Annotated in this window: 49 protein-coding genes and 1 pseudogene (1 of these 50 running past the window's edge); 23 read left to right on the top strand and 27 right to left on the bottom strand. The window is 60.2% G+C overall.

The genetic code is table 11. The annotated features are described in order from the left end of the window. From HX899_RS13735 to HX899_RS13720, 4 genes are all read right to left on the bottom strand, one after another. On the bottom strand, positions 1–1149 hold the 5' portion of the coding sequence (locus HX899_RS13735) for an ABC transporter permease (protein WP_181292667.1). 162 nt of this gene lie to the left of the window's left edge; only the first 1149 of its 1311 coding nucleotides appear in the window; it begins with the start codon at positions 1147–1149; its stop codon lies off the left edge, out of view. Then, positions 1146–1838, bottom strand: a complete 693-nt coding sequence (locus tag HX899_RS13730; protein ID WP_138331955.1) for an ABC transporter ATP-binding protein — start codon at positions 1836–1838, stop codon at positions 1146–1148. The genes HX899_RS13735 and HX899_RS13730 overlap by 4 nt, the downstream gene beginning before the upstream one ends. A 6-nt stretch (positions 1839–1844) precedes the next feature. After that, the gene (locus HX899_RS13725) at positions 1845–2312 is read right to left on the bottom strand and encodes a hypothetical protein (protein ID WP_138331956.1); all 468 of its coding nucleotides are present in this window, start codon (positions 2310–2312) and stop codon (positions 1845–1847) included. A 96-nt stretch (positions 2313–2408) separates the two neighbouring features. Then, positions 2409–4163 carry an alkaline phosphatase gene (locus tag HX899_RS13720; RefSeq protein ID WP_138331957.1) on the bottom strand — a complete coding sequence of 585 codons (1755 nt, stop codon included), beginning with the start codon at positions 4161–4163 and terminating at the stop codon, positions 2409–2411. An 87-nt stretch (positions 4164–4250) separates the two neighbouring features. Here HX899_RS13720 and HX899_RS35570 point away from each other — a divergent pair, with 87 nt between their 5' ends. The 3 genes from HX899_RS35570 to HX899_RS13705 all read left to right on the top strand — a co-directional run bounded on the left by HX899_RS35570 (position 4251) and on the right by HX899_RS13705 (position 6708). Beyond that, complete coding sequence (locus HX899_RS35570; RefSeq protein ID WP_011654045.1) at positions 4251–4463, top strand: hypothetical protein; 213 nt, start codon at positions 4251–4253, stop codon at positions 4461–4463. 111 nt (positions 4464–4574) lie between these two features. After that, positions 4575–5609 carry an aspartate-semialdehyde dehydrogenase gene (locus tag HX899_RS13710; RefSeq protein WP_003543997.1) on the top strand — a complete coding sequence of 345 codons (1035 nt, stop codon included), beginning with the start codon at positions 4575–4577 and terminating at the stop codon, positions 5607–5609. Positions 5610–5886: 277 nt separating this feature from the next. Beyond that, the gene (locus HX899_RS13705; protein ID WP_138331958.1) at positions 5887–6708 is read left to right on the top strand and encodes a lytic transglycosylase domain-containing protein; all 822 of its coding nucleotides are present in this window, start codon (positions 5887–5889) and stop codon (positions 6706–6708) included. Positions 6709–6753: 45 nt separating this feature from the next. Here HX899_RS13705 and HX899_RS13700 read toward each other — a convergent pair whose 3' ends face one another. The 3 genes from HX899_RS13700 to pdxY all read right to left on the bottom strand — a co-directional run bounded on the left by HX899_RS13700 (position 6754) and on the right by pdxY (position 10058). Then, positions 6754–8373: a GGDEF domain-containing protein gene (locus HX899_RS13700; RefSeq protein ID WP_138331959.1), complete on the bottom strand. Its 1620-nt coding sequence runs from the start codon at positions 8371–8373 to the stop codon at positions 6754–6756. Between the two features lie 96 nt (positions 8374–8469). After that, positions 8470–9111, bottom strand: coding sequence for a carbonic anhydrase (locus HX899_RS13695; protein WP_003544008.1), 642 nt, complete (start codon positions 9109–9111; stop codon positions 8470–8472). A 71-nt stretch (positions 9112–9182) separates the two neighbouring features. After that, positions 9183–10058 (bottom strand): pyridoxal kinase PdxY, encoded by an 876-nt coding sequence (gene pdxY / locus HX899_RS13690; protein ID WP_029874631.1) that lies wholly within the window; start codon positions 10056–10058, stop codon positions 9183–9185. Between the two features lie 276 nt (positions 10059–10334). On the opposite strand from pdxY, the gene HX899_RS13685 reads away from it, so the two are divergent. Together HX899_RS13685 and HX899_RS13680 are read left to right on the top strand one after the other, a co-directional pair. Then, on the top strand, positions 10335–15110 hold the full coding sequence (locus HX899_RS13685; RefSeq protein WP_181292666.1) for an NAD-glutamate dehydrogenase: 4776 nt from the start codon (positions 10335–10337) through the stop codon (positions 15108–15110). Positions 15111–15136: 26 nt separating this feature from the next. After that, positions 15137–16525, top strand: coding sequence for an MFS transporter (locus tag HX899_RS13680; protein WP_181292665.1), 1389 nt, complete (start codon positions 15137–15139; stop codon positions 16523–16525). A 46-nt stretch (positions 16526–16571) separates the two neighbouring features. Here HX899_RS13680 and purH read toward each other — a convergent pair whose 3' ends face one another. The 4 genes from purH to htpX form a co-directional block, all read right to left on the bottom strand. After that, entirely contained in the window at positions 16572–18188 is a 1617-nt protein-coding gene (gene purH, locus HX899_RS13675; protein WP_138389351.1) for a bifunctional phosphoribosylaminoimidazolecarboxamide formyltransferase/IMP cyclohydrolase, read from the bottom strand. 206 nt (positions 18189–18394) lie between these two features. Beyond that, on the bottom strand, positions 18395–20068 hold the full coding sequence (locus tag HX899_RS13670; protein WP_138331963.1) for a heparinase II/III family protein: 1674 nt from the start codon (positions 20066–20068) through the stop codon (positions 18395–18397). A 220-nt stretch (positions 20069–20288) separates the two neighbouring features. Next, complete coding sequence (locus tag HX899_RS13665; protein WP_181292664.1) at positions 20289–21677, bottom strand: RsmB/NOP family class I SAM-dependent RNA methyltransferase; 1389 nt, start codon at positions 21675–21677, stop codon at positions 20289–20291. Next, complete coding sequence (htpX, locus tag HX899_RS13660) at positions 21668–22630, bottom strand: zinc metalloprotease HtpX (protein ID WP_181292663.1); 963 nt, start codon at positions 22628–22630, stop codon at positions 21668–21670. Before htpX ends, HX899_RS13665 begins: the two co-directional genes overlap by 10 nt. Positions 22631–22740: 110 nt before the next feature. Between htpX and HX899_RS13655 the strand changes: the two genes are divergently transcribed. Beyond that, positions 22741–22965, top strand: coding sequence for a DUF1674 domain-containing protein (locus tag HX899_RS13655; protein ID WP_181292662.1), 225 nt, complete (start codon positions 22741–22743; stop codon positions 22963–22965). Positions 22966–23197: 232 nt separating this feature from the next. Here HX899_RS13655 and acs read toward each other — a convergent pair whose 3' ends face one another. Then, entirely contained in the window at positions 23198–25153 is a 1956-nt protein-coding gene (acs, locus tag HX899_RS13650) for an acetate--CoA ligase (RefSeq protein ID WP_181292661.1), read from the bottom strand. Between the two features lie 231 nt (positions 25154–25384). Between acs and HX899_RS13645 the strand changes: the two genes are divergently transcribed. After that, positions 25385–26089, top strand: coding sequence for a DUF1013 domain-containing protein (locus HX899_RS13645; RefSeq protein WP_007632151.1), 705 nt, complete (start codon positions 25385–25387; stop codon positions 26087–26089). 76 nt (positions 26090–26165) lie between these two features. Here the strand turns inward: HX899_RS13645 and HX899_RS13640 are convergent, their stop codons facing one another. The 3 genes from HX899_RS13640 to HX899_RS13630 all read right to left on the bottom strand — a co-directional run bounded on the left by HX899_RS13640 (position 26166) and on the right by HX899_RS13630 (position 29902). Then, positions 26166–27101 carry a flagellin gene (locus tag HX899_RS13640; RefSeq protein ID WP_138331968.1) on the bottom strand — a complete coding sequence of 312 codons (936 nt, stop codon included), beginning with the start codon at positions 27099–27101 and terminating at the stop codon, positions 26166–26168. 155 nt (positions 27102–27256) lie between these two features. Beyond that, a complete protein-coding gene (locus HX899_RS13635; protein WP_181292660.1) occupies positions 27257–29167 on the bottom strand; it encodes a propionyl-CoA synthetase in 1911 nt (636 codons plus the stop codon). A gap of 75 nt (positions 29168–29242) precedes the next feature. After that, on the bottom strand, positions 29243–29902 hold the full coding sequence (locus tag HX899_RS13630; protein WP_138389346.1) for a YggS family pyridoxal phosphate-dependent enzyme: 660 nt from the start codon (positions 29900–29902) through the stop codon (positions 29243–29245). Positions 29903–30102: 200 nt separating this feature from the next. Between HX899_RS13630 and leuS the strand changes: the two genes are divergently transcribed. The 3 genes from leuS to holA are packed head-to-tail and all read left to right on the top strand — an operon-like array spanning position 30103 to position 34295. Continuing rightward, positions 30103–32733, top strand: coding sequence for a leucine--tRNA ligase (leuS, locus tag HX899_RS13625; RefSeq protein ID WP_171600287.1), 2631 nt, complete (start codon positions 30103–30105; stop codon positions 32731–32733). Next, positions 32723–33244, top strand: coding sequence for an LPS assembly lipoprotein LptE (gene lptE, locus HX899_RS13620; RefSeq protein ID WP_138331972.1), 522 nt, complete (start codon positions 32723–32725; stop codon positions 33242–33244). The genes leuS and lptE overlap by 11 nt, the downstream gene beginning before the upstream one ends. A gap of 10 nt (positions 33245–33254) precedes the next feature. Next, on the top strand, positions 33255–34295 hold the full coding sequence (gene holA, locus HX899_RS13615) for a DNA polymerase III subunit delta (protein WP_138389344.1): 1041 nt from the start codon (positions 33255–33257) through the stop codon (positions 34293–34295). 73 nt (positions 34296–34368) lie between these two features. On the opposite strand, the gene HX899_RS13610 is transcribed toward holA, so the two are convergent. From HX899_RS13610 to hemE, 8 genes are all read right to left on the bottom strand, one after another. Beyond that, complete coding sequence (locus HX899_RS13610; protein WP_017962618.1) at positions 34369–35250, bottom strand: ParB/RepB/Spo0J family partition protein; 882 nt, start codon at positions 35248–35250, stop codon at positions 34369–34371. Between the two features lie 32 nt (positions 35251–35282). Next, the gene (locus HX899_RS13605) at positions 35283–36077 is read right to left on the bottom strand and encodes a ParA family protein (protein WP_011654065.1); all 795 of its coding nucleotides are present in this window, start codon (positions 36075–36077) and stop codon (positions 35283–35285) included. Positions 36078–36096: 19 nt separating this feature from the next. After that, a complete protein-coding gene (rsmG, locus tag HX899_RS13600; protein WP_181292659.1) occupies positions 36097–36714 on the bottom strand; it encodes a 16S rRNA (guanine(527)-N(7))-methyltransferase RsmG in 618 nt (205 codons plus the stop codon). A gap of 25 nt (positions 36715–36739) precedes the next feature. Beyond that, positions 36740–38617, bottom strand: a complete 1878-nt coding sequence (mnmG, locus tag HX899_RS13595) for a tRNA uridine-5-carboxymethylaminomethyl(34) synthesis enzyme MnmG (RefSeq protein ID WP_181292658.1) — start codon at positions 38615–38617, stop codon at positions 36740–36742. Between the two features lie 72 nt (positions 38618–38689). Further along, positions 38690–40009, bottom strand: a complete 1320-nt coding sequence (mnmE, locus tag HX899_RS13590) for a tRNA uridine-5-carboxymethylaminomethyl(34) synthesis GTPase MnmE (protein ID WP_181292657.1) — start codon at positions 40007–40009, stop codon at positions 38690–38692. 104 nt (positions 40010–40113) lie between these two features. Continuing rightward, entirely contained in the window at positions 40114–41379 is a 1266-nt protein-coding gene (gene rho / locus HX899_RS13585; protein WP_012759538.1) for a transcription termination factor Rho, read from the bottom strand. A 197-nt stretch (positions 41380–41576) separates the two neighbouring features. Continuing rightward, positions 41577–42113, bottom strand: a complete 537-nt coding sequence (gene hemJ / locus HX899_RS13580; protein WP_138389340.1) for a protoporphyrinogen oxidase HemJ — start codon at positions 42111–42113, stop codon at positions 41577–41579. Positions 42114–42115: 2 nt separating this feature from the next. Further along, positions 42116–43147, bottom strand: coding sequence for a uroporphyrinogen decarboxylase (hemE, locus tag HX899_RS13575; RefSeq protein ID WP_138331979.1), 1032 nt, complete (start codon positions 43145–43147; stop codon positions 42116–42118). Positions 43148–43548: 401 nt separating this feature from the next. Between hemE and HX899_RS13570 the strand changes: the two genes are divergently transcribed. The 5 genes from HX899_RS13570 to dnaQ are packed head-to-tail and all read left to right on the top strand — an operon-like array spanning position 43549 to position 47179. After that, a complete protein-coding gene (locus HX899_RS13570; protein ID WP_138389338.1) occupies positions 43549–44370 on the top strand; it encodes a pyruvate, water dikinase regulatory protein in 822 nt (273 codons plus the stop codon). A 33-nt stretch (positions 44371–44403) separates the two neighbouring features. Next, positions 44404–45003, top strand: coding sequence for a Maf-like protein (locus HX899_RS13565; protein WP_138331981.1), 600 nt, complete (start codon positions 44404–44406; stop codon positions 45001–45003). After that, a complete protein-coding gene (locus HX899_RS13560; RefSeq protein ID WP_138389337.1) occupies positions 44996–45853 on the top strand; it encodes a shikimate dehydrogenase in 858 nt (285 codons plus the stop codon). Before HX899_RS13565 ends, HX899_RS13560 begins: the two co-directional genes overlap by 8 nt. Then, entirely contained in the window at positions 45853–46464 is a 612-nt protein-coding gene (gene coaE, locus HX899_RS13555; protein ID WP_138389336.1) for a dephospho-CoA kinase, read from the top strand. The genes HX899_RS13560 and coaE overlap by 1 nt, the downstream gene beginning before the upstream one ends. Further along, positions 46457–47179 carry a DNA polymerase III subunit epsilon gene (dnaQ, locus tag HX899_RS13550; RefSeq protein WP_181292656.1) on the top strand — a complete coding sequence of 241 codons (723 nt, stop codon included), beginning with the start codon at positions 46457–46459 and terminating at the stop codon, positions 47177–47179. The genes coaE and dnaQ overlap by 8 nt, the downstream gene beginning before the upstream one ends. 68 nt (positions 47180–47247) lie before the next feature. On the opposite strand, the gene secB is transcribed toward dnaQ, so the two are convergent. Both secB and HX899_RS13540 read right to left on the bottom strand, forming a co-directional pair. Beyond that, positions 47248–47730 carry a protein-export chaperone SecB gene (gene secB, locus HX899_RS13545; protein ID WP_003544086.1) on the bottom strand — a complete coding sequence of 161 codons (483 nt, stop codon included), beginning with the start codon at positions 47728–47730 and terminating at the stop codon, positions 47248–47250. 101 nt (positions 47731–47831) lie between these two features. Next, positions 47832–48338 (bottom strand): FxsA family protein, encoded by a 507-nt coding sequence (locus tag HX899_RS13540; protein WP_138332031.1) that lies wholly within the window; start codon positions 48336–48338, stop codon positions 47832–47834. Positions 48339–48469: 131 nt separating this feature from the next. On the opposite strand from HX899_RS13540, the gene HX899_RS13535 reads away from it, so the two are divergent. The 5 genes from HX899_RS13535 to gyrB all read left to right on the top strand — a co-directional run bounded on the left by HX899_RS13535 (position 48470) and on the right by gyrB (position 53796). Continuing rightward, positions 48470–49174: a Tim44/TimA family putative adaptor protein gene (locus HX899_RS13535; protein WP_181292655.1), complete on the top strand. Its 705-nt coding sequence runs from the start codon at positions 48470–48472 to the stop codon at positions 49172–49174. Beyond that, positions 49167–50285 (top strand): murein transglycosylase A, encoded by a 1119-nt coding sequence (locus HX899_RS13530; protein ID WP_181292654.1) that lies wholly within the window; start codon positions 49167–49169, stop codon positions 50283–50285. Before HX899_RS13535 ends, HX899_RS13530 begins: the two co-directional genes overlap by 8 nt. Then, complete coding sequence (locus HX899_RS13525) at positions 50285–50851, top strand: Smr/MutS family protein (protein ID WP_138331986.1); 567 nt, start codon at positions 50285–50287, stop codon at positions 50849–50851. The genes HX899_RS13530 and HX899_RS13525 overlap by 1 nt, the downstream gene beginning before the upstream one ends. Beyond that, entirely contained in the window at positions 50848–51225 is a 378-nt protein-coding gene (locus HX899_RS13520; protein WP_018244167.1) for a helix-turn-helix domain-containing protein, read from the top strand. The genes HX899_RS13525 and HX899_RS13520 overlap by 4 nt, the downstream gene beginning before the upstream one ends. 135 nt (positions 51226–51360) lie before the next feature. After that, positions 51361–53796, top strand: a complete 2436-nt coding sequence (gene gyrB, locus HX899_RS13515) for a DNA topoisomerase (ATP-hydrolyzing) subunit B (protein WP_027682324.1) — start codon at positions 51361–51363, stop codon at positions 53794–53796. 86 nt (positions 53797–53882) lie between these two features. Here the strand turns inward: gyrB and HX899_RS13510 are convergent, their stop codons facing one another. Beyond that, positions 53883–54482: a nitroreductase family protein gene (locus tag HX899_RS13510; protein WP_181292653.1), complete on the bottom strand. Its 600-nt coding sequence runs from the start codon at positions 54480–54482 to the stop codon at positions 53883–53885. 46 nt (positions 54483–54528) lie between these two features. Continuing rightward, positions 54529–54813, bottom strand: a complete 285-nt coding sequence (locus HX899_RS13505; protein ID WP_181292652.1) for a DUF2218 domain-containing protein — start codon at positions 54811–54813, stop codon at positions 54529–54531. Positions 54814–54983: 170 nt separating this feature from the next. Between HX899_RS13505 and HX899_RS13500 the strand changes: the two genes are divergently transcribed. The 3 genes and pseudogenes from HX899_RS13500 to HX899_RS35065 form a co-directional block, all read left to right on the top strand. Then, complete coding sequence (locus tag HX899_RS13500) at positions 54984–55943, top strand: glutathione S-transferase family protein (protein ID WP_181292651.1); 960 nt, start codon at positions 54984–54986, stop codon at positions 55941–55943. A 144-nt stretch (positions 55944–56087) separates the two neighbouring features. Further along, complete coding sequence (locus HX899_RS13495; protein ID WP_138389331.1) at positions 56088–56930, top strand: fumarylacetoacetate hydrolase family protein; 843 nt, start codon at positions 56088–56090, stop codon at positions 56928–56930. 205 nt (positions 56931–57135) lie between these two features. Next, positions 57136–57671: pseudogene (locus HX899_RS35065) on the top strand (polyhydroxyalkanoate depolymerase); the annotation flags it as partial.

Below are 57671 nucleotides of genomic sequence, written 5' to 3'. Positions count from 1 at the left end.
CAAGATGAGGGCCGCGGCATAACCGAGCGCGAATCCGAGTGCGATGCCGACCGCCACCAGGAAAAAGAATTCTAGCCAGACGATACCGAAAATCGCGCCGCGCGGGGCGCCGAAAGCCCTGAGTGCGCCGATCTGACGGCGGCGCTGGCCGATATGGATGACCGTGATCAGCACCAGCGAGGCTGCGACGAGAGCTTGCGCGCCCGAGGCGACCGTGACGAGGATCTGTTTGGCGTCGCCGAGCGTGGCGTAGAGATTGGTCAGCACCTCGCCGGGAAAGACGGCGACGGTATTGCCGCTGCGATAGTCCTGCCGCAGCTTGTAGGCATCGGCAATCGTCTTCGGCTTGACCAGAATGGCGGGAAGGCCGGGAGCGCCCGCAGTCCAGCTCTCATCAAGCACAGCATCCGGATCGGCCTCGCCGTGATGCTGATGCCCATCGTGATCAGCGCCGGCTTTCTCATGCGCATGACCATGTTCGGTGTTATCCGTTCCGGACACAGCTTCATGCTCGTGCTGCTCACCGTCCTCCGCATGTTCCTCCGCCTCCATGCCATGGATGTGCCAGACGGCCTGGATGGGAACGAGGATCGCCCGGTCCCAGGCGGTGCCGGTCGGCCGCAAGCGGCCGGCGATATGATAGACGAGTTCGGTATGGGTCTCGCCGCCCTCTTCCAGCGAACCGTGCATAGGCTTGATCTCACCGCCGAGCGACAACTTGACAGCCGCGCCGATCACGGCTTCGCCCTCGCGCGCAAAAATCTTGCCTTCGGCTAAACCACCGGACAGGTTCTGCGCCAGCATGGTCGTCGTGCCGACGATCGGATAGCCGGAGAAGGAATCGCCGAAGCCGATCGGGGCTGCCCAATCGACGCGTGGATCGGCAGCAAGTTTGCCCAGCACTTCGCCCGGCATCAGCGGCAAAGGAGAGGGCTGTAGGAAGACGGAGGACAGCACGAGCTGCGTCTCGCTGCCGCTGGCGCCGATGACAAGATCGAACTTGTCGGCAGCGCGTGCGCTGCCGAGACGAAGCGCCCGCTCCTGCAGGACGACAGAAACACCAAGCGCGGTCGCGAGCGCTACCAGCAGCACGACCACCAGCGATCCCGCCCAGAGGCGACGAAGATCGGAAAGGATGAAGCGGATCATGCAGCTTCTCCCGCCGTTGCCGCGGAATCTTCGCTGATCCGGCCGGAACCGAAGGTGATGCGCCGGTCGAGGCGGCTGGCCAAGCGCTGGTCGTGCGAAACGACGATCAGCGTGCTGCCTTCGGCAACGGCCAGATCGAGGATGAGATCGCCGACCGCCTCGCCGCTTTCGGCATCGAGGCTTGCGGTCGGCTCGTCGGCGATGATGACGCCGGGCTTACGCAGCAGCGCCCGGCCGATCGCCACACGCTGCATCTCGCCGCGCGACATTGTTTCGATCTTCTGGTCGGGGCGGGAAAGACCGACCGTGCTCAAAAGCGCATGAGCCCGCTCGATGACATCAGCCGTGGCAGCGCCGGCAAGCCGCGCCGGCAGCAGCACGTTTTCCAACGCCGACAGGCCGGGAAAGAGATGGAACTCCTGCATGACCAGGCCGATATTGGCGGCACGGAACCGGTCTCGCCGGCTTTCTGAAAAACCCGCGATATCCTCGCCGTTCCAGCGGATGCGGCCTTGCCGTGTCCGCTCCAGCCCGGCAACGATATTGACGAAGGTGCTCTTGCCGGAGCCGGACGCGCCTGTAATGGCGACCCTGCTGCCGGCATCGATCGACAGGCGGTCGATCGCCAGTGCCGGCGAGGACAGGCCTGGGAAGGCAACGGTCAGGTTTTCGATATCGAGAGCGAGCATATCGGTTCAGACGGCGGAATATTCGGCCTGGCGGATCCGCAGCAGGCTGACGAAGCCTGTCTCCGGATCCGTCCACGAACCGTATTCAAGCGTACCACGCACTTCGATCGTCTGGCGCGGCTGCACGAAGGTCTGCTTCTCGCCGAGATAGACGACGACGATATTGTCCGGCCAGTCCGCATCCGAGGAGCAGAAGGGGCAGAGCGACATCGGCACCTCGGTGAGCACGAAGAACTGGGCCTCCGCCTTCAATGGCGGCGCCATGAAACCTTTCATGCTGATCCCTTTGCCGGCAAGGCGCTTCACCTTGTCGGAGAATTCGAGGCCGAGCACGCCGAACTTGCCGTAAAGCTCATCGAAGCTGATCAAGGAATCCGCAGCAGAACTCGGGCGAGCAACAGCGGCCAAGGCCAGCGTGCCGATGGCGCCGATCAGGCCGCGGCGGCTGAGATGCAGCGAAGGGAGCTTTTCCATGGCGATCTCCAAGAATGAAGTCCCGGCCGCTGAACGGCCGGGACCATGATCGGTGAAAGGGGCAAGGCCGGCAAGCGGCCTGGCCGGATCGGCAGATCAGTTCGTCTGCTTGGCGCCGAGAGCGAAGGTGTCGGCGAGCACGCGATAGACGTCGCTCTGTTCCATGTAACCATGGAAACCTTCAGCGCCCGGACCAGCCGATTGAAGGACGACGTCGTCGGCTGCGTGGACACCACTATCGCCGCTCTTCGGAATATTGCCCTGAACGAAGACCGCGCCGGGAACATCCTTGTACTGCTCGTTGGCGACATATTCCTTCTTTTCGTTCTGGACAGCCGGAACGAACGGACCATCGAGCTTCGGACGGAAGGTCTCGTAGTGATCCGGGCCATTGTTGGCACTCAGGAACAGGCGGCGGCTGACATCGACCTTATCGGGATAGCCGTCGCCGTTTTCGTCCTTGTAGTTCGGGAAGCCAGCTTCGGCATAGGTCCCGACCTTTTCGCGCATTTCCGTGCCGGACTTTTCATCATCGACGGTACCGATGATGGATACGCCATGTGTGTGGTCGCCTGTGACGACGATCAGCGTATCCGGATGCGCCTTCTGGAATTCGCGGGCAACGCCGATGGCCTGGTCGAATTCGATGGTTTCGTAGACGGCACGATCCCAATCGAGCGGATGGGACATTTTGTCGATCGAGGAGCCTTCGACCATCAGGAAGAAGCCATCAGGATTCTTCGAGAGGCGGTCGAGCGCAACCTTGGTCATGGCGACGAGGCCTGGCTGGTTCGGGAACTTGTCGACGGTACCCTTCTTCAGGAACTCTCGATCAAGCGTGACGTCCATATTGCCGGTGTGGAAGAGACCGAGGAGATTGCCTTCAGCCGATGCATTGGCTGCGAGCTCGTTCTTGTCGGTGGCAAGCTTGTAGCCGGCATCCTGGAACTGCTTGATGTAGTCCTGATTGTCCTTGCGCTTGGAACCGGCGACTTCCTTGCCGAGGAAATAGGCCGAGCCGCCGCCGAGGAGGACTTCCGGCTTGACGTCGAGCAGCATGCCGACGACGTCGGCCTTGTCGTTGCGGTTGCGGGTGTGAGCAACGACCGCAGCCGGCGTGGCGTCTTCGACCTCGGCCGTTGCAACGATGCCGATCGACTTCTTGGTCAGGCGGCGAACGGCTTCTGCGAAGGTTTCAACACGCGGATCATCGAGGGATGCCGGCGTACGGTCCGCGTAAACGCCGATCGCGTTGACGGCCGTCTTGTGACCCGTCATGTAGGCCGACATGGTGTTGGCCGAGTCCGTATCGACGGCATTCGTCGCCGACGTGCCGATAAAAGCCATACGCTCGAGATCATCCATATTCAGGCGGCCATTCGCCTTACCTTCGGTCATGCCCTTGGACATGATGCGGGCAGCGGTGCGATGCGCAACGGATAGCCCGTCACCCAGCAGGAAGATGATGTTCTTGGCCTTCGGCTGGGCCGCTGTTTCGTAAACGTTCCAGGTGACGGACTTCGTTTCGTCGCCGGCAGCGACTTCGATCTTGTAGTCGCCAGGAGCGGAAATCTTCAGGCCGCGCAGCAGGATAGCGGAACCGAGAGCCTTGTCGTCCTTGCCCTTTTCCAGCTCGACGAACTGCGCCTCGCCCCCAAGCACGGTCTTATAGTCCTGGCCGTTGACCGTGATCTTCACGTCTTCGAGCTTGACCTGCTTGTTGAGCTCGACCTTGAAATCGAACGGCGAACCGGCAAGGATCGTCGCGCGATCAAGCGGATAGACCGTCGTCGCCTGAGCGGCGCCCGCAAGGATGGTGGTGGCCGCAAAGGCGGCAAGAAGCGTACGCATGGAAAACCCCCGTTTTCGTTGCAGACATTAACAACCGCGCCGGGATACCTCCCGAGGATGACAGCGGCATGACAAAACGTCGCAGCATTGCGGTCGCCGCTTTCGCCTGCCGGCTCTGAGCGCAAAAACCTTGACTCCTGTGGAAAACCTTCTAAGAGCAACAGCGGAAAAGGAATCTCCATGGTTCGCGACGAACACGCCATTGCCGAATGCAATGACCGGGCACGAGTTGCCGGGGTGGACATTGCCGTTCCGGTTTCTTCCAAAACCAAGGCCAAAACGACGACGAAAACCGTCTGACGTCTCTGGCCTGCCGCTCTCTCCCCGGCTCGGCTGGGGACAGGAAGACGCGATTAGTCGCGCCTTTCCCCTCACCGGACAAGAGGAGAGAAGAGAAAGAGAGCTTGAGAAATGGGTTTCAAAGTAGCAGTTGCGGGAGCAACCGGAAATGTCGGCCGGGAGATGCTCAACATCCTCTCGGAGCGAGGCTTCCCCGCCGATGAGGTCGTGGCACTCGCCTCCTCGCGTTCGCAGGGCACCGAGGTTTCCTACGGTGACCGGACGCTGAAGGTCTCCAATCTGGAGAATTACGATTTCTCCGATACCGACATCTGCCTGATGTCGGCCGGCGGCGAGGTCTCCAAGAAGTACTCGCCGAAGATCGGCCAGCAGGGCTGCATCGTCATCGACAATTCCTCGGCCTGGCGCTACGACGCCGACGTGCCGCTGATCGTGCCGGAAGTCAACCCGGATGCCATCAGCCAGTTCACCAAGCGCAACATCATCGCCAATCCGAATTGCTCGACCGCCCAGCTGGTGGTGGCGTTGAAGCCACTGCACGACTTCGCCAAGATCAAGCGTGTCGTCATCTCGACCTACCAGTCGGTCTCCGGCGCCGGCAAGGACGGCATGGACGAGCTCTTCAATCAGACACGCGCCGTCTTCGTCGCCGATCCGATCGAGAACAAGAAGTTCACCAAGCGTATTGCCTTCAATGTCATCCCGCATATCGACGTCTTCATGGAGGACGGCTACACCAAGGAAGAATGGAAGGTGCTGGCCGAGACGAAGAAGATGCTCGACCCGAAGATCAAGGTGACCTGCACCGCGGTGCGCGTGCCGGTTTTCATCGGTCATTCGGAATCGGTCAACATCGAATTCGAAAACGAGATCACCGCCGACCAGGCCCGCGACATCCTGCGCGATGCACCGGGTTGCCTCGTCATCGACAAGCGCGAGGATGGCGGCTACATCACGCCTTATGAATCCGCCGGCGAGGATGCGACCTACATTTCGCGCATCCGCGAGGATGCGACGGTCGAAAACGGCCTGAACATCTGGGTGGTCTCCGACAATCTGCGCAAGGGCGCTGCGTTGAACGCCATCCAGATCGCCGAGCTGCTCGTCAATCGTGGTCTCGTCAAGCCGCGCAAGCAGGCTGCCTGATACCATTTGTAAACCATAATATGCTAAAGCCCTGCTGATGATGAGGCAGGGCTTTTTGCCGAATTGTGGACGCTTCTGTCCATAAGCGCTTGCTGAAAAAGGTGGTCGTGACAAGATCGCCTTCGGCTGGCATTCTGCCCGGCGTCAAGCCAAAGCATGCCGTCCAAAACCGTGCAGCGGTTCGGGACAGCGACATGAACAGAACGAAGACTTTGAGCGCGTCGAATGGCCCCGATCGGCCGCGGCGCGCTTCAGTAGATCGGAAGCGGGGTTTCTCATGCGCATGACAACATTCTTTCTGGCGGCGTTGACGGTGGCGGGCGTCCTCCACGCGCTGCCGGCAGCGGCCCAGGGCGCTCAATGCGGTAATAATAGCAGCGGTTTCGGTGCATGGGTCGCCGACTTCAAGCAGGAAGCGGCGGCAAACGGCGTCAGCCGCTCGGTCCTCGACCGCGCCTTCGCCAACGTCAATTACAACAGGCCGACGATTGCCGCCGACCGCGGCCAGAAGAGCTTTAAGCTCTCCTTCGACGCTTTCATGCAGAAGCGCGGCGGTGCCGCGATCATCTCCCGCGGTCGCAGCATGAAGGCCGCCAATCAGGCGCTTTTTGCCTCGATCGAGCGCCGTTTCGGCGTTCCGGCCGGCCCGCTGATTGCGATCTGGGGCATGGAGACCGGTTTCGGCAGCTACATGGGCAACCAGCATACGCTGTCGGCTGTTTCGACCCTTGCCTATGACTGCCGTCGTTCGCAATATTTCACCGACCAGCTCTATGCAGCACTCCAGCTCGTCTCCGAGGGTTATCTGAGCCCACAGGCCAAGGGCGCTGCCCATGGTGAAATCGGCCAGACGCAGTTTCTGCCGCGCAATGTCGTGCGCTTCGGCGCCGACGGCGACGGCAACGGCCGCGTCGACATGGTCGGTTCCCGCGCCGATGCACTGGCCTCGACGGCGAATTTCCTCAAGGGCCACGGCTGGCGCGCCGGCGCCGGCTATCAGCCGGGAGAGCCGAATTTCGTCGCCATCCAGGGCTGGAACGCCGCCAGCGTCTACCAGCAGGCGATCGCCTATATCGGTCAGCAGATCGACGGCAAATAGGCCCGATAGAATACGCGAAAACGCCGCTGCGATATGCGGCGTTTTTCATTTGCGGGAATCAAAGCCGCCGCCGGAAGCCGCCTTGCGTCGCTCCTCCTGCACCGGGGCCTGGATGATTGGTCCCGAGACGACGCAATTGCGGCCGGAGGCCTTGGCGGCGTAAAGCGCCAGGTCGGCGCGTTTGACCAGATCCTCGAAGTTCCGGTTGGTGGCTTCATTTGCCCGTCCGGCGCATCCGAAACTCGCCGTCACCTTGAGAACATCGCCGCTCGGCAGGGGGATTTCCGCCGCCTCGATCGCCAGCCGCACACGCTCGGCAACGATTGCAGCATCGTCAGGCGTCGAATCCGGCAGAAGCGCCAGGAACTCCTCGCCGCCATGGCGCACCAAGAGATCGAAGGAACGAAAATTCTCACGCGCGACGCCCGCGACATGCCGGAGCACGGCATCGCCGGCGTCATGCCCGTGAAGGTCGTTGATCTTCTTGAAATGATCGAGGTCGAACAGCACGACGGAAATCCAGCGTGATCCGTGCTCGGCCTGTGTGAGAAGTGCGGATGCGGCGACCTCGAAGCCGCGCCTGTTGTAAAGGCCGGTCAGAAGATCGGTCTGGGCGGCGCTGCGCAACTCGCCCACCAGCGTCTCCCGATCCTGGGTCAGCCGGTCGATCAGGCGCAGGCCCTTTGCCGCCAGCAGCAGCACCAATGTGGCGAGTATCAGCAGGCCGGCACACAGCGCCAGGATCCGTGTCAGGTGTATGTGCGAGCGCGTCGAAAGGCTTTCGCCGGTCTCATGAATATCCTTTGCGGCCTCGATCATCTTCTGCTGCAGGAAGGTCATGCGCTCGCTCTGCGCGGCGGCCCAGACGTCATGCACGGCGCGTGTCGGCCGCGATCCGGCGAGAATGGCATCGGTGATCGCATTCGCCTTTACCTGGCTGCTGCGGCCGAGATAAGCAACGATGTGGCGCACGACCGGCGCGGAGGAATGGAAAACCATGTGATCCATGCCCTCGCCGAGCATGACCTTGCCCTGTACGAAAAGCTCCACCGGCAATCTGGCGGAAGCCCCTTGGTTGAGATAACGGGTGCCGATCCCGGTGATCAGCCTTTCGCCGTAATAGGTCAGCAGGATACCCATCAGCTGGTTGGATTTCTCAAGCAGCACCGGATCGCTGATCAGCGGCGAAAGCGCATCGACGACGGCAAGCTGCTTGAGAGCCGCATACCAGTAGATGGAACCGGGATCACTGCCGGTATAACGCCCCTGGTCTACGGCGCTGCGCGCCGCGACGATGCGGCTGTAGGCAAGGCTGAGAATCGATAATTCGCCGACGAGCCCCTCGTCGAGCGCATCGCGGGAGGGCAGGCTGGCATAAAAAGCGTGGCGTTCGCGATCGAGCGTCACCCGGCTTTGCTGCATGTCGATGGCAGTCCTGCTGCTGGGGTCTGCGAGGTAGCGGCGGGTGGCGCCGATCTCAGTCAGGATCTCCGTTGCGGCGATCGACCCGCCACGGGCAAGCACATCGGCGAACTGCCGGTCCTTTTCGAGGTTCCAGTATTGATTGACCGAAGAACGTATGACGACGACGCCTTCAATGAGCATGAAGACGAAGGGCAGCATGATGGCGGCCAGGATAACCCTTTTGATGGTTTCGAACTTCATCGCCAATCGCCACGGTGATCAAAACGTCGGTCGTGCGCGACCAATTGACGGCGAGCTTAACAACAATCCTTAAAAAACTGATAAACTGGCATGTCCCTAGATTTCGGGACGAATGAAGTCGCGTGTCTCGGCGTCCATGACCCAGAGTTCACCGGTCGAAATGTCGAACCAGGCACCGTGGAGATGAATCTTTCCCGCTTCCTCGAGCGCCTTGATGTCGGGAAAGCTTCTGAGATTGTTGATCGAATTGCGGATGGAGACACGCTCCAGCGCCGTCTGCCGCTCGGCCGCTGTCATCACGTCGTTGCTCTGGATCTGTTCGGCGGCGGGTTTGACCAGCGACATCCAGCGGCCGATGAAATCGCCGGGCGACAATGGCTCGGCATTCGGATCGAGTGCTGAGCGGATGCCGCCGCAGCGGCCGTGGCCCATCACGACGATATCCGAGACCTTCAGCACCTGCACGGCAAATTCGAGTGCGGCCGAGGTCGAATGAAAATGACCGTCCGGCTCGTAAGGCGGCACCATGTTGGCGACGTTGCGGATGACGAAGAGCTCGCCCGGGCCGGCATCGAAGATCAGCTCGGGTGCCGCGCGAGAGTCCGAACAGGCAATGACAAGCGTATGGGGACTCTGACCGTTTTCGGCAAGCTGCCGATACCTGTCCCGGGCGTCGGCATAACGCCCGTTCATAAAGTTGCGATAGCCGTCCAGAAGGGGATTTGGAAAACGCTGCATGCTTCTGGATTAGCGCGCGCCGAAGACAAGATCAACTGCTGCACTGCAAAATGAGCATATCGGCAGATGCGTCATTTTTTCCGCCGCTGCGCCGGGTGCACGAGGCGGCGCATCTGCACCATGGCCATCGGCGTCGAAAGACTGGAAGCATCGCTTGCCAGCATCAACTCGTTGCTGCCGCGCTTGACGGCACGCGCAAGCACCTCGAAGACGCTGGCGGTGGCAAGCTGCAGCGCCTTTTCGTCCTCGATCCCGGAGAGCAGGCGCGACAGGAAGACGGCGGCGATGAGGTCGCCGAGACCATTCGGCGGGTTCTCGACAACACGATGCTCGGCAAGAAGGGCGTGACGGCCGGAAAGATAGAGATTGCCGGTACCACCCGCCATCATCGGCACCGCCGAAGTGACGAGCATGCGCGATGGTCCGAGCGCGAGCGCCGCCTCCATGATCGCGCTGTTGTCTTCGAGGGCTGCCCCCGAAAGCCATGCGAGCTCGTAGCGGTTCGGCGTTGCGAGCGAGGCGAGCGGAATGAGATGGTCGCGAATGGCCTCAGCGGTCGCTTCCGGCACGTAAAGGCCGCCGAGATCGCCCATGACGGGATCGCAGACATAGAGCAGCTCGGGATTGTTTTGCCTCAGCGCACCGATCAGCCGGGCGACGGAGCGCGCCTGGGCGGCATTGCCAAAATAGCCCGAGAGCACCGCCTTGACTTCGCCGATCCAGGGCGCGCGGATCAGATCGTCGATCGCCGCGTCGAAATCCGTTTCCGCAAAAGTCAGCCGCGTCGAGCGGCCGTGGCCGGGATGCCAGGGCAGCACGATGGTCGGCAAGGCCCAGACCGGATGACCGAGCGTCTCCAGCGCAAAGACGGCTGCCCGGTTTCCGACCGAGCCCCGCACCACATGGCTGGAAATGACGATGACTGCGCCCGCTGCATTTTCCGACATGATATCCAAGATCCGAATGATGACCGCGTTTGATGATCTTTTTGACGCCACGCTGTCAACCATTCTTCATGCGGGCGTGGAAATGTTCGGCGGAACGAAAAACCGGAAGACGGGACTTTCGCTTTCGCTTGGCGAAGAAAGCGGAAAATCTCTTACAATTTCTCGTTTCCCGCGCCAAAAAAGCGTCAAAACAATCCTTCGGACCGCTCTTTTAGAGATTTTTTCGAAGAATCTTCTGCTAGCTTGCAAAAAATCAGACATTGAGGGAGGCGATCCATGGCTGCCAGAAACAATCCGAAACGGGAAAAGCAGATCGAAAGCGCGCGCAAGATCGCCAAGGCGACAGGCGAGGCGCATCTCGATCCGGAAATTCTCTTCGGCCGGGCAAGCAATGACGATCTCGAACTCTATACACCGGAAATGCTGGCGCTCTCCGCGGTGCATTCGGCAAAGGAACTTGCTGCCTGGAACGGCAAGGCGCCCCGCGTCGGCATCGACACGATTGCCGATGTGACGCCTGATGGCATCGCCGTCTCGGTGCTTTCAGTCACCGACCAGAACATGCCTTTTCTGTTTGAATCGGTCATGGGCGAAGTGACGAGCACCTACCGCGACCTGTTCATGGCCGTGCATCCCATCCTTGTCATGGAAAAGGGCAAGGCGCTGACGACGTATTCCGCCGATCACCCGAGCGATCCGGCCAACCGCGTCAGCCATATCCAGCTTCATATAGCGCCCCTCAATTCCGCCCAGGCCGCCGATCTCGTCAAACGCATCGAAAAAGTCCTCGAACAGGTCCGCCTGTCGGTTTTCGACTGGAAGCCGATGCTTTCCAAGATCGACGGAGTGATCGCCGAGCTTGCGGCCAACGGCGCCAGCCGGAAGAAGGCCGATCGCGACGAAGCCGTCGCTTTCCTGACCTGGCTGCGCGATGAGAATTTCACTTTCCTCGGCATGCGGGAATATGTCTATTCCGGCAAGGGGACCGATGCCAGGGTCGAGCGCGACAAGGGTGCTGGCCTCGGCATCCTTTCCAACCCCGATGTTCTCGTGCTGCGCACCGGCAAGGACGCCGTGACGACGACGCCTGAGATCCTTGCCTTCCTCGACGGCCCCGACTTCCTGATCGTCACCAAGGCGAATGTGAAATCGATCGTCCATCGCCGCGCCTATATGGATTATGTCGGCGTCAAGCGCTTCGACGCGGAGGGCAACGTCACCGGTGAGCTGCGCATCGTCGGCCTTTTCACCTCGACCGCCTATACCTCGCTCGCCTCGGAAATCCCGCTGCTGCGTTCCAAGATCGACAAGGTGAAGGAACATTTCGGCTTCGACCCGATGAGCCATTCCGGCCGCATGCTCGACAACACCCTGGAATCCTATCCGCGCGACGATCTTTTCCAGATCGACACGACGCTGCTTGCAAGTTTTGCCGAACAGATCAACGACTTGGCCGATCGGCCGCGCGTCCGCGTCCTGCCGCGAATCGACCATTTCGACCGCTTCGTCTCGGTGATCATCTATGTGCCGCGTGAGGAATATGATTCGATCGTCCGCGAACGGATCGGCACCTATCTGAAGACTGTCTATGACGGCCGTGTCTCCGCCTATTACCCGGCTTTCCCGGAAGGCGGCGTGGCGCGCGTGCATTTCATCATCGGCCGCTCGGGCGGCAAGACGCCACGCATTCCGCAGGCAAAACTCGAGCAGGTGATCCGCGAGATCACGGCCCGCTGGGACGACCGTTTCGAGGCGCTGTCAGGCGCCAAGGCCCCGAAGATATCCGTCGACCAGGCCTTCCAGGATTCCTTCACGCCGGAGGAAACCGTGGCCGACCTCGCCGATATCGGTGCCTGCGCCGCTGGCGAACCGCTGCGCATCCAGTTCTACCATCGTCAGGAAGAACAGGGCCCCATCCTTTCCTTGAAGATTTTCCACGCCGGCGGCCAGCTGGCGCTGTCGCGCCGCGTGCCGCTTCTCGAGAATCTCGGCTTCAATGTCGTCAGTGAACGCACTTTCGACATCGGGGTGCCGGTCGCCGATGGAGAAAAGAAACTCGTCGTGCTGCACGACATGGAGCTCGAGGCCCGCAATGGTGGCGAAATCGATCTGGCGCGTTACGGCGCCGCCCTCGAGGAAGCCTTCGTCGCCGCCTTCGCCGGCACGATCGACAATGACAGCTTCAACCGGCTGATTCTTTCGGCCGGGCTTTCGGCACGCGAGACCAACGTGCTGCGCGCCTATGCCCGTTATCTCCGCCAAGCCGGCATCGCCTATTCGCAAGACTATATCGCAACGACGCTCGATAAATATCCCGTCGTCGCCGCCGCCATCTTCCGGCTGTTCCACGACACACTCGACACCCGGCTTTCGGAGAAGGCCCGCGTCAAGAAGCTTGCCGAACTGCACCAGGCGATCGAGGCCGAGCTTGCCGACGTGCCGAGCCTCGACGACGACCGTATCCTGCGCCGCTACGTCAACATCGTCGATGCGACGCTGCGCACCAATTATTTCCAGAAGAACCCGGACGGCTCGCCGAAACCGATGTTGGCCTTCAAGCTCGATCCGCACCTGGTCGATGGGCTGCCGGAACCGAAACCCTTCCGCGAGATGTTCGTCTACGGCGTCGAAGTCGAAGGTGTGCACCTGCGCTTCGGCAAGGTGGCGCGCGGCGGCCTGCGCTGGTCGGACCGCGCCGAGGATTACCGCACCGAGGTGCTCGGCCTCGTCAAGGCGCAGCAAGTGAAGAATGCGGTCATCGTGCCGGTCGGCGCCAAGGGCGGCTTCTATCCGAAGAAGCTCCCGGTCGGCGGCAGCCGCGACGAGATCTTCAATACTGGCCGCGAGGCTTACAAGACCTATATACGCACGCTGCTTTCGATCACCGACAATATATCTGGCGCCGACATCGCCCCGCCGAAGGATACCGTCAGGCTCGACGGTGACGATCCCTATTTCGTCGTCGCCGCCGACAAGGGCACCGCGACCTTCTCCGACACCGCCAATGCACTGGCGCAGGAAGCCGGCTTCTGGCTGGACGACGCCTTTGCCTCCGGCGGCTCGGCCGGTTACGACCACAAGAAGATGGGCATCACCGCCCGCGGCGCCTGGGAAACCGCGAAACGCCATTTCCGGGAAATGGACATCGACATCCAGACGACGCCCTTCACCGTCGCCGGCGTCGGCGACATGTCGGGCGACGTCTTCGGCAACGGCATGCTGCTCTCTCCGAAGATCCGGCTCATTGCCGCCTTCGATCACCGCGACATCATCATCGATCCCGATCCCGATATGGAAAAGACGCTGACTGAGCGCCAGCGGCTCTTCGACCTGCCGCGTTCGAGCTGGCAGGATTTTGATAAGAGCGTGCTGTCGAAGGGTGCGATGATCATTTCTCGCGCAGCGAAATCGGTCAAACTGACGCCGGAAGCAGTTGCCGCAATCGGTATCGACAAGGCTGTCGCCACGCCCTTCGAGATCATGACGGCGATCCTGAAGAGTGAGGTCGACCTGCTCTGGTTCGGCGGCATCGGCACCTATGTGAAAGCGCCGTCCGAAACCGACGCCGAAGTTGGCGATCGCGCCAACGACCCGATCCGCATCACCGCTGTTGAGGTGCGCGCCAAGGTGATCGGCGAGGGCGCAAACCTCGGCGTTACCCAGAAAGGCCGCATCGCCTACGGTCTGAAAGGTGGGCGCTGCAACTCCGACGCCATCGACAACTCGGCCGGCGTCAACACCTCGGACGTCGAGGTCAATATCAAGATCGCGCTGGCGGCCGCCATGCATGACGGGCGCCTGACGCGGGCAAAACGCGACCAGCTTCTTTCCTCGATGACCGGCGAAGTGGCGACCCTGGTGCTGCGCAACAACTACCTGCAGTCGCTGGCGATCTCGCTGACAGAACGCAAGGGTACGGCAAATGGCCTGGAACTTGCGCGCTTCATGACGGTTCTCGAAGGCGCCAAGCAGCTCAATCGCAAAGTCGAGACGCTGCCGGACGACCAGACCCTCGCCGAACGCTATGCTGCCGGCAAGCCGCTGACGCGGCCGGAAATCGGCGTGCTGGTATCCTATGCCAAGATCGTGCTCTTCGATGCGCTGGCCGCAAGCGATCTGCCAGACGATCCCTATTTCACCACGACGCTGTCGAATTATTTCCCCGTGAAGATGCAGAAGTCGAACGCCGGCGATATCGCCGGCCATCGCCTGAAGCGCGAAATCGTCGCCACCGTGCTTGCCAACGAAGCGATCAACCGCGGTGGGCCGAGCTTCACCATTGCCATGATGGACGCAACGGCGGCTTCAGCACCGGAAGTGGTGCGCGCCGCAATCGTCGCTAGAGACGGTTTCGACCTGACCAGCCTCTGGGCCGGGACGGACGCCCTGGACGGCAAGATATCAGGCGAGATGCAAAACCGCATCTACGAGGAGATCAGCCACAGCTTTATCGTGCTGACGCGCCTGCTGCTGAAAACGGGCATGACCAAGGCCGATATGGCGGAAGTGATTAGCCGGCTGCAGACAGCCCTGAAGAAGCTGAAAACCGCCTTCGCCGGACAGGTGGCCGGCGAGGTCGCCGTGCGCCAGGCGGAGTACAGCCAGGCGGGCCTGCCCGAAAAACTCGCCGCCGACATCGCCAGCCTCCCGATCTTCGCACTGGTGCCGGAGATCATGCAGATCGCCGAGCGCACCGGCGAACCCCTGGTACGCGCCGCCGAGAACTACATCGCCGTGTCGCAGACCTTCCGTATCGGCAGGCTGCTGGCGGCGGGCGGGCGGATCCTCACCTCAGACCATTACGAGAATCTGGCGCTTGCCCGCAGCATCGATCAAATCGCCAGCGCAAGGCGCGACATCGTCATCTCGGCCCTTTCCGATCACGGCAAGGAAAAGCTTCCCGTTCAAGCCTGGCATGCGCAGGATCGTATCCGCATCAACCGTATCCTCGAGGAGCTTTCAACCCTCAGCGACGGCGGCGATCCCAATCTCGCGCGTATTACCGTTGCTGCAGGTATCCTGACCGATCTTGCGCGCGACCGGGTGAGGTGAGACAGTCCGCGTCAAAGAAGGAGCGGATGTTGAATCGCATTGACTGGACAGGAACGCAACCGCCGAAGGCCACGGAGAAGGGCATCTGGGGGTGGATGTTCTTCGATTGGGCAGCACAGCCCTTCTTCACCGTGGTCACAACCTTTATCTTCGGACCCTATTTCGTTTCCCGCCTGACCGATGACCCGGTTTCCGCGCAGACGACGTGGAGCAACATGGCGACGATCTCCTCGGTGATCATCGCCCTTCTCTCACCCGTCCTCGGCTCGATCGCCGACCAATCCGGCGCACGCAAACCCTGGATCGGCTTCTTCGCGGTCATCAAGATCGCAAGCCTCTTCTGCCTGTGGTTCGCCGCACCCGGCTCGCCTGTTCTCTATCCCGTCATTTTCATGATCCTCGCCTCGATCTCGGCCGAGTTTTCGATCGTCTTCAACGATTCGATGATGCCGCGCCTAGTCGGCAAGCACGAGGTCGGCAAGCTCTCCAACACCGCCTGGGGGCTCGGTTATCTCGGCGGCATCATCGTGCTCATTGCCGTCGTGACGCTTTTGGCGGCGAGCCCTGAGACCGGCAAGACCATCCTCGGCCTTGATCCCCTGTTCGGCCTCGATCCTGAGACAGGCCAGGATGCACGCATCACCGGGCCGATCTCGGCCGTCTGGTATCTGATCTTCATCCTGCCGATGTTCTTCTTCACGCCCGATGTCGGCAAGGGTCTTCCCTTCGGCACCGCGGTGCGCTCCGGCTTGCGGGAACTCAAAAACACGCTTGGCGAGCTCAGAGAGCGCCGCGGCATCCTGACATTCCTCATCGCCCGCATGATCTATCAGGACGGCGTCAACGGCCTGCTGATCCTTGGCGGTATCTTCGCGGCTGGCATGTTCGGCTGGGCAACGATCGAGATCGGTATCTACGGCATCATCCTGAATGTCGTCGCGATCTTCGGCTGCCTGATCGCCGGCCGCGTCGACAAGAGCGTCGGTTCGAAGGTGACCGTCGTCATCAGCCTCACCATGCTGCTTCTCGCCACCATCGGCATCATTTCGACAGGACCGGGTTACACCCTGTTCGGACTGATGCCGCTGCCGGTGGCGGATTCCGGCGGCCTCTTCGGTACGGCGGCGGAAAAGGCCTATATTCTCTATGGCCTGCTGATCGGGCTCGCCTTCGGGCCGGTGCAGGCCTCGTCACGCTCCTATCTCGCCCGCAGCGTCAACATCGAGGAAGCCGGCCGCTACTTCGGCATCTACGCGCTTTCGGGGCGCGCCACGAGTTTCATGGCGACGCTGCTCTTTTCGCTGGTGACCTATATGAGCGGATCACCGCGGCTTGGAATGGCAACGCTGATCCTGTTCCTCGCTGGTGGCCTGGTGCTCCTGATCCGCACGCCCTACCCGGCCGATCGCGCATAGGGACGAACCTACTCGAGGAAGAGCGCCGGCCACGGCCCGCGCCCGATCAGTGCCGGAAATGGCGCATGCCGGTAAAGACCATTGCGACGCCGTGTTCGTTGGCGGCATCGATGACTTCCTGGTCGCGCATTGAGCCGCCCGGCTGGATAACCGCCGTCGCCCCTGCGGCGATCATCGACAGAAGACCGTCGGCAAAAGGCAGGAAGGCCTCGGAGGCGACCGCCGAGCCATGCGTCATCGGCACTGCGAGGCCGAGCGCCTTGGCGGCCTCTTCGGCCTTCAGCGCAGCGATGCGGGCGGAATCGACGCGGCTCATCTGGCCGGCGCCGATGCCAGCCGTCTGGCCGTCCTTGGCATAGACCACGGCGTTCGACTTCACATGTTTGCCGACCTTGAAGGCGAACTTCATGTCATCAAGTTCCTGCGCCGTCGGCGCCCGCCTGGTGACGACCTTGAGTTCCAGATCCTCGACCATGCCGTTGTCGCGGCTCTGGACGAGCAGGCCGCCGGAAACGGTCTTCGCCGTCAGGCCCGCGGCACGCGGATCGGGCAGGCCGCCGGCAGACAGCAGTCGCAGGTTCGGTTTGCGGGCGACGATCGCCTTCGCCTCCTCCGTGACATCCGGCGCGATGATCACTTCGGTAAAGAGCTTGACGATCTCTTCGGCGGTTTCGGCATCCAGCGTCTGGTTGAGCGCGATGATGCCACCGAAGGCGGAAACGGAATCGCAGGCGAGTGCCCGCCGATAGGCCTCGACCAGGCTCGATCCGGTGGCGACGCCGCAGGGATTGGCGTGCTTGATGATCGCGCAGGCCGGCGCCTTCTCTGGCAGGAACTCGGCGACGAGCTCGTAGGCGGCATCCGTATCGTTGATATTGTTGTACGAGAGCTGCTTGCCCTGGAGAAGAGCGGCCGTCGAAACACCCGGACGCTTCTCGCCGGTCACATAGAAGGCGGCCTTCTGGTGCGGGTTTTCGCCGTAACGCATCTCTTCCTTCAGCGCACCGCCGATGACCCGGTGGCGCGGCGTGTCGATTGACAGCGCCTCGGCGAACCAGTTCGAGATCGTTGCATCATAGGCGGCGGTGCGGGCATAGGCCTTGGCAGCCATGCGCTGGCGGAAGGCGTAGGCGGTCTTGCCGTCATCTGCGGAAAGCTGCTCCAGCAGTTCGGCATAATCGGCCGGATCGGTCAGGGTCGTCACATAGGCATGGTTCTTGGCCGATGCGCGGATCATCGCCGGACCACCGATGTCGATATTCTCGACGGTCGTCGGATAGTCGCCGCCGGCTGCGCGCACCTCCTCGAAGGGGTAAAGGTTGATGACGGCGAGGTCGATGCCCTCGATGCCGTGCTTTTTCATCGCGTCCTGGTGTTCGCTGTCGTCACGGATCGCCAGCAGGCCGCCATGCACCGTTGGATGCAGCGTCTTCACACGCCCATCCATGATCTCCGGAAAACCGGTGATTGCGGAAACATCGGTGACGGCAAGACCGGCAGCGGTGATCGCTTTAAACGTGCCGCCGGTCGAAAGCAGGCGCACACCTCGGGCAGACAAGGCGTGGGCGAGGTCGACGATCCCCGTCTTGTCGAAGACGGAGATGAGCGCGGTCTTGATTTCGACCTTGTCGGGGGCGGGGATCTTCTTGGAAATGACGGCCATGAAACCTTCTCCGTTCGGGCTTCGGGAGGACATCCGCAAGGGATGTTCGCATGCTGGCGCCGCGTTAGCACAGGTTTGCCGCCACGCAAACAGGCCTCAGAGCAGATGTCGAAAAGCACGAGCCATTTTTGGACGGCATCGTACTTTACTTCCTTGATTTGGATGCAATCCCGTTCTTTGGCCACTCGGCCTAAAATCATCCGCCTCTAGCTTTTGCGGGACAAAAACCAGCGGATTTCCGTCTTCTCGGCAAGATCGAAGTCGATTTCGATCTGGTCCGAACCGCAGATGCCGGAGCTGTCGGCAAAGAAGATGTCCTCGGCGATCAGCACTTCATTGCCAGGTGCGGAAAACAGCCAGCTTTCGCCGTCCGGTGCCGTCAGCAGCACGGACTCCCCGTCACTCTGATGCAGGACGATCGAAGGATGGATATGAAAACGGGCGACGGCCTTCAAGGGCTCGTCATGCTCATATCCTTCGCGGACGACGAGCCGGTCGCGGCCGGTCACGATCGAGCCTGCGGCATTGAGTGTCAGCTCACGCTCGTGCAGCACGCCGAACACCCTGAGATAACCGTCATGGCTGAGCTTGATGCCGTCGCGTCCATCCTCGGTTTCGGCACGCTCGACGGTGATGGTTCTCACCGGTTCGGTGATCGCGTGATTGAGGAAGGGCGAGGGCGAAAAACGGCTGGACGACGTGTCGTTGAGGATGACGGTCGAATGCGCCGCCGTCGTGCGCGCCATCTGGACATAACGGTGCCCGGCAAATTTCGGCGAACCGGAATTGACGATGAAGCGATGGCGGCCGGACGACATCTCAAAGGAGAGGCTGCCGGCATGCACGGTGCGAAGCGCGCCTCCTGAAGGCGGTGTGCCGGTATCGGCAATGATCACCGTTTTTCCCCCGGAAAGCCGCTGATAGCGCGAATGCGGCAAGGCCTTGAACGGCTGACCGGCGGTTTCGTCATATCGCAGCACGGACATCAGCTCATTTGCAAGCGTCGAGGTCGCCCCGTTGAAGAGCGCCAGGTCCCCGTCCTGATGGCGAAAGAACCGCAATGCCGGATACATCCGGTCTATGCCGGAGATCAGCTTCTGCGGCAGGTCATGGCCGAGATTGACATAGGTCTGTCGGAGCGGCAGCAGATCGAGCAGCAATTCCAGCCCGACGCGCGGATTGCGCGACACATGGCCGCCATCCGGCAGAATCTGGCTATCAAATTCGCGGTCGAGCGCCTGCGCCGCCCTTCTGAGCGTAGAGGCGCGCGCCGGCATGGCGACGGAGGCCATGGCCAGCGCAATACGCAGCCGAAACAACTCCAGGCCGCCGAGGGTGAACGGCGCCATCCGGTGCAGGAATCTCACCTGGAACGCCAGCGACTTCATGAAGCGGCGATAAAAGCCACGGTCGGCATTCTGCAGTACCACCGGCGAATGCGACAGCCAGGCAATAACGCGCTGGGCGGTGACGTCGGTTTCCCAGGCAATCCCCTCCATGCGACCGGCATGGATGGAAAGCCAGCTGTCGACGATCGCGCGGGCGACAGCCGAACTACGCTCCGTCTTGTTCGCCCGCATATGCCGCAGCCAGCCGAAGCTGTGAAGACGGATCGCGAAGGGGCGCGAGGGCAGGGTGAAGGTGAAGGGCGACTTCTCGTTGGTTTCCAGCATGCGCCCGGCCAGGAGAAATCGTCCGTTGAGGATCTCGTCGGCCACATGCGGATCGATGCTGCGGAGATCGGTCGGCGCGACGATCAGACGCTCGGGCACCTTGATCGAATGACGAAAGAGCTTCAGGCGCAACAACGCGACGCGGCGCAAGGCGCGCCGCCAAGCCTCCCGAACATACATGCTCGCAAAACGCCGACCGGACTGCATATTCTATTGTCTATTGACCCTCGTGGTTAAGAATAGGTGAAAAGTGGCCGATTTCATCGTCCGCAATGAATTAATTCGTGACAAGGTTCGAATATACGCACATTGACGCGTTTCACCTGAAATCATGCCGGCGGTTTTGGAGAGAACGGCATGCATGACATGAGGCTATGAAGCACCTCGTATAGTGCGAGAGATCGCCGCGAGCGCTCACGCCTTGCAATCAGGCCAGGCGCCGCAGCACCGCCGCATAGAAGCCGTCGAGGCCGGAGCCGATGCCGTCAGGCATTTTCAGCATGGTGGGAAGCGTGCGGAATTCGCCGAGCGGCGTGATCGCCGTCTCAAGGCCCGGCCAGTCACCGGCGCCGATCGGAACGCGCTCGACCGCATCCGTATCGGAAAGAACACGGGCGACGACGTCCTCACCCTCGACGGGATCGAGCGAACAATTCGAAAAAACCAGCGTGCCGCCCGGCTTCAGCAATGTCAGCGCATGACGCAGCAGCCGTTCCTGCAGCGCCGCCAGTCTGGCGATATCCTCAGGTCCCTTGGTCCACAACACGTCAGGGTGCCGACGTGTCGTGCCGGTGGAAGAGCAAGGGGCATCGAGCAGGATCGCATCGAAACGCTCCGTCGGCTCGAATGTCGTCAGATCTGCTGCAATTGTCTCCGCCTTGAGGCCGAGCCGGTCGAGATTCGAACGCAGCCGTCTCAGCCGGTTTTCGGACTGGTCGAGTGCGGTGACCGCGCCGCCGGCAAGGATGAGCTGCGCCGTCTTGCCGCCGGGCGCAGCACAGAGATCGGCGGCACGTCTGCCCGAGAGATCGCCGAAAAGCTTCGCCGGTATGCTTGCCGCCGCATCCTGCACCCACCACGCGCCCTCGTCGAAGCCTTCGAGCGAGGGAATGCCGCCGTCGAAGGCGGCGAGACGAATGCCGCCTGTGGGCAAAACAACGCCGTTCAGCCGCTTCGCCCAGCCTTCGGGATCGGACTTGACGGTCAGATCGATTGCCGCCGGTTCGAGCTGGGATTCCGAAATTGCCAGCGCCGTGTCCCGGCCATAGGCCTTTTCCAGCCTGGCGATGAACCAGGCCGGCATCGGCGCGACCTTGCCGATGGCGTCGAGCACCTGCTCCTTCTCGCGACCGAGCCGGCGGAGGATGGCGTTGACCAGCTTGGCGAAACGGCGATTGCGCGGATCCTGATTGGCCTGCTCGACGGCGAGATCGACGGCCGAATGATCCGGCACATCGAGATAGAGGATCTGCGCCGCCCCGATTGCGAGCACGTGATGCAGCGCTCTTGCGCCCTCCGGCAGCGGCGAATCCAGCAGGCCGGCAATCGCGGCATCGATGCGCGGCAGGTGGCGCAGCGTCGTGTTCAGGATGGCGCGGACGAGCGCCCGGTCGCTTTCGCCGAGCGCCCTATAGGCCGGATTGCCGTGTTCATGATCGAGAGCGCCGTCGAGCGGCAGCTTGCGGTCGACGACGGCAGCAAGAATTTTTGCCGCCGCAGCCCGGGCCTGCAGGCCGGGCTTTGCCGGAGCAGATCGCTCGGTGGAGGGCTTATGCTTGCGGAATGGCTTCTTCGTGCCGTCTGAATTCAAGACCACGGACCTTTTGGCGGTTGCGAACCACCGCGACCAAGACCCGTATCCGGAACAGAGCGCGATTTGCGCGACGGATTAGCAGCACGAGCCGGCGACGTCGAGACATTCATGCCGCTTTGCGCCATGTCCTGCAGCGCGGCAATGCGGTTTTCCGTGTTCGGATGCGTGGAAAACAGATTGTCCATGCGCTCGCCGGAGAGCGGATTGATGATGAACATATGCGCTGTCGCCGGGTTGTGCTCGGCATCCTCGTTCGGCACGTGGGCAGCACCGCGCGCAATCTTGCCGAGTGCCGAAGCGAGCCAGAGCGGATTGCCGCAAATCTCGGCGCCGCGGCGGTCGGCCGAATATTCGCGCGTGCGGCTGATCGCCATCTGCACCAGCATGGCGGCGAGCGGCGCCACGATCATCGCGACGATGACGCCGACGAAGCCGAGCGGATTGCTGTTGTTCTCACGGTTGCCGCCGAAGAAGAAGGCGAAGTTGCCGAGCATGGAGATCGCGCCGGCAAGCGTTGCCGTGATCGTCATCGTCAGCGTGTCGCGGTTCTGAATGTGGGCCAGTTCATGCGCCATCACAGCTGCGACCTCCTCGGCAGACAAGGCGCTGAGCAGGCCGGTCGAGGCGGCGACGGCGGCATTTTCGGGATTGCGGCCGGTGGCGAAGGCATTCGGCTGCGGGCTGTCGTAGAGATAGACCTTCGGCATCGGCAAGCCGGCATTGCGGGCGAGATCGCGCACGATCCGGAAGAATTCCGGCGCATTGCGCTCGTCGACCTCCTGCGCGCGATAGGCCGAAAGCACCATGCGGTCGGAATTCCAATAGGAGAAGAAATTCATGCCGGCGGCAATGACGAATGCGATCATCATGCCGGCCCGACCGCCGATCAGGAAGCCGACAAACATGAAAAGCGCCGTCATGAAGGCAAGCAACATGGCAGTGCGAACGAGGTTCATGGCGGATCTCCATCTCCGATTTCGGCACCACAAGCTTTCAATCCCGGCACCGGCGCATTATGATTTGGTTATTCATCAGCCATTTTCAATATTTCCGGCAGGAGACGGCCATGCAGGACGCCGATAATGACAACAGCGAAACGCCGATGGCCGAGGGATCCGAGCCGCTGCGCAAGATGCTGTCCCCGGCTGCCAGACGCGCCCTTGCCGAAGCCGAGGAGCGGCGAAAGAGCCAGAAGCCGCTGGAGCTGCCGCCGGAGATCGGCGGCCGCGGCGGAGCCGAGCCGGCGCGCTTCGGCGACTACGAAATCAATGGCAGGGCGATCGATTTCTAAGCCAATATTACTGTTGGCTTCTAGGGCCGCAGCAGAATCGAACTCAGAATCCGGCTAATGACATTTGGGGCGGCGGGTATCTCAGCCTCAACTGGCGAGCGTGACCTCGTCGGCAATCGTCTCTCAGGCTTCGCCCGTGAACATGCCTGGATGCCGCAACCACGCATCGAATACGTGGAAACAAAAAGCGCCGCCCCGGAAGCCCTAAATGGGACCGGAGCGGCTCAATTTATCAGGAGGTCGCCTTATTCTGCCGGTTGACGATCAGATCGTCGACAACTGCCGGATCGGCAAGCGTCGAGGTGTCGCCGAGGGCGCCGAAATCGTCTTCGGCGATCTTGCGCAGGATGCGGCGCATGATCTTGCCGGAGCGGGTCTTTGGCAGGCCGGGCGCAAATTGGATCTTGTCGGGCGCGGCGATCGGGCCGATTTCGGCCCGCACATGTTTCACCAGTTCCTGGCGAAGTGCATCCGATCCCTCGTGACCGGCCATTAGCGTCACGTAGCAATAAATGCCCTGGCCCTTGATCGGATGCGGGTAACCGACGACTGCGGCTTCCGAAACCAGACTATGTGAGACAAGGGCGGATTCCACTTCCGCCGTGCCGAGCCGGTGGCCGGAGACGTTCAGCACGTCGTCGACGCGGCCGGTGATCCAGTAATAACCGTCCGCATCGCGACGGCAGCCATCGCCGGTGAAATACTTGCCCTTATAGGTGGAAAAATAGGTCTGGATGAAACGCTCGTGATCGCCATAGACCGTGCGCATCTGGCCCGGCCAGCTGTCGGTGATGCAGAGATTGCCGTCGGCCGCGCCTTCCAGCACCTTGCCTTCATTGTCGACCAGCTGCGGCTTGACGCCGAAGAACGGGATCGTCGCCGAGCCGGGCTTCAGATCGGTGGCGCCGGGCAGCGGCGTGATCATGTGACCGCCGGTTTCCGTCTGCCACCACGTATCGATGACGGGGCAGCGCTTGTCGCCGACGACATTGTAATACCACTCCCAGGCCTCGGGATTGATCGGCTCGCCGACCGTGCCGAGCAGGCGCAGCGAAGAGCGCGAAGAGCGCGTGACGAAGTCGTCGCCGGCACCCATCAGCGAGCGGATCGCCGTCGGCGCCGTATAGAAGATGTTGACCTTGTGCTTGTCGATGACTTCCCAGAAACGCCCCTGGTCCGGGAAATTCGGCACGCCCTCGAACATCAGCGTCGTCGCGCAGTTCGCAAGCGGCCCATAGACGATATAGGAGTGGCCGGTCACCCAACCGACATCGGCCGTACACCAGTAGACGTCGCCGTGGTGATAATCGAAGACATATTCATGCGTCATCGCCGCATAGACGAGATAACCGCCGGTCGTGTGCAGCACGCCCTTCGGCTTGCCGGTCGAGCCGGACGTATAGAGAATGAAGAGCGGATCTTCCGCCTTCATCTTCACCGGTGGGCATTCCGCCTTCACGGTGGCAATTTCCTGGTGATACCAGAGGTCGCGGCCCGGCGCCCAGCCGGTCTTGCCGCCGGTGCGGCGAACGACCAGAACCTTCTCCACAATCACGTGCTGGCGTGCAGCAATGTCAATTGCGGTATCGGTATTGTCCTTCAATGGCACCGGCTTGCCGCCGCGCAGGCCTTCGTCGCAGGTGATGACGAAGGTGGATTCGCAGTCGACGATGCGCCCGGCCAGCGCCTCGGGCGAGAAACCGCCGAAGACGACCGAATGCACCGCGCCGATGCGGGCGCAGGCGAGCATCGCATAGGCCGATTCCGGGATCATCGGCATATAAATGGTGACGCGATCGCCCTTCTTGACGCCGTGCTTCTTCAACACGTTCGCCATCCGGCACACATGCTCGTAGAGCTCGTTATAGGTGACCTTCTTGTCGATATAGGGGTTGTCGCCCTCCCAGATGATCGCCACCTGGTCGCCATTCGTTTTCAGATGACGGTCGATGCAGTTGTAGGAGACGTTTGTCTGACCGTCCTCGAACCACTTGATCGAAACCTTGCCGGTAAAGGAAGTGTTCTTGACCTTGGTATAGGGCTTGAACCAGTCGATCCGCTTGCCGTGCTTGCCCCAGAACTTGTCCGGGTTCTCGACGCTTTCCTCATACCATTTCAGGTACTTTTCCTTATCGATCAGGGCGCGCGCCTTCACCGGCTTCGTGACCGGATAGATCTTCTCCGACATGCAACTCCTCCTCATGGGACATGCGACGGGCCGCGTGAGCTTGCAGGGCCCGGACTTGAAATCACGGCAATTCATAGCAGTTCGCATCGCCACGGCAATTAGACAAAGGTCATTTCACTTCGGAAGAATTGCAATTCTGCGACAGTGCGGTTATATAGCGCCATATTTCCCGGACATTGTGGTGACAATCCACGGACCGCGACCGGCGCGGACGATAGAAGGACTATATCCATGGCTCAAACACTGCTCATGCCGAAGGCGACAGCCATCTGGCTCGTCGACAATACGGCACTGTCTTTCGATCAGATCGCGCAGTTCTGCAAACTGCATCCGCTCGAAGTCAAGGCGATCGCCGATGGCGAAGCGGCGCAGGGCATCAAGGGCCTCGACCCGATCTCGACAGGACAGCTTTCCCGCGACGAGATTGCCCGCGCCGAGGCCAATCCGAACCACAAGCTGAAGCTTTCCGAACCGAAGGTGCGGGTGCCGGAATCCAAGCGCCGCGGTCCGCGTTATACGCCGGTTTCCAAGCGTCAGGACCGCCCGAACGCCATTCTCTGGCTCGTTCGCAACCATCCGGAGCTGAAGGACGCGCAGATTTCCCGCCTCGTCGGCACGACGAAATCGACGATCGAGCAGATCCGCGAGCGCACCCACTGGAACTCCGCCAACCTGGCGCCGATGGATCCGGTCACGCTTGGCCTCTGCAGCCAGATCGATCTCGACATGGAAGTGGAAAAGGCCTCCAAGGGCCGTCCGCTGCCGACCGCTGCCGAGCTTGGCGCGACGCTGCAATCGGCCCAGGAAACCGAGCGCCTGACCCCGAGCTACGAGCGCGAGGAGGAAAAGGAAAAGGAAATCGACGCCGATGCCGTCTTCCGCAAGCTGAGCTCGCTGCGCTCGGCGCCGAAGGACGAGGATGACGATCAGTACTGAGACATCATAGATCGCATGAAAAACCCGCCGGTATGAGCTGACCGGCGGGTTTTTTGTTGCGGATGGCCTGTTTCGATTAGCTGCGGAACAGGGTGAGGATGTTCTGCGCCGAGCTATTGGCGATCGAAAGCGACTGGATGGCAAGCTGCTGCTGCGTCTGCAACGCCGTGAGCTTGCTCGATTCCTCCTCCATATCGGCATCAACCAGGCGTCCGACGCCGGAGTCGATCGAATCGTGAAGGCCGCTGACAAACGTTTCCTGCAGCTGGATACGGGTCGAGATCGAGCCGAGCGCCGAGCCGGCGGCGGTCATGGCGCCGAGAACCAGTTCGATACCGGCCAGGGCTGCGTCGAGCTGACCCTGGGTGAAACCAGTGATGTCGAGAGCATATATCGACGGCATGACGATGACCGTACCGCCATAGGTTCCGTTGAAGGCCGTACCGATGATACCGCTGCTCGTCTCGATCGCACCGGTGCTGGTCATGCCGAAAAGCACGTTTCCAAGCGTGCCTGAATCGAGCACGTAGTCCGTCGTCTTGACTGAAACGGCATTGCTGCCATCCCGCACGAAGGACGAAACGACGCTCTTCGTGCCGGAGGCGCCGGCAACCCAGTTTTCGCCGGAGAAAGACGCCGACTGGGCAATGCTGAGCAGCTGCTCCTGAAACTGGTCGAGTTCCTGCTGGATCTTCGTCTTGTCGACGCCCTTTTCCGTGGCGGCGACGATCTTGGCCTTGATTTCGCTAACGACATCGAGAGCGCTATCCATGGCCGAATAGGCGGTATCGACCTTGGCTGCACCAAGCCCGAGCGCGTCGGAGACGGCCGAAAGCGCCTTGTTGTCAGAACGCATGGTCGTAGCAATCGACCAATACGCGGCATTGTCAGCCGCCTTTTCGACACGATAACCCGATGAAACGCGACCTTGGGTGTCCTTGAGGCTATCGTTTACGCCGCGCAAAGTCTGCAGCGCTGCCATGGCAGCGTTGTTGGTGAGGATGCTTGTCATGATCCGTTCCACAATCGTTGAGAAAGGGGCAATCCGGACTAAGCCGGTAACGGCGACCGCGTCATGCAAAGCCTGCTATGCAAGCCATTGCCGTTAACAAATGCTTGCATCAACATGGTTAACAATTCCTCAATTAGGCTTACCGAAAGTTTAATTCACATCGGCAGGGAGCCTAAACCGCGGCCGCGCAGCGCCTCGGCAATTTCCTCTAAAATCGTTGGATCATCGATGGTTGCAGGCATTTTCCAGGGTATGCCGTCGGCGATTTTCTGCATCGTGCCGCGCAGGATTTTGCCGGAGCGTGTCTTCGGCAACCGGTTAACGGTTATGGCCGTCTTGAAGGCGGCGACAGGTCCGATCGAATCACGAATCATCGCCACGACCTCTGATTCGATCGCCGTCGCGTCGCGGGAGACATGTCGTTTCAGCACCAGGAAACCGCAGGGCGCCTGACCCTTCAGCGCATCGATCACGCCGATAACCGCGCATTCGGCGACATCTGGATGACGCGCACAGACCTCCTCCATCGCCCCTGTCGAGAGCCGATGCCCGGCGCAATTGATGATGTCGTCGGTGCGCGACATGATGAAGAGATAGCCGTCCTCATCGACATAGCCGGCATCGGCCGTCTTGTAATAACCGGGAAACTCATCGAGATAGGCGGAGCGAAAACGGTCGTCGGCGTTCCAGAGGGTCGGCAGGCAGCCGGGCGGCAGGGGCAGCTTCACGACGATATTGCCGAGTGTTCCCGCCTCGATCGGATGACCGGCATCGTCGAGCACCGCAATATCATAGCCGGGCATCGGCAGCGCCGGCGAACCGTGCTTGACGGGAAGAGCGCCGAGGCCCAGCGGATTTGCGGCGATCGGCCAGCCGGTCTCCGTCTGCCACCAATGATCGATGACGGGTATGCCGAGCATGCGCTCGGCCCATTTCAACGTCTCCGGATCCGCCCGCTCGCCGGCAAGAAACAGAGCGCGCAAATCCGGCATGGGATATTGGTGCATCAGTTCACCGTCACCGTCCTCCCGCCGAATGGCGCGGAATGCCGTCGGCGCCGTGAAGAGCACCCGCACCTGATATTCCGAAACGATGCGCCAAAATGTGCCGGCATCCGGAGTGCCGATCGGTTTTCCCTCGAAGATCAGAGTGGTTACGCCTGATAGCAGCGGCGCATAGACGATATAGGAATGCCCGACGACCCAGCCGATATCCGAAGCTGTCCAGAAGACCTCGCCCGGCTTCAAGCCGTAGATATTTTGCATCGACCAGTTGAGCGCGACCATATGGCCGCCATTGTCGCGCACGACGCCCTTCGGCTGGCCCGTCGTGCCCGAGGTATAGAGGATGTAGAGCGGATCGGTGGCCTTGACGGAGACACAGGCGATCTCGGCGCCACGATGCTGCGCCACTGCCGCCTCGAAATCCTGATCTCGACCGCTGACGAGATCTGCTCGAAGCTCCGGCCGCTGCAGCACCAGACAGCGATCCGGCTTCGAACGCGCGATCTCGATTGCCTGATCGACCAGTGGCTTGTAGGCGACGATGCGACCAGGCTCGAGCCCGCAGCTCGCGGTGATCACCAGCTTCGCAGCGCAATCGTCGATTCGCGCAGCAAGTTCGCTGGCGGCAAACCCGCCGAAAACGACGGAGTGAACCGCCCCGATGCGGGCGCAGGCGAGCATGGAAAAGACCGCCTCCGGCACCATCGGCATATAAAGGATGACGCGATCGCCTTTGCCGATGCCGCGCTCGACCAGTGCTGCTGCGATGGCCATCACCTCCCGAAGCACCTCATCATAGGTGAAACGGCGCTTTTCGCCGTTCATTGCGCTGTCGAAGATGACGGCTGTCTCGCCGCCGCGGCCGCCAGCCACATGCCGGTCCAGGCAATTGTGGCATGTATTGGTTTCGGCGTCTGAGAACCAGCGGCCATAGACGCCGTCATTGGGTGAAAAAATCCGCTCTGGCGGCTTGAACCAGTCGATGTCACTGGCCGCTTCGCGCCAGAAGGCTTCGGGATCGCGTTTCCAGGCCGCATAGGCCTGATGATAGCCGTTCCGCATCTGCTCCTCCCCAGGACATGCAAACCTAATCTAGGCGGCATTAAGGGGAACAGGAAGCCCGACCAAAGCAGCGTTTCAGCGCGTGCCGAAAATCGCTGATCCCACACGCACGCTCGTGGCGCCAAAGGCGATGGCCGTCCCGTAGTCGCCCGACATGCCCATGGAAAGTTTTTCGACGCCGCATTTGAGCGCGAGCTTAGCCAGCAGGGCGAAATGCGGTCCGGGATTTTCCTCGGCCGGCGGAATGCACATCAAACCTTCGATCGAAAAGCCGAGTTCGTCGCGGCAGAGGGCGACGAAGGCCGGCGTGTCGTCAGGAGCGATGCCGGCCTTCTGCGGTTCGAGCCCGGTATTGACCTGGACATAGAGCCGCAGCGCCTTGCCTTGACGCTTCATCTCCTCGGCAAGCGCGCGGGCGATCTTTTCCCGGTCTACCGTTTCGATCACGTCGAAAAGCGCCACAGCATCCGCCGCCTTGTTCGATTGCAGCGGTCCGATCAGATGCAGCTCGATATCCTGATGCTCTGCCTTCAGCGCCGGCCACTTGCCCTGGCTTTCCTGCACCCGGTTCTCGCCGAAGATACGCTGCCCGGCTTCGATGGCCGGGCGGATCGCGTCCGCCTCGAAGGTCTTCGACACCGCGACGAGCTGAACAGAACCCGCCGGACGACCTGCCTCGCGTTCCCCGGCCGCAATCCGCGACCGCACATCGTTCAAGCGCTCTTGAAGTTCCATCGTTCTGCCTCGACATACCAGCATGAAAGGATCGGCAATGAACTAACCAGCCAGCCTGTGCTTGCCAAGACCCGCCTTCGCGAAATCGCCTAGTCATGACCAAGATCGGACGCTCGCAGCGCCTGCAAAACTTGACGCTACGGTGGTTTCATGGTGAAGGTCTCGACCAACTCCCCTGATTTTCCGGAAATACGAATACCATGGCCACCGAACGTTATAATCCGCGCGATGCCGAGCCCCGCTGGCAGCAGAAATGGAATGAAGACAAGGTCTTCGAGACCGACAATGCCGATCCGCGCGAAAAATATTACGTCCTCGAAATGTTCCCCTATCCCTCGGGGCGCATCCATATGGGTCATGTCCGCAATTACGCCATGGGCGATGTCGTCGCCCGCTACAAGCGCGCCCGCGGTTACAACGTGCTGCATCCGATGGGCTGGGACGCCTTCGGCATGCCGGCGGAGAATGCCGCCATGGAGCGCGGCGTGCATCCCGCCTCCTGGACGCACCAGAACATTGGCTCGATGAAGGCGCAGCTGAAGGCCATGGGTCTTTCGCTGGACTGGAGCCGCGAATTCGCCACCTGCGACGTCGAATATTATCAGCACCAGCAGCATCTCTTCCTGGATTTCCTGGAGAAGGGCCTGGTCTATCGCAAGCAGTCGAAGGTCAACTGGGATCCAGTCGATAACACCGTGCTCGCCAACGAACAGGTGATCGATGGCCGCGGCTGGCGTTCCGGCGCGCTGGTCGAACAGCGTGAACTGACACAATGGTTCTTCAAGATCACCGACTTCAGCCAGGATCTGCTGGACGCGCTGGATACGCTCGACCAGTGGCCGGAAAAAGTGCGGCTGATGCAGAAGAACTGGATCGGCCGTTCGGAAGGCCTGACGATCCGCTGGGAGATCGTGCCGGAAACGGCACCTGCCGGCGAGAGCGAAGTCACGGTCTATACGACCCGGCCGGACACGCTGTTCGGCGCTTCCTTCTTGGCAATCGCCGCCGATCATCCGCTGGCGAAGGATGCCGCCGCGAAGAACCCTGATATCGAAGCCTTCTGCGAAGAGTGCCGCCGCGCCGGCACCTCGCTCGCAGCACTCGAGACCGCCGAAAAGAAGGGTATGGATACCGGTATCCGCGTCCGGCACCCGCTCGATCCTTCCTGGAAGCTGCCGGTCTATATCGCCAATTTCGTTTTGATGGATTATGGCACCGGCGCGATCTTCGGCTGCCCCTCGGGCGACCAGCGCGACCTTGATTTTGCACGAAAATATGACCTGCCGGTGGTGGCCGTCGTCATGCCGAGGGATGGCGATGCCGCAAGCTTCTCCGTCGGCGACACCGCCTATGACGGTGATGGCGTGATGATCAATTCACGCTTCCTCGACGGCAAGACCACCGAAGAAGCCTTCAATATCGTCGCCGACCGGCTGTCGGCCGCTTCGCTCGGCAATGCGCCGCAGGGCGAACGCAAGGTCAATTTCCGTCTGCGCGACTGGGGTATTTCCCGCCAGCGTTATTGGGGCTGCCCGATCCCGGTCATCCATTGCGATGATTGCGGTGTCGTGCCGGTGCCGAAGGCGGACCTGCCGGTCAAGCTGCCCGACGACGTCACCTTCGACCAGCCGGGCAATCCGCTCGACCGTCATCCGACCTGGCGCCACGTCCCCTGCCCGAACTGCGGCAAGGATGCCCGCCGCGAGACGGATACGATGGACACCTTCGTCGATTCGAGCTGGTATTTCACCCGCTTCACCGCGCCCTGGGAAGAAAAGCCGACCGATCCGGAGGCGGCAAACCGCTGGTTGCCGGTCGACCAGTATATCGGCGGCATCGAGCACGCGATCCTGCACTTGCTCTATTCCCGCTTCTTCACCCGCGCCATGCGCGAGACCGGTCACGTCGCGGCCACCGAACCCTTCAAGGGTCTCTTCACCCAGGGCATGGTGGTCCACGAAACCTATAGCCGCGGCGCCGGCGCCAGCCGCGAATGGGTGGCTCCCGCCGATATCCGTATCGATGAACTCGATGGAAAACGCCGGGCTTTCCTGCTGACGAACAACGAAGAAGTTGCGATCGGCTCGATCGAGAAAATGTCGAAATCGAAGAAGAACGTCGTCGATCCCGACGATATCATCGCCTCCTACGGCGCCGATACCGCTCGTTTCTTCGTTCTGTCCGACTCCCCGCCAGAGCGTGATGTCATCTGGTCCGAGGCAGGCGTCGAGGGCGCCCATCGTTTCACCCAGCGTCTGTGGCGCTTGATTTCCGAAGCAGCGGATGCGCTCTCCGCCGTGGTACCTGCGCCGGCCACCGATGGGGAAGCCTTGTCGATCTCGCAGGCCGCCCACAAGACGCTGAAGGCTGTCGAGAACGACTATGACAAGCTGTGGTTCAACAAGGCCGTTGCCCGAATTTACGAACTTGTCAACGCGCTGGCCGCACCGATGACGAGAGTTGCGGCAGGCGAGGGCGATGCCATCTATCGCGCGGCGGTGCGCGATGCCGCCGAGATCCTGATTCAGCTCGTCTCTCCGATGACGCCGCATCTGGCTGAGGAGTGCTGGGCCGCGCTTGGCAATGAAGGCCTGCTTGCCCGGACAAGCTGGCCGCGATACGACGAAGCACTCGTCATCGAAAACGATGTCGTCCTGCCGGTACAGATCAATGGCAAGAAACGCGCTGAATTGACAATTTCTCGCGATGCAGATCAGAATGCCGTCACCGACGCCGTGCTGGATCTGGATGCGGTGAAGAACGCGCTGAACGGACAGGCACCGAAGAAGATCATCGTGGTTCCCCAAAGGATTGTAAACATTGTCGTTTGATATCGCTTGCAAGCTGGCCCGCAATGCCGGCATCGCCATGATCTTTGCCTCGGCGGCTTTTCTCTCCGCCTGCCAGGTCCGACCGCTTTACTCCGAGAGTTCCGGTGTCGTCGAAAAGCTTTCCTCGGTCGGCTTTTCCCCAGCAAGCAGCCGCGTCGAGCAGCAGGTGCGCAATCGCCTGATCTTCCTTGCATCGCGCGGTGCCGGTGAAGCGGTAAACCCGCAATATCAGGTTGAGATTCGCGCTACCACGTCTGTTGCCGACACACTCTTGACGGATTCGACGGATACGTCGCGCGCTGGCCGTGTGACCGTCAGCGTCACCTACACGCTGCGTTCGGCGACCGACGATCACGTCATCAAGGCCGGCAGCCGCGCGACCACGGCGCTGGTGGATTTTTCCGAACAGGAATTCGCCAAGCAGCGGGCGATCCGTGATGCCGAAAACCGCGCGGCGGATCAGGTGGCGGAATTCGTGGGAGCCGATATCGCCGCTGCCCTCAGCCGCTGAGGGCGGAGATGTGGCAGAGATAAAATCCCACGAATTCGAGACTTTCCTGCAGAAATCGGCACGGAACTATCGGATTTACGTCATCTACGGACCGGATCGCGGCCTTGTTTCCGAACGGGCAAGCCTGCTCGCCGGTAAGAGCGGTGTTGCTCTCGATGATCCCTTCTCGCTGACGAAGCTCGATATTGGCGACCTGCAGAAAGACCCCGGTCGGCTGGTCGACGAGGTCCAGTCGATTGGCCTGTTCGGCGGTGAGAAACTGATCTGGATCCGCGGTGCCGCCAACGAGAAATATCTCGTCGATTCCCTGGCGTTGCTGGCCGATAAACCGCTCGAAGCCGCCTATCTGCTCGTCGAGGCCGGTGACCTCAAGAAGGGTTCCCTGCTGCGCAAAACCGCGGAAGCCGCACGATCAGTCATGACGATCCCCTCCTACGCCGATGACAGCCGCGCCTTGAATGCGTTGATCGATACAGAGCTCAGTGCAGAAAAGCTCGGCATTACGCCGGCCGCGCGCCAGGCGCTGATCGCGTTGATCGGCGGCGACAGGATCGCTTCCCGAAACGAGGTGCGCAAGCTTGCTCTTTACTGCCGCGGCTTCGATACGGTCGAAGAACATCACGTTACCGAAATAATCGGCGACGCCAGCGCCATCTCGGTTGACGACGCCGTCGATGCCATCTTCGGCGGTGATCTCAACGCCTTTCTGCACTCCATGCAAAAAATCAGCAGCTCGAAAACCGCGATCTTTCTTGTGCTGCAGGCATGCTTGAAGCAATTCCAGCTTCTGGATTCGATGCGCGCCGAAATGGATGAAAAACGGCTGCAGCCGCCTCAAATCATGCAGACAATGGGGCGGCATCTGCATTTCCGCCGCAAGCCGATCATCGAACAGGCGCTGCGCCAGTGGACAGCGGAAAGCATCGCCCGTGAATCCAATCGGCTACAGGCCGCTATTCTGCAAAGCAGGCGGCGGCAGGTGCTGGAAGACAGCGTTGCGATGCAAACGCTTCTGTCCACCACCCTTCAATCCGGCCGAAAATCCGCCTGACCAGCACGTCGGCCCAATAATCATGTTTCGGAAAGCACGATGCGTTGTTTCAAGAAGTTAGAGCGTCGGTGCTCTAACGCCTCTCGAGCAAGCGGCAGATTTCCTCGAGCTGTTCTAGCGACTTATAGGAAATTTTAATCTGGCCGCCGCTTGCCTTGTGATTGATCGCAACATCAAGGCCGAGTGCATCGGAAAGCGTCCGTTCCAGCGCCAGCGTGTCGGAATCTTTCTGATCTCGCCGCAAGGCCGCCTGCTGTGGCTCCGATTGTGCCTTGATATTGTTTTGCGCCAGCTTTTCCGCATCACGCACCGACATGCCCTTGGCAACGATCGTACGGGCAAGACTTGCCGGGTCGGATGTCGAAACCAATGCGCGCGCGTGCCCAGCCGATAGGCTGCCGGCGGCAAGCAGATCGCGAACCGGATCAGGCAATTTCAACAGGCGCAACGAGTTGGCAACATGGCTGCGGCTTTTACCGATGATTTCGCCGAGGTCGTTCTGGGTGTAGCCGTATTCCGCGATAAGCTGCTCATAACCCAAGGCCTCTTCGAGGGCATTGAGATCCGCGCGCTGTACGTTTTCGACAATGGCGATTTCCAGCGCCGTCTTATCATCCACATCACGGATAATGACGGGAATCTCGATCAGCCCGGCAAGCTGAGCTGCGCGCCAGCGTCGTTCGCCGGCGATAATTTCATATCGATCCCGCGACATCGTCCGCACAACAATCGGCTGAACGATACCGTGTTGACGAATGGAGCTTGCGAGATCGTGCAGCTCGGAGTCATCGAAGAACCGACGGGGATTGCGGGGGTTACGGCTGACGAACTCGATCGGGATCATTCTGTCGGCGCTGATAGTCCGCTCGGCTTCCACCGGGACAGGCTGATCCATTTCACCAATCAGCGCCGCAAGGCCGCGGCCCAATCGCCTCTTTGATACATCGTCATTCATGATCTACACTCACCTACACCCCTAAATTGATATCACGCGGCCAGTCTTTGGCGTTCTCGCTGGATGACCTCGGAGGCCAGCTGCAGATAGGCCTGACTGCCCGCGCACTTCAAGTCATAGAGAATAGCCGGCTTACCGTAGGACGGCGCCTCGGAAACCCGGACGTTGCGCGGAATTAACGTGTGGTAAACCTTGTCCCCGAGATGCGTACGCACGTCATTGACAACCTGCTGGGCAAGATTGTTGCGCGCATCGAACATCGTCAAGACGATACCCTGAATATCCAGACGCGGGTTAACTGTCCGGCGAACCTGGCTGACGGTCTCGAGCAGCTGGCTCAACCCCTCCAGCGCAAAGAATTCGCATTGCAGCGGAACGAGGACCGAATGCGCTGCCGCCATGGCATTCATCGTCAGCAGATTGAACGACGGCGGGCAATCCAGAAGAATATAAGAAAACGCCATGGCTTCGGGCGAAGACAGCGCTTTCCGCAATTTGAACACCCGATCGCTCTGCTGCGAGATTTCCATCTCGATGCCAAGAAGATCCATCGTCGACGGGACGATAAACAGATTAGGAACCGCTGTTTCGAGGGTCACTTCGGGGATCCCACGATCACCAACCATCAGATCGTAGGAGGAAAGCTTGCGATCACGACGATCGATACCGAGGCCGGTGCTGGCATTGCCCTGCGGGTCGAGATCGACGATCAAGACACGCTCGCCGATAGCAGCAAGCGCCGTTGCCAGGTTAATTGCTGTGGTCGTCTTACCAACGCCACCCTTCTGATTTGCGATGGTGATAATCCGATGTCGTTCGCCAGCCATTGCCGCAATATCCGATCTGTTAAACCAAGCGCCGGAGATTTGATACTTCCAAAATAACAGATTCCTGCTCGACGGCGCTCTTATGTTCTAACAGATCGAATTCCCACCGACCACGTGCTTTGTCGATTTCCTTCCGGTAATCCCGGCCTTTGTGAAAGAGGCCACGACAATTTTCCTTGCCAAACATCCAAGGCGATGAATATCCGATGAGCGAATCAAGATCCGCAAGGGCACGCGCTGAAATCGCGTCGCATTCGCCAACCTCCGTATAAGCATCTTCGATTCGAATGCTATGAACGCTGCCGCGCGCATTTGTCTCCCGCAGCGCTGTCCGCAGAAACGCTGCCTTTTTATGGTTGCTTTCGACCAGATGGACCCATCCACCTTGCAGCTCGGCTAGAAAAATCGCCGTAATAACGCCGGGAAAGCCGCCCCCACTGCCGAGGTCAACCCAGGTAATCGGTTGAGGATGAATCTGAAAGACCTGACTGCTATCAGCGATGTGCCGGTGCCATAGATCATCGAGTGTCGACGGCGCCACCAGATTGATTGCTTTTGCCCACTTCTGAAACAGCGCTGCAAAGTGTTGCAACCGTTCCTGTGTTTCACGTGAAACACGCAAACCGTTTAATTCCATTCTGAAAGACTCTCAAATCTTGTAATCAAGCGCTATGGCGCTCGGCAGGGGATAGTCGACGCAAATGCACGAGCAGCAATGCGATTGCCGCCGGCGTCACCCCTTCAACGATTGCAGCCTGGGCAATATTGAAAGGGCGAGCAGCGCTGAGCTTGACCTTCAGCTCGTTCGAGAGACCGGACAGCGCGTCATAGCTGAAATCAAGCGGTATCTGCCGCTCCTCGTCGCGTTGCTGATCTTTGATCGCCGTGGCTTGTCGATCGAGGTAAACCGAATACCCAGCCTCAATTTCCAGTGCTTCCGCGACTTTCGGTCCAATCATGCCCAGCTTCTCCGGCCAAACAAGGCGGAGCGCGGCGAAATCATAATTCGGATAGGACAGTAAATCATACGCAGTTCGGCGCTGTCCATCGAGATTGATATTCAGGCCAGCGCGGCGCGCCTCATTCGGTGTAACCGCCAGCGACTGCAACAGCGCCCGACTGGTTTCGATCTCTGCTTGATAGGATGTAAATCGCTGCACTCGTTCGCCATTGACGCATCCAAGCCGCATGGCCAGCGGCGTCAAGCGCATATCGGCGTTGTCAGCCCGCAAACTCAGTCGATACTCCGCACGCGATGTAAACATTCGATACGGTTCCGTAACGCCTCGCGAGGTGAGATCGTCGATCATGACGCCAATATAAGAATTCGTCCGACTGAAATGGAACGGTTCCGAATCGCTGCTTCGCAATGCAGCATTCAGCCCGGCTGCCAATCCCTGCGCGCCCGCCTCTTCATAGCCGGTGGTACCATTGATCTGGCCGGCGAGAAACAAGCCTCTCAACCGTTTGACCTCCAGCGATGGAGTCAGCTCTCTCGGATCGACATGATCATATTCGATTGCATAGCCCGGTTGCAGTATTCTTGCCGCTTCGAGGCCGGGAATTGTTTTGATGAAGTCTGCCTGGACCTCGGCCGGCAGGGAAGTAGAAATTCCGTTCGGATAAACCGTGTCATCGTCCAGTCCCTCGGGTTCGAGAAAGACCTGATGTCCATCCCGCTCTCCGAATTTCACCAGCTTGTCTTCGATCGACGGGCAATAACGAGGCCCGACGCCCTCGATCTGCCCGGAATACATTGCCGAGCGCATAATGTTGTCGACAATGATGCGGTGGGTCGCTTCGGTCGTCCTAGTGACCCCGCATTCGATTTGTGGCGTGGTAATCGTGTCTGTCATGAAGGAGAAGGGGACAAGCTCCTCGTCAGCTCCCTGTCGACCGACGGATTGCCAGTCGATCGTCTTTCCGTCCAGCCGGGCGGGTGTGCCGGTCTTCAGACGTCCCAGCCGCAGTCCCAGGCGGGCGAGAGTTGCAGACAATCCGATCGACGGCGCTTCACCGACACGCCCGGCCGGTGTCTTTTCCGACCCGATATGAATAAGACCGCGCAGAAAGGTTCCAGTGGTCAAAACCACTGCCGGCGCTTTCAGGGTTCGACCATCCTTCATGATCACGCCGGCGACGCAACCATCGACAACGTCCAGATCAAACGCATCGCCTTCGATGATATCCAAGTCCGGCGTCGCTTCGATCGCCGCCAGCATTGCCAGGCGATAAAGCTTTCGATCGGCCTGCGTCCGCGGTCCTCGGACAGCCGCGCCTTTCTTCTTGTTGAGCATCCTGAATTGAATGCCTGCAACATCGGCGACGCGACCCATCAGGCCATCCATCGCATCGATCTCGCGAACCAGATGGCCCTTACCCAGCCCGCCAATCGCCGGATTACAGGACATGACTCCGATCGTGTCCCGCCTATGCGTAATCAGAGCGGTTTTTGCCCCAAGGCGCGCAGCTGCGCTGGCAGCCTCCGACCCGGCATGGCCCCCGCCGATTACAATCACATCAAAGACATTATCCGTCATTCAAGACTCCATATCCGGCAGGCGTTTCACGTGAAACCGTACAGTCCTTTAGCTCCAAAGGTTTCACGTGAATCATTTGCCAATACAAAATTCGGAGAAGATTACCCCGAGCAACTGTTCGACATCCACTCGTCCGGTAATTCTGCCCAAATACTCTGCAGCAATTCGCAGCTGCTCGGTCCGCAGTTCAAGATTCACATCCGTCTGCGATATGGCCGCATCAATCGCCACTAAACATTTCGCTAGCGAATCCTTATGCCGCTGCCGGCTGGGGATTGCCATAGACAGGCCAGCACAACGTCTCTCAACGATGTCGCCGATCAACCGCCGTAGTTCCGGCAGACCTTCACCCGTCGCGGTCGAAATCTGCAGATCATACCGACTCGAAGCGACTTCGGTCAGATCCATCTTTGTCCCGACAGTAACATGCGGAGAGGACTGCTCCAAGTCGTCGGGAATCAGCGGTTTCGTCATGTCGACCAGCAACAGGACAAGATCGGCATCACGCAGTGCCACACGCGCGCGCCGCACACCTTCCATTTCGACTTTGTCATCCGCCTCGCGAAGACCCGCAGTGTCATAGAGCTTGATCAGGTAACCATCAATATCGAGATCAACCTGCAGGACATCGCGGGTGGTTCCGGCAATCTCCGTCACGATTGCCACGTCTCGACGCGCCAAAGCGTTCAACAGGCTCGACTTTCCAGCATTCGGAGCGCCGGCGATGACCACCTTGAAGCCGTCTCGGATGATCTCGCCGGCCGAAGCCGCCGCCAGATGATCCCCGATATCGCTGCGAAGCTTCGCCATATCGGCCCAGACCGCATCCGATACCGACCCTGGAACGTCATCCTCGTCGGGGAAATCAAGCTCCGCCTCGACCAGCGCGCGGGCACGCGTTAATCGTTCCGCCCACGAATCGTAAACTGCGGAAAGCCCGCCTGCGCTATGTTCGACCGCAAGGCGCCTCTGCATTTCGGTCTCGGCGCCGATGAGATCGGCCAGCCCTTCCACCTCAACGAGATCAAGCTTGCCATTCTCGAAAGCCCGGCGGGAGAACTCGCCTTCAACCGCCATCCGAACACCCGGAATATCGCCAAGCGCGTGAAACAGCGCCGCCAGCACGGCTCTGCTGCCGTGGATCTGCAGCTCGGCAACATCCTCGCCGGTAAACGAATTTGGAGCAGGAAAAAACAGCACCAGGCCGCCATCGATCGGCTGATTGTTACGAGCCCGAATCGTTCGGTAAGACGCACGCCGGGCTACCGGAACGGACCCCACGAGCTTCACCAATATGTCTTTGGTCAGCGGGCCGCTGATTCGAACGACTGAAACACCCGACGGCAGGGCACCGCTCGATAGCGCATATATGGTATCATTCAACATGGCCATAACGCCTGGTTCATCGGATGGAATCGAAATCGATTCCTCTCAAACAGAAAAGCTGGAGGCATCGTGACGATGCCTCCAGCTTTAAGGGTGAATCCGGCTAAGGATTAAGTGTTCATCGATTCGAAGAAGTCGGAATTGTTTTTCGTCTGCTTGAGCTTGTCGATCAGGAATTCGACCGCATCGGTCGTGCCCATCGGAGCAAGGATGCGGCGGAGCACGAAGATCTTCTGCAGATCCTGGCGCGGAACCAGAAGGTCCTCCTTGCGCGTACCGGATTTCAGGATGTCCATCGCCGGGAAGATGCGCTTATCGGCGACCTTGCGATCGAGGACGATTTCCGAGTTGCCCGTGCCCTTGAATTCTTCAAAGATCACTTCGTCCATGCGGCTGCCGGTATCGATCAGCGCGGTCGCGATGATCGTCAAAGAGCCGCCTTCCTCGATGTTACGCGCCGCGCCGAAGAAGCGCTTCGGCCGCTGCAGAGCGTTGGCGTCCACACCGCCGGTCAGGACCTTGCCTGACGAGGGAACGACCGTGTTGTAGGCACGGCCCAAGCGCGTGATCGAATCGAGCAGGATGACAACGTCGCGTCCGTGTTCGACAAGACGCTTGGCTTTCTCGATGACCATCTCGGCCACCTGCACGTGACGGACGGCTGGTTCGTCGAAGGTCGAGGAGATAACCTCGCCGCGAACCGAGCGCTGCATGTCGGTCACTTCTTCGGGGCGTTCATCTATCAGCAGGACGATCAGATAGCACTCCGGATGATTGGCGGTGATCGAATGCGCGATGTTCTGCAACAACACGGTTTTACCGGTACGCGGCGGCGCGACGATCAATCCACGCTGGCCCTTGCCGAGCGGCGCTACCAGGTCGATCACACGTGGCGACAGATCCTTGGTGGTCGGAATATCGAGTTCCATCTTGAAGCGCTCGTTTGGATAGAGCGGCGTCAGATTGTCGAAATGAACCTTGTGCCGGATCTGTTCCGGATCGTCGAAATTGATGGTGTTGACCTTGAGCAGCGCGAAATAGCGCTCGCCTTCCTTCGGTCCACGGATCGGGCCTTCGACGGTATCGCCGGTTTTCAGCGAGAAACGGCGGATCTGCGACGGGGAGATATAAATATCATCCGGGCCTGGTAGGTAGTTCGCATTGGGCGACCGCAGGAAGCCGAAACCGTCCTGCAGCACTTCGACGACGCCTTCGCCGATGATTTCGACATCCTGGCTGGCAAGCATCTTGAGGATCGCAAACATCAGCTCCTGCTTGCGCATCGTGCTTGCGTTCTCGACCTCGAGCGATTCGGCAAATGCCAGCAGATCCGTCGGGGATTTACTCTTAAGTTCCTGAAGCTTCATTTCAGCCATGAAGTGACCAATACTCTTTTTAATTTCAAAGGGGAAAGGCGATGTTGGGTCGTATTCGGTACCGCGAAAGGGCTCGCAGACGACTGAACTCTACACACATGCCACGTAGATGAGATGCGCGGAAAATAGCGACTCGCAATCGCTGCCGCAAGAGGGCTGCTTAAAATGAAGCAAATTTAACCTGAGGACGATTTTCCTCAGAACGGCTTCACCACGACGAGGATGACGATCAGGATCATCAGCACTGTCGGGGCCTCGTTCATGAACCGCCAATAACGCGCCGAGCGGCGATTTTCATCCCGCTCGAACGCTCCGACGGCGCGGCTGAAGAACATATGAACAGCGGTCAGCAATACGACGAGACCGATCTTGGCATGCAGCCAGCCGCCCTGGAATCCATAAACCGACCAGGCGAGATAGAGGCCGAAAATCCACGTCAACATCATCGCCGGCGTCATGATGATCCGAAGCAGCCGACGCTCCATCACCTTGAAGGTTTCCGACTGCACCGAGCCGGGCTCCGCATCGGTGTGATAGATGAACAGCCTCGGCATGTAAAACAGCCCGGCCATCCAGGAAATGACCGCGATGATGTGCAGCGCCTTGACCCAGAGGTAGAGATTATCGGGGTTCCAGGCAAAAAGCCCGACCGCCATCAGCGCAAAGAAGGCCAGCGCAAAATGAGCCCGGCGCCGGGCGTAAGCGCCAGACCTCCGATCGGTCTGCTTTTCCATCGTCACGCCCCGCCTCGCACACGATCCACCAACAGACGCACATGCTCGGGATCGGCCTGCGGTGTAATGCCGTGACCGAGATTGAAGATCAGCGGACCATTGCCGAGATGCTGCAGAATATCATCGATGCCTTCCTCCAGCGCCCGGCCGCCGGCAACGACGCGCATCGGATCGAGGTTGCCCTGAACCGGTCCGTCTTTCTGAAGTTCGGCTGCAAAGGCCAGCGGGACCGACCAATCGAGGCCGATCGCATCTGCGCCCGTCTTCTGGCGATAGGTCTTGAGCTGATAGCCGGCGCCCTTGGCAAAAGCGATGATGCGAGCATGCGGCCGTTGTGATTTGACGGAAGCAATCATCCGCGCAACCGGCCTGATCGCAAACGCCTCGAACTCCTTCTCACCGAGAACACCTGCCCAGGAATCGAAGATCTGCACGGCATCGGCGCCGGCATCGATCTGGGCGACGAGATAATCGGCCGATACGTCGGCAAGCAGCATCAGCAGATGCTCGAAGGCGCGGGGATGCTTGTAGGCGAAGAGACGGGCAGGGGCCTGATCCGGCGTGCCGTGACCGGCGATCATGTAGGTCGCAACCGTCCATGGCGCCCCGCAGAAACCGAGCAGCGTCGTCTCCGCTGGCAGTTCTTCACGCAGCCGCCGTACCGTCTCCAGAACCGGCCTGAGATAATCGACAACCTCTTCGCCGTTCAAACTGCCGATCCCGGCTTCATCGATCGGATCCATCTCCGGGCCATGGCCCTCGGTGAACCGGACATTTCGCTTCATTGCGTCTGGAATGACCAGGATATCGGAAAACAGAATGGCCGCATCGAAGCCATAGCGGCGCATCGGCTGCAATGTCACTTCGACGGCATACTCAGGCGTGTAGCAGAGATCGAGAAAACTCCCTGCCTTTGCCCGTGTCTCCCGATATTCCGGGAGATAACGTCCTGCCTGTCTCATCAGCCAGAGAGGAGGAGGGGAGAGACTCTCGCCACTCAAAACCCTCATGATCTTTCGGCGCGTATCGCTCAAGCGCTTCTTCCCTATAAAATAACAAAGATATTTTAAAAGGTTTCTATTTCTTAGAGTCGGTGACTATCAAGGATTAAAATCCATCCACCGCCGATGCCATTTGTCGCGCGGCTGCAAAACAACATCGGAAAGATTTGTCCATCTCGTCCAAATTTCGGGGAGAAGCCGAATCCAGAAATGATTCCAAATCCTTCCGGATCGACAATTTTTCTCATAGCTGTGGACAGGCTGTGGACGAGCTTTCAAGAAGCGCAGCCCTTCCCCATCGTCCACAGGGCCAACCGAAACCGTTCGGCAAAATCCGAAATGTGGATAAGGAGGCATGTTTTCCCTTGCCGGAGACTGCCTCGCCGCCGTAGCTCTGTTTCATCCAGTGTTTTCAACAGGCAGCGGAAAATAGCGTGGAGAACAGAACGAACTTCTTTCATCTGCATCTGATTTCTGACTCAACGGGAGAGACTCTGATCTCCGCCGGGCGCGCCGCGTCGGCGCAGTTCAGATCGGCGCAGCCGATCGAACATGTCTATCCACTGATCCGCAATCGCAAACAGCTGCTGCCGGTTCTGCAGGCGATCGATGACGCCCCCGGCATCGTGCTCTACACCATTGTCGACCGGGAGCTTGCGAGCCTGATCGATGAGCGCTGCATCGAGATGGGTGTCGCTTCGGTGAATGTGCTGGAGCCGGTGATGAATGCCTTCCAGATCTATCTCGGCGCCCCGTCGCGCCGTCGGGTCGGAGCTCAGCATGTGATGAATGCCGGCTACTTCGCGCGCATCGAAGCGCTGAATTTCACCATGGATCACGATGACGGCCAGATGCCCGACGATTACAACGATGCCGATGTGGTGATCATCGGCATCAGCCGGACGTCGAAAACACCGACCAGCATCTATCTTGCCAACCGAGGCATCAAGACGGCGAACATTCCGATCGTCTATGGCGTGCCATTGCCCGAGAGCCTCTTCGTCGCGAGCAGACCGCTGATCGTCTGCCTGATCGCCACCACCGACCGTATTTCCCAGGTGCGGGAAAACCGGGTGCTCGGGGTGACGCAGGGTTTCGATCGCGAACACTACACCGATCGCGCCGCGATTTCCGAGGAACTGAAATATGCCCGCTCGCTTTGCGCCCGTCATAACTGGCCGCTGATCGACGTCACCCGCCGCTCAATCGAGGAAACAGCCGCAGCAATCGTTGCCCTGCGGCCGAAGCTGCGCTAAGCGCTGACGAAAAGCCGGCACGCCGAGGAACCCATGACACCGAAACTCATCCTTGCATCGTCGAGCCCGTTTCGCCGGATGCTGATGGAAAATGCCGGTCTGTCCTTCGAGGCGCATGCCGCAAGGATCGATGAACGGGCCGTCGAAGCGCCGTTGGAAAAAGCCGGTGCTAAGCCTGATGCCGTGGCCCTCGTCCTGGCCAGGGCCAAGGCGGAGGAGGTCAGCAGCCGCTTTCCGGATTGCCTGATCATCGGTTCGGATCAGACAATGTCGCTCGGCGACAGCGTCTTCCATAAACCGAAGGACCTGGCTGACGCGGCTAGCCACCTTCAAGCTCTTTCCGGCGTAACCCACAGATTGAACAGCGCCGTCGCGATCGTCAGCGACGGCGTGGTCTTGTGGGAACATCTCGCCCATGCGGAATTGACGATGCGGCCACTGACGGTGGAGTTCATCGCCAGGCATCTGGCGCGGGTTGGCGAACGGGCGCTTTCCAGCGTCGGCGCCTATCAATTGGAGGGGGAGGGCATCCAGCTCTTCGAAAAGATCGAAGGTGATTATTTCACCATTCTCGGCCTGCCGATGCTGCCGCTCTTAAAAAAATTGCGAGAACTCGGAGCGATCGATGGGTGATTCACGTGAAACATTCGGGCCGAAGGCGTTTGTCACGGGCTTTCCCATCAAGCATTCGCGCTCGCCACTGATCCACGGATATTGGCTGAAGACGCTCGGTCTGCCGGGCAGCTACCGCGCTCATGAAGTGGCACCCGAGGCCTTTGCCGATTTCATTCACTCGTTGAAGGACGGCAGTTCCGGCTTTATCGGAGGCAATGTCACCATTCCTCACAAGGAATTGGCGTTCCGGCTCGCCGACAAGCCGGACGCGCTATCGCGCGAACTCGGCGCCTCGAACACGCTCTGGCGGGAGGATGGCGCCCTGCATGCGACGAATACCGACGGTCGTGGCTTCATCGCCAATCTCGACGAACGCCATCCCGGCTGGGACCGGCATGGCACGGCCGTCGTCTTTGGCGCCGGCGGCGCCAGCCGCGCGATCATCCAGGCGGTCCGTGATCGTGGTTTCAAGGAGATTCACGTCGTCAACCGCACCGTCGAACGCGCGCGTGAACTCGCGGATCGTTTTGGCCCGCGTGTCCAGGCCCATCCGGCCGGAGCGCTTGCCGAAGTGATGAAAGGGGCCGGCCTCTTCATCAATACCACCTCGCTCGGCATGGACGGCGAGCAGGCGCCGCAACTCGATTTCTCGCCTCTGGCAGCCGATGCCGTCGTCACCGATATCGTCTATGTGCCCTTGAAGACGCCGATCCTGACGCAGGCGGAAGAGCAAGGGTTTCCCATCGTCGATGGTCTCGGCATGCTCTTGCACCAGGCCGTACCCGGCTTCGAAAAATGGTTCGGCCAGCGTCCCATCGTCGACGCGGCGCTGCGTGCGCTCATCATCGCGGATATGGAAGCACACTGATGCTGAAGATCGGTCTCACCGGCTCCATCGGAATGGGAAAATCGACAGCGGCAAAGCTCTTCGCCGATGCCGGAATCCCGGTCAATGATTCGGATGCCGTGGTCCACGATCTCTATGCCGGCGAGGCTGCACCCCTGGTGAATGCCGCCTTCCCCGGCACGATGAAGGATGGAGCCGTCGACCGACGTGAACTCGGCCGCCTGCTCGCTCTTGATCCCGACGGCTTCAAACGCCTGGAAGCGATCGTCCATCCGCTGGTTCGCAAACGTGAGACGGAATTTCTGAAGCGACAACGCGCCGCCGGCGCCGATATGGTATTGCTCGATATTCCATTACTTTTCGAAACCGGCGCCGAGGCAAGAGTGGATGTCATCGTCGTCGTCAGCACTGATCCACAGATTCAGCGCCAAAGGGTGCTTGCGCGCGAAGGCATGACCGAGGAAAAATTCGACATGATTCTCTCACGCCAGACGCCGGACACGGAAAAGCGGCGCCGGGCCGATTATCTGATCGACACCAGTCACAGTATCGCGACGACGAGGGAACGGGTGTTCGAGATCGTCGCCGAACTGAAAACGCGGATTGCCAAGGGAGATTTCCGGAATGCGTGAGATCATCTTCGATACGGAAACAACCGGCCTCGACAACCGCGCCGACCGCATCATCGAAATCGGCGGCATCGAGCTCTTCAATCATTTCCCCACCGGCAACACGATCCATATCTTCATCAATCCTGGAGATCAGAAGGTTCATCCGGATGCGCTCGCCGTGCACGGCATCACCGATGAATTCCTGAAGGACAAGCAGCATTTCGCCGAGGTTGCCGAACAAATCCTCACCTTCTTCGGCGATGCGAAGTGGATTGCCCATAACGCCACCTTCGATATGGGCTTCATCAACGCTGAGTTCGCGCGGATCGGTTTACCGCCAATCCTGCCGGAACGGGTGCTCGACACGCTGTCGATGGCGCGGCGCAAACATCCGATGGGGCCGAATTCGCTCGATGCGCTTTGCCGGCGCTACGGCATCGATAATTCGCACCGCACCAAACACGGCGCGCTGCTCGACTCCGAGCTGCTTGCCGAAGTTTATATCGAGATGATCGGCGGCAGGCAGGCGGCCTTTGGCCTGAGCATATCAGGAACGTCGGGCCAGGCTCGCCACGGCGAAACGGCAATGGAAGACGATGTGGTGGTTGCCGCAGTGCTTGAGCGGCCCCGCCCACTCGCCCCGCGCATCAGCCTATCCGAGGAGCAGGCGCATGATGCGCTCGTCGCCAAGCTCGGTGAAAAAAGCGTCTGGGCGAAATACGCCAATCTCGATTAAACCGGTCCTCAATTGAAAATGCCCGGGACCAGGCCCGGGCATCCGCATTTCAGACAAGAAGGATCGGGTCAGTTCGGAACGGCCTGAACCTTGGCGCGGGCCTGTTCTTCGGCAACGCGCTGAGCGAACATCTGCGTGAAGTCGATCGGGTCGATCATCAGCGGCGGGAAACCGCCGTTGCGGGTGACGTCGGCGATGATCTGACGGGCGAAGGGGAAAAGCATGCGCGGGCACTCGATGAAGAGCACAGGCAGCATGTGTTCCTGCGGGAAACCGGCAACGCGGAAAACGCCGCCATAGGTGAGTTCGGCATGGAAAACCGTCTTGTCGCCGTCCTTGGCTTCGGCATTCAGCGACAGCACGACATCGAAATCCGTATCGGAAAGCGGGTTGGCGTTGACGTTCACATTGATGTTGATCGTCGGCGCCTTGTCGCGGGCCTGCAGCGAACGCGGCGCACCCGGATTTTCGAAGGACAGATCCTTGGTATATTGCGCAAGGATCGAAAGGGTGGGGTTGGCCGCACCGTTGCTGTTGTTATCGTCTGCCATTGGCTTTTCCTCGAGGGGCATGGGAATGGTGCCGCCATCTAACATTTCAGGCAAGGGCTTACAACCCTGGGCGCTTGGCTCGGTTGATCAGCCGCAGTGCCTCAATCGCCAAGATGCTTGCCGGACCACGGCGAGTTGCGATCCGGCTCTCTATGATAGTCCTCCTCGTCGAGATCGACCACCTTCGAGTTCGGCTTGCGGTCGCGGAAATCGGGTTGCGGGCTGGCAGAAGAGCCGCCCTTGGCATTGACGACGACGAAGCGTTTGGCGATCGCCCGCCAGACGAGATCGCGCACCGGCGGAATGAGAATGAGGATCGCGATGATATCCGTGAGGAAGCCGGGAATGATCAGGAGCAGCGAGGCGATAACGTTCATCGCCGGCCGCAGCAGGTCGCGGCCCGGCATCACCCCATTTCGTCCTTCGCTCGACATGCGGCGCAAAATACCGATGCCCTGCCGGCGCAGCAGAACCACGCCGAGAACGAAACCCAGCATGACGAGAACAAGCGTCAGCCACAATCCGATAGCCTGGCCGACGACGACGAAACCGGCAATTTCGGCGAACGGCAGCAGCAGAATGGAGGCTGGCAGGATCGAAAAACGCATGTCGGTCATGTCCCGGGCTCGCCGGTCTCCTCTTGGCGCTGGCGAAGATGCCAGCGATCATTTGAATCATCTGTATAGGCAGACTATATGGGAGTACAAATCAGAGATGTTAACGGCGGCTGCGATACGATATGAGTTCGAACGACTTCATCACATTATTTTTCCTGGTAGCGGCTGTGCTGATTTTCTTTCAGCTCCGCTCCGTGCTCGGGCGCCGTACAGGAAATGAGAAGCCGCCGCGCGATCTCTATACGCCGCGGGATGCGGCTCCGGCCGAAGCCGCCGATGCTGGCAAGGTCGTGACGCTGCCGCGGCGCGATGCGACGACGGAGGATGAGGATCGCTTCGCCGCCATCGATGCTTTCGCGGCGCCCGGAACGCCGCTCAACGAATCGCTGCGTGCGCTGAACAAGGCCGATCCTGCCTTCAGCCCGAAGGAGTTTCTGAACGGCGCCCGCATGGCGTACGAGATGATCGTCATAGCCTATGCCGATGGCGACCGGAAAACGCTGAAAAACTTGCTGTCCCGCGAAGTCTATGACGGCTTCGACGCGGCGATCGGCGAGCGTGAAGCCCGGGGCGAGAAGGTGAAGTCCACTTTCGTCGGCATCGACAAGGCTGAGATCACCCATGCGGAGACCAAGGGCAGCGAAGCACAGATCACCGTGCGCATTGCCAGCCAGCTGATATCGGCGACCTGCGACAAGGCCGACGTTCTGATCGAGGGCGACGCTGAAAACGTCGCCGAGGTCAACGACGTCTGGACCTTCGCCCGCGACACCCGCTCGCGCGATCCGAACTGGAAACTTGTGGCGACCGAATCGGAACATGAGTGACCACGCATCGGACTTCGTCCTGCAGGCCATAAGCTTCGACACTCTGGAAGGCTGGAAGGATGATGATCCCTCCAGCCTTTTTGAAGTTATGCGAAGCTGCCGGCGGCAAATCACCGATGTCAAACCGTACCGCACCGGATCGCTGGGCCTGAGCTCCGAAGATCTGCTTCCGCTTCTCGCCGCCGCCGAAGATTTCACGCCGTCATCTCCGGAATCGGCGCGCGCCTTTTTCGAGACGCGCTGTCGGCCCTTTCTGATTCGCCGCAAGGACGGCAATGCCGGCTTCGTCACCGCCTTCTACGAACCCGATATCGACGTGGCGGAGCGGCCGGACGAAATTTTCCGTTTTCCTTTCTACCGGAGTCCGGACGATCTGATCGATCTCGACGACGCCAATCGCCCCGCCGGGCTCGACAAGGCCTATGTTTTCGGCCGTCTGCAGGAGGACCGCGTCACTGCCTATCCGGACCGCCGCGCCATCGATCAGGGGTTTCTCGAGGGCCGCGGGCTCGAAATCGCCTGGGCGAAGTCGAAGGTCGATGTCTTCTTCGTGCATGTGCAGGGTGCTGCCCGCCTGCGTTATGAGGATGGTCGTATCGGCCGCATCACCTACGCGGCGAAAGCCGGCCACGCTTTCTCGGCGATCGGCAAGCTACTGATCGAGCGCGGCGAGATCAATCGGGCGGAGATTTCGATGCAGGCGATCCGTGCCTGGCTGGTGCGCAATCCTGAGCGCGTCGACGAAGTGTTATGGCATAACCGCTCTTATATTTTCTTCCGTGATGCACCGGTTGCCGATCCGCAGGCAGGTCCGATCGCGGCCGCCAAGGTGCCGCTTCTCGCCGGGCGCGCGCTTGCGGTCGACCGAATGATCCATACCTTCGGCTTTCCCTTTTTCATTCGCGCCGAAAGCCTCATCCATCTCGACCAGGGCCGGCCGTTCCGCAGGCTGATGCTGGCGCTCGATACCGGTTCGGCGATTATCGGGCCGGCGCGGGGTGATATCTTCACCGGCTCGGGGGACATGGCCGGGGAAAGTGCCGGCACGGTCCGCAACGACGCCGATTTCGCCATCCTCATTCCCAATACCGCCGCCGGAAGATTCGACTGATGGCCAGGGATCGCAAGCTGAGTGCGGATGAGAGGATCCTCTGGGGCAAGGTTGCCCGCAGCACGCGGCCGATGCCCGGCAAGGCGGGGGCGTTGACCGAACTCGATGCCTTTCTTGCCGAAGCCGAAGCGGCAGCCGAACGGGAGCAGGAAAAGCAGACGCCCGCCACACCCACGCCGCTGCAGCCGACAGCACCGTCAATGGCAAAGCCATCGGCCGGGGTGCATCATCCGCTGGAAAAGCCGGTCAAGCGTAAGATCGCCAAGGGCCGGCTGGCGCTCGAAGCGCGGATCGACCTGCACGGGATGGTGCAGAGCGAGGCCCATGCCATCCTTCTCGATTTCCTGATCCGCGCCCATGAGCGCGGCATGCGCCATGTGCTTGTGATCACGGGCAAGGGCAGCTCCATGGGCAGCGAGGGCGCGCTGAAGCGGGCCGTGCCTCTCTGGTTCTCGAAGCCGGAATTCCGCTACCTGATCTCCTCCTATGAGTCGGCCGCACAACATCATGGCGGTGAGGGCGCGCTCTACATTCGCCTGTCGCGGCGGCATGGGGAAAGGCCATGACTCCCTTCGGAGAGGCGGTTCGCAGGTTGCGGGCGCGCAAGGGCGTCTCGCAGAAGGAGATGGCGGAAGCACTGAATGTCTCTCCTGCCTATCTCTCGGCGCTCGAACATGGAAAGCGTGGTTTGCCGACATTCGATCTGCTACAGCGCATCGCCGGCTATTTCAACATCATCTGGGATGAGGCCGAGGAACTGTTCCTGCTCGCCCGCTCGTCCGACCCGCGCGTCGTGATCGATACCTCCGGCTTGCCTCCCGAATATACCGAATTTGCCAACCGGCTGGCCCGGCAGATTCGCAACCTTGACAGTGCGGAGATAGGCCGGCTATCGGCTCTTCTCGAAAATGGCGGCAAAGGCGACGGAAAAGCGTCATAATCCCCTGTTTTATGCCTTGTTTTAGGGGCTTGCCATTGGGAAGTGGGTTCAAAAAACCTATATACAAGAGTGAAGAAAGCCGGTGATTCGCAAGGCGCGCCGCAGCTTTACGACAACAGGGAAAATCTCGACAGAATGAGCGATACATCCGCGACGGAAAACGGCGTAAGCACCGAATATGGCGCAGATTCCATCAAGGTTCTGAAGGGCCTCGATGCCGTGCGCAAACGCCCCGGCATGTATATCGGCGATACCGACGACGGCTCCGGCCTGCATCACATGGTCTATGAAGTCGTCGACAACGCGATCGACGAAGCGCTTGCCGGCCATGCCGACATCGTCACTGTCACTCTCAATCCGGATGGCTCGGTGACCGTCACCGACAATGGTCGCGGCATCCCGACGGACATTCACACCGGTGAAGGCGTGTCGGCGGCCGAAGTTATCATGACGCAGCTTCATGCCGGCGGTAAGTTCGACCAGAATTCCTACAAGGTCTCCGGCGGCCTGCACGGTGTCGGCGTCTCCGTCGTCAACGCGCTGTCCGTCTGGCTGAAGCTGAAGATCCGCCGTCACGACAAGATCCATGAAATGAGCTTCACCCATGGCGTGGCCGATGCTCCGCTGAAGGTTACGGGCGACGCGCCGAATGAAACCGGCACGGAAGTGAGCTTCATGCCGAGCACCGGCACCTTCACCATGACGGAGTTCGACTACGGCACGCTGGAACATCGCCTTCGCGAACTCGCCTTTCTGAATTCAGGCGTCCGCATCCTGCTGACCGACAAGCGCCATTCCGATATCAGGCAGGAAGAGCTGCGTTATGACGGCGGCCTCGAGGCTTTCGTCGCCTATCTGGACCGCGCCAAGAAGTCGCTCGTCGACAAGCCGGTTGCCATCCGCGGCGAAAAGGACGGCATCACCGTCGAAGTCGCGATGTGGTGGAACGACAGCTATCATGAGAATGTGCTGTGCTTCACCAACAACATTCCCCAGCGCGACGGCGGCACGCATATGGCCGGCTTCCGCGCGGCGCTGACGCGCCAGGTCGTTTCCTATGCCGACAGTTCCGGCATCACCAAAAGGGAAAAGGTGACGCTGCAGGGCGAAGATTGCCGCGAAGGCCTGACGGCGGTTCTGTCGGTCAAGGTGCCGGATCCGAAATTCTCCTCGCAGACCAAGGATAAGCTCGTTTCCTCGGAAGTCCGTCCTGTTGTCGAAAGTCTCGTCAACGAGGCGCTGAACACCTGGTTCGAAGAGCATCCGAGCGAAGCCAAGATCCTCGTCGGCAAGGTCGTCGAGGCAGCCGCCGCACGCGAAGCGGCTCGTAAGGCCCGCGAATTGACCCGCCGCAAGGGCGCACTCGATATCGCTTCGCTGCCGGGCAAGCTTGCTGACTGCTCCGAGCGTGATCCGACAAAATCCGAAGTCTTCCTCGTCGAGGGCGATTCTGCCGGCGGCTCGGCCAAGCAGGGCCGCTCGCGCGAGAACCAGGCGATCCTGCCGCTGCGCGGCAAGATCCTGAACGTCGAACGCGCCCGTTTCGACAAGATGCTGTCGAGTCAGGAAATCGGCACATTGATCACCGCGCTCGGTACCGGCATCGGCAAGGACGAGTTCAATGTCGAAAAGCTGCGCTACCACAAGATCATCATCATGACGGACGCTGACGTCGACGGCGCCCATATTCGCACCCTGCTGCTCACCTTCTTCTTCCGCCAGATGCCGCAACTGATCGAGCGCGGTCATCTCTATATCGCCCAGCCGCCGCTCTATAAGGTCTCGCGCGGCAAGTCGGTGCAGTATCTGAAGGATGAGAAGGCGCTCGAAGAATATCTCATCAGCCAGGGCCTGGAAGATGCTTCGCTGAGGCTCGGCAGCGGCGAGGTTCGCGCCGGCCAGGATCTGCGCGAGGTCATCCTCGATGCGCTGCGCATGCGCGCCCTGCTCGACAATCTCCATTCGCGCTACAATCGTTCCGCCGTCGAACAAGCGGCGATTGCCGGAGCGCTCAACGCCGAGCTCGCCAGCGACCCGGCCAGAGCGTTGGCGCTGGCAAACGAAGTGGCTGGGCGCCTCGACATCATCGCCGAGGAAACCGAGCGCGGCTGGCGGGGCGATGTGACAACCGATGGCGGTCTGCGCCTCGAGCGCATGGTCCGCGGCGTCAGGGAACTCGTCGTGCTCGACATGGCGCTGATCGGTTCCTCGGATGCCCGTCACATCGACCAGCTGACGGCACGCCTCAAGGAAATCTATCAGACGCCGCCGTCGCTGCATCGCCGCGAAGGCGACGTCGAAATCTCCGGCCCGCGCGCCCTGCTCGACGCGATCTTCGCAAGCGGCCGCAAGGGCCTCACCATGCAGCGCTACAAGGGCCTTGGCGAGATGAATGCCGAGCAGCTCTGGGAAACGACGCTCGATCCGAATGTTCGCTCGCTGCTGCAGGTCAGGGTCAACGACGCCACCGACGCCGATGGTCTCTTCGCCCGCCTGATGGGTGACGAAGTCGAGCCGCGGCGCGAATTCATCCAGGAGAATGCGCTGAGCGTTGCAAATCTCGATATCTAATTGATATTTCAAAACTAAATGGCCCCGCTATCTTTAGGATGGCGGGGCTTTCGTTTGCCCGATATCCGCCTGGCCTTTGGCTTCGCTCAATTCGCGACGAAGCGGCCGTGGAAGGCGACCTCGGAGAGCGGCTTGCGCTGGCTGGGGAATTCGCGGGCCTGATTGCGTTCGGAAAGAACGCTCTTGTCGGCCAGGCGGCCGACGGCGACGCCTGCTTCGACCCGGTATCCCTCGGGAATGCTGAAAGCCCGCCTGATTTCTTCATGCTTGATGCCGCCCATGCCATGGGCGTAAAGGCCGGAGAGGCGCGCCTGGATCGCCAGATGCCCCCATGCCGCACCGGCATCGAAGGAATGGGTGTAGCTCGGCTTTTCCTCAGCCGAGCCGGCAGCCCCGGTGAAAGCGCGGGACACGACAAAGATCAGCGCCGATGCATTCCTGGCCCATTCCTGGTTGGAATCGTTGAGCAAAGCGACGAATTTCTCCCAATGCTCCGAACCCTTGAGACCATAGATGAAGCGCCAGGGCTGGTGGTTGGCCGAGGACGGCGCCCAATGGGCGGCGTCGAGCAGACGGAGCAGCTGCGTCTCCTCGATGATTTCGCCGGTGAAGGCGCGCGGCGACCAGCGGTCGAGAAACATCGGATCGATCGGATAGTCGGATTCGCGGTGATTGCTCTTCGTCATGCTTGTTCCAGGGATTGGGGCAGAAAATTTGGATCGGGGGCTGGGCTTAGTCCGACCAGACGATGTCGAGTTCTTCGCGAAAGGCGAAGCGCTTCAGATGATCGTCGATGACCTGCTGCATCCTCTCCTGTTGCGAGGGATCGGCGACGGAAAGTGTCATGGTCAGTGCCGCAGCGTCGGCCGCAAACGTCACCTCGGCCGTATCGCTGAACGGCACCCGGCCCTTCAGAGGATCAAAATCGACGCTGAACTTGTGGCTCCAGTGTTTGCAGAGCTGCTGCAGGTAACGGCTTGCATGTTCGGTCCGTACGACGGCCTTCGAGAGATGCATTTCGAACTCCACGTCATTTTGTATAGCAGAGACATATTTCCTGCTTCACCGGCTTGGCAAGCGCAGCATCGTCGCAGTTTGGGTGTACAGACTGTCTTCATAAAAGCGGCCTCACGCCGGCGTCCAAGCAGGGTAATGAACCATTTCGTCAATCGATCGGGGAGGTGCGCATGCTGGTGAACGGAAAATGGACGGAAGACTGGCAGCCCGTGCAGGCGAAGGACGAAAAGGGCGGCTTCGTCCGCCAGACCTCAAGTTTCCGCAATTGGGTGACCGCGGATGGTAGCGCCGGGCCGACGGGCGAAGCCGGCTTTGCAGCCAGCGCCGGCCGTTACCATCTCTATGTCGCCTATATCTGTCCCTGGGCCTCGCGCACCCTGATCGGCCGCAAGCTCAAGGGCCTGGAAGATATCATCTCCGTCTCGGTCGTCGAGCCGCTGCTGGGCAAGCAGGGCTGGCGCTTCGGTGACTATCCCGGCGCGACGGAGGATCACGTCAACGGCGTAACCTATATGCATGAAATCTATACCAGGGCGGCACCCGATTTCACCGGCCGGGCCACCGTGCCGGTTCTCTGGGACAAGCAGAAAAAGACCATCGTCAACAATGAATCCGCCGATATCCTGCGCATGCTGAACGGCGGCTTTGGCGCCCTGGCAAAAAATCCGATCGATCTTTACCCGGCAGAGAGGCGCACCGAGATCGATGCTTTCAACGATCGCATCTATCCTGCCCTCAACAATGGCGTCTACCGCGCCGGTTTCGCCACCACTCAGGTCGCTTACGAAGAAGCCTTTGCCGATGTCTTTTCCTGCCTCGACTGGGTCGAGCAGCAGTTCGAGGGCCCGTCTTTTCTCTTCGCCGATCATCCCACCGAGAGCGATATCCGGCTTTTCGTGACGCTGGTGCGCTTCGACGTCGCCTATCACGGCATCTTCAAATGCAATCTGCGTCGGCTTTCCGACTATGCCAATCTGCGCGCCTTCTGCCGCCGAATGCTGGATTGGCAGGGCATCGGTGAAACGGTAAACCTCGATCACATCAAGCGCGGCTACTATTCGATCGAAAGCCTCAATCCGACGAAGATCATTCCCTCCGGCCCGGATCTGGCGGAAATTTTTAGAGCATGATGCCGAAAGATACGGGCGGTTTTCAGCAGAAAATCATCCGAATCGCGGCAAAGCCGTACCGCTTCCCGGCAAAGCCGTAATGACACCGATGAATAATTCGTTCATAGGTGGCTGCAAATCCGTTTTCGATGAGGAGGAAATTCCATGAAGCTGATGCGTGTTGGCGAAGCCGGCAGTGAAAAACCAGCACTTCTCGATGCCGATGGCAAGATCCGCGATCTCTCCGGTCATGTCGCCGATATTGGCGGTGAAGCGATCGGACCCGCAGGCCTTGCAAAGATAGCGGCGATCGATCCGAAGAGCCTTCCGGAAATCGCACCCGGCCGCATCGGCGCCTGCGTCGCGGGCACTGGCAAGTTCATCTGCATCGGTTTGAATTATTCGGATCATGCTGCCGAAACCGGTGCGACCGTGCCGCCCGAGCCGATCATCTTCATGAAGGCAACATCCGCAATCGTCGGACCGAACGACAATGTCATCATTCCCCGCGGTTCGGAAAAGACCGATTGGGAAGTCGAACTCGGCGTCGTCATCGGCAAAACTGCCAAATATGTGACGGAAGCCGAAGCGCTGGATTATGTCGCTGGTTATTGCGTTTCCAATGACGTGTCCGAGCGCGCTTTCCAGACCGAGCGGTCCGGTCAGTGGACCAAGGGCAAATCCTGCGACACCTTTGGTCCGATCGGACCCTGGCTTGTGACCAAGGATGAAATTCCCGAACCGCAGAACCTCGGCATGTGGCTGACGGTCAACGGCCAGAAGATGCAGAACGGCTCATCGAAGACGATGGTTTACGGGGTTGCGTTCCTCGTCTCCTATCTCAGCCAGTTCATGTCGCTGCACCCCGGCGACGTGATCTCGACCGGCACGCCTCCGGGCGTCGGCATGGGCCTCAAGCCGCCGCGTTATCTCAAGGCCGGCGACGTGGTCGAACTCGGCATCGAAGGTCTCGGCACGCAGAAGCAGACCTTCATAGCGGATCGTTAACGACGCTTCTTGCTGAGAAACTTAAGTTTTCAGGTCGATTATGATGCCGCAGGTCAATTCTGCGGCATTTCTTGTGTGGGTCTGGTACGCCCATGTTGCTGTGCAACAAAAACCTGTTAGTCTGCGCGACGTGCCCGCGTTACGAAAAGAGTCGATGCCTCTCAATCGGCGTCATCTTTTCGATAGAGAAAGGTGGCGCCTTCCAATGTTTTATCAGCTTTATGAATTGAACCATGCCGCCATGGCGCCGTTTCGCGCCGCGGCCGATATCATGCGATTTGCCTATGCCAATCCGCTGAATCCGTTCTCCCATACGCCATTCGGTCGCACGATGGCGGCAAGTCTCGAAATGTTCGAACGCACGACGCGCCGCTACGGGAAACCGGAATTCGGACTGAAGCAGACGACGATCGGTGACAGGACGGTGACCGTCCGCGAAGAGGTCATCTGGTCGCGCCCCTTCTGCAATCTCTTGCATTTCGCGCGCAATGCGCCCGCCGCCAGCCGCAATGACCCGCGCATCCTGATCGTCGCGCCGATGTCTGGCCACTATGCCACGCTGCTGCGCGGCACGGTCGAGGCGCTGCTGCCGAGTGCCGATATCTACATCACCGACTGGATTGACGCCCGCATGGTGCCGATGACAGAAGGCACGTTCGATTTCGACGATTACGTCGACTACGTCATCGAGATGCTGCATTTCCTCGGTCACGACACGCATGTCATCGCCGTCTGCCAGCC

Source organism: Rhizobium sp. WYCCWR 11146 (assembly GCF_013591995.1).
GTDB classification, from domain to species: Bacteria; Pseudomonadota; Alphaproteobacteria; order Rhizobiales; family Rhizobiaceae; genus Rhizobium; species Rhizobium indicum.
The sequence above is the reverse complement of the archived record's forward strand: the minus strand, read 5'-3'. Positions and strand labels throughout refer to the sequence as shown.

Excerpts from the sequence above, each read along its gene's own strand:
- HX899_RS13730 (WP_138331955.1), bottom strand. The coding sequence starts at position 1,838 with ATGCTCGCTCTCGATATCGAAAACCTGACCGTTGCCTTCCCAGGCCTG.
- HX899_RS13725 (WP_138331956.1), bottom strand. The coding sequence starts at position 2,312 with ATGGAAAAGCTCCCTTCGCTGCATCTCAGCCGCCGCGGCCTGATCGGC.
- HX899_RS13720 (WP_138331957.1), bottom strand. The coding sequence starts at position 4,163 with ATGCGTACGCTTCTTGCCGCCTTTGCGGCCACCACCATCCTTGCGGGC.
- HX899_RS13710 (WP_003543997.1), top strand. The coding sequence starts at position 4,575 with ATGGGTTTCAAAGTAGCAGTTGCGGGAGCAACCGGAAATGTCGGCCGG.
- HX899_RS13705 (WP_138331958.1), top strand. The coding sequence starts at position 5,887 with ATGCGCATGACAACATTCTTTCTGGCGGCGTTGACGGTGGCGGGCGTC.
- HX899_RS13700 (WP_138331959.1), bottom strand. The coding sequence starts at position 8,373 with ATGAAGTTCGAAACCATCAAAAGGGTTATCCTGGCCGCCATCATGCTG.
- HX899_RS13695 (WP_003544008.1), bottom strand. The coding sequence starts at position 9,111 with ATGCAGCGTTTTCCAAATCCCCTTCTGGACGGCTATCGCAACTTTATG.
- pdxY (WP_029874631.1), bottom strand. The coding sequence starts at position 10,058 with ATGTCGGAAAATGCAGCGGGCGCAGTCATCGTCATTTCCAGCCATGTG.
- HX899_RS13685 (WP_181292666.1), top strand. The coding sequence starts at position 10,335 with ATGGCTGCCAGAAACAATCCGAAACGGGAAAAGCAGATCGAAAGCGCG.
- HX899_RS13680 (WP_181292665.1), top strand. The coding sequence starts at position 15,137 with ATGTTGAATCGCATTGACTGGACAGGAACGCAACCGCCGAAGGCCACG.
- purH (WP_138389351.1), bottom strand. The coding sequence starts at position 18,188 with ATGGCCGTCATTTCCAAGAAGATCCCCGCCCCCGACAAGGTCGAAATC.
- HX899_RS13670 (WP_138331963.1), bottom strand. The coding sequence starts at position 20,068 with ATGCAGTCCGGTCGGCGTTTTGCGAGCATGTATGTTCGGGAGGCTTGG.
- htpX (WP_181292663.1), bottom strand. The coding sequence starts at position 22,630 with ATGAACCTCGTTCGCACTGCCATGTTGCTTGCCTTCATGACGGCGCTT.
- HX899_RS13655 (WP_181292662.1), top strand. The coding sequence starts at position 22,741 with ATGCAGGACGCCGATAATGACAACAGCGAAACGCCGATGGCCGAGGGA.
- acs (WP_181292661.1), bottom strand. The coding sequence starts at position 25,153 with ATGTCGGAGAAGATCTATCCGGTCACGAAGCCGGTGAAGGCGCGCGCC.
- HX899_RS13645 (WP_007632151.1), top strand. The coding sequence starts at position 25,385 with ATGGCTCAAACACTGCTCATGCCGAAGGCGACAGCCATCTGGCTCGTC.
- HX899_RS13640 (WP_138331968.1), bottom strand. The coding sequence starts at position 27,101 with ATGACAAGCATCCTCACCAACAACGCTGCCATGGCAGCGCTGCAGACT.
- HX899_RS13635 (WP_181292660.1), bottom strand. The coding sequence starts at position 29,167 with ATGCGGAACGGCTATCATCAGGCCTATGCGGCCTGGAAACGCGATCCC.
- HX899_RS13630 (WP_138389346.1), bottom strand. The coding sequence starts at position 29,902 with ATGGAACTTCAAGAGCGCTTGAACGATGTGCGGTCGCGGATTGCGGCC.
- leuS (WP_171600287.1), top strand. The coding sequence starts at position 30,103 with ATGGCCACCGAACGTTATAATCCGCGCGATGCCGAGCCCCGCTGGCAG.
- HX899_RS13610 (WP_017962618.1), bottom strand. The coding sequence starts at position 35,250 with ATGAATGACGATGTATCAAAGAGGCGATTGGGCCGCGGCCTTGCGGCG.
- HX899_RS13605 (WP_011654065.1), bottom strand. The coding sequence starts at position 36,077 with ATGGCTGGCGAACGACATCGGATTATCACCATCGCAAATCAGAAGGGT.
- rsmG (WP_181292659.1), bottom strand. The coding sequence starts at position 36,714 with ATGGAATTAAACGGTTTGCGTGTTTCACGTGAAACACAGGAACGGTTG.
- mnmG (WP_181292658.1), bottom strand. The coding sequence starts at position 38,617 with ATGACGGATAATGTCTTTGATGTGATTGTAATCGGCGGGGGCCATGCC.
- mnmE (WP_181292657.1), bottom strand. The coding sequence starts at position 40,009 with ATGGCCATGTTGAATGATACCATATATGCGCTATCGAGCGGTGCCCTG.
- rho (WP_012759538.1), bottom strand. The coding sequence starts at position 41,379 with ATGGCTGAAATGAAGCTTCAGGAACTTAAGAGTAAATCCCCGACGGAT.
- hemJ (WP_138389340.1), bottom strand. The coding sequence starts at position 42,113 with ATGGAAAAGCAGACCGATCGGAGGTCTGGCGCTTACGCCCGGCGCCGG.
- HX899_RS13565 (WP_138331981.1), top strand. The coding sequence starts at position 44,404 with ATGACACCGAAACTCATCCTTGCATCGTCGAGCCCGTTTCGCCGGATG.
- HX899_RS13560 (WP_138389337.1), top strand. The coding sequence starts at position 44,996 with ATGGGTGATTCACGTGAAACATTCGGGCCGAAGGCGTTTGTCACGGGC.
- coaE (WP_138389336.1), top strand. The coding sequence starts at position 45,853 with ATGCTGAAGATCGGTCTCACCGGCTCCATCGGAATGGGAAAATCGACA.
- dnaQ (WP_181292656.1), top strand. The coding sequence starts at position 46,457 with ATGCGTGAGATCATCTTCGATACGGAAACAACCGGCCTCGACAACCGC.
- secB (WP_003544086.1), bottom strand. The coding sequence starts at position 47,730 with ATGGCAGACGATAACAACAGCAACGGTGCGGCCAACCCCACCCTTTCG.
- HX899_RS13540 (WP_138332031.1), bottom strand. The coding sequence starts at position 48,338 with ATGCGTTTTTCGATCCTGCCAGCCTCCATTCTGCTGCTGCCGTTCGCC.
- HX899_RS13535 (WP_181292655.1), top strand. The coding sequence starts at position 48,470 with ATGAGTTCGAACGACTTCATCACATTATTTTTCCTGGTAGCGGCTGTG.
- HX899_RS13530 (WP_181292654.1), top strand. The coding sequence starts at position 49,167 with ATGAGTGACCACGCATCGGACTTCGTCCTGCAGGCCATAAGCTTCGAC.
- HX899_RS13525 (WP_138331986.1), top strand. The coding sequence starts at position 50,285 with ATGGCCAGGGATCGCAAGCTGAGTGCGGATGAGAGGATCCTCTGGGGC.
- HX899_RS13520 (WP_018244167.1), top strand. The coding sequence starts at position 50,848 with ATGACTCCCTTCGGAGAGGCGGTTCGCAGGTTGCGGGCGCGCAAGGGC.
- gyrB (WP_027682324.1), top strand. The coding sequence starts at position 51,361 with ATGAGCGATACATCCGCGACGGAAAACGGCGTAAGCACCGAATATGGC.
- HX899_RS13510 (WP_181292653.1), bottom strand. The coding sequence starts at position 54,482 with ATGACGAAGAGCAATCACCGCGAATCCGACTATCCGATCGATCCGATG.
- HX899_RS13505 (WP_181292652.1), bottom strand. The coding sequence starts at position 54,813 with ATGCATCTCTCGAAGGCCGTCGTACGGACCGAACATGCAAGCCGTTAC.
- HX899_RS13500 (WP_181292651.1), top strand. The coding sequence starts at position 54,984 with ATGCTGGTGAACGGAAAATGGACGGAAGACTGGCAGCCCGTGCAGGCG.
- HX899_RS13495 (WP_138389331.1), top strand. The coding sequence starts at position 56,088 with ATGAAGCTGATGCGTGTTGGCGAAGCCGGCAGTGAAAAACCAGCACTT.